We start from the raw sequence: 56213 nt of genomic DNA on the forward strand, positions 1-56213 counted from the left end.
TACATCAGCGGTGACAACGTGCACACCGGCACCATCACCGATGGCAAGGAGTGGGGGCGCGAGTCCGAGCTGGCCTACACCGTGCAGAGCGGCACATTCAAGAACCTCAACCTGAAATGGCGTAACGCAAGCATCCGTCGCGACTACAGCACCAACGAGTTCGACGAAAACCGCCTGTTCATCAGCTACCCGATTTCTCTGTTGTAACGCGGTACCGCTCGACGCTTGACTCCTCGTGTGGAAACACAGTTAGCCCGTCCTTGTGACGGGCTTTTTTTATCCGCCCAGGCGGGCCCGGTCCTTCACCGCACAGGGCGCAAAGGCCGCGTACTAGCAAATAGCCTTCAGCGAACATGGCAACCCCGTATTCCAGGCATTATGCTGAGCACCATGCCCAGTCGCCACGCTCCTTCGCCCAGCTTTATCGACCTGATGCTCGACGCCGTGTGCGTGGTCGACAGGGCAGGCCATTTTGTCTATGTCAGTGCCGCCTTCGAGCAGATTTTCGGCTATACGCCGGATGAGATCGTTGGCCGCCAAATGCTCGATCTGGTCCACCCCGATGACCGCGAACGAACCCTGAAGGCCGCCAGCGAAATCATGGCCGGCGACCCCAAGCTGCACTTCGAGAACCGCTACCTGCGCAAAGACGGTCAAGAGGTGCACATCATGTGGTCGGCACGCTGGTCACCCGCCGATCAATTGCGGGTGGCGGTGGCACGCGATATCAGCGCGCGCAAACAGGCCGAGTCGATGCAGGCCGCGCTCTATGCAATTTCTGAAGCCGCGCACACCGCGGAAAGCCTGTCGACCCTGTTTGAGCGCATCCACCAGATCATTGTCGCCCTGCTGCCGGCACTGAACTTTTCCGTCAGCCTGCGCGATGAGCCGGACGGCGAGCTGACATTTGCCTACCACGTGGACGAACAACCGCAGGCACACACCAAAACCGATATCAGCCTGTTCAATCAGGAGATCCTGCGCAGCGGCCATCCGCTATTGCTGACCCGGCAAACCCAACCCTGGCTGCCCAAGCGTCTGCACCGTCTGCTCGGCAGCGACGGCCAGCAGTGCTGGCTGGGGGTGCCGTTGCAGTCGCACCAGAGCATCATCGGCACCCTGGTATTGAAGCGTTATGCCGGCAGCTCGCCGTACACCGACAAAGATCAGGAACTGCTGCAGTTCGTCTCCACTCAGATCGCGGCCGCCATCGAACGCAAACAATTCACGGCAACCCTGCTGCACATTGCCCAGCATGATCAGCTCACCGGACTGCCCAACCGTGCCCTGCTGCATGACCGTCTGCACACTGCCCTAGCCCGTGCCCGCCGCGAGTATGGCCAAGTGGCCCTGCTGTACCTGGATCTGGATAAATTCAAGGCGATCAACGACCAGCATGGCCATGCCACCGGCGATCTGTTGCTGCAAGCAGTGGCGGCGCGGCTGAAGGCCTGCGTGCGCGAGGTCGATACCGTGGCGCGCTTTGGCGGCGATGAGTTCGTGCTGCTGCTGGAAAACGTCGACCTGCCGGAACATGCGCTGGGGGTTGCGCAGAAAATTCTCGCCACCTTGAGCCAACCCATGGAGTTGGGCGGCGTGCAGGTGCAGATCCTGCCGAGCATCGGCATGGCCTTCTACCCCGAACACGGCGATGCGCCTATGCAGTTGCTCAAGCAGGCGGACAGTTCGATGTATCACGCCAAGAACCAGGGTGGTAACCGCGTGGCTTACCACCCCCATAGCTGACGTTCAGGGGCGCTGCGCCTGCACTTCCAATTGCGCCAAGCCTTGCTCAAATGCCTGGCCGCACATTTTGTCGACGTCCATGACCATGTGCATGGCCTTCACCAGAAAGTTCTTCGGCCCGCTCATGGCCCAGGTCACGCGCACCTTGTCGCCTTCGGGTACGAAGGTGAAGGCCACGTCGTTGTTGGCCTGGAACGGTTTGAGAAACTGCAGTTTCATGCGGATCAGTTCATTCGGCCGGCTTTCGACAATGGTCGAACTGCCCTGCCCCACCTGATTGTTGCCGACCCAGCTCTGTACCGCGCCCACCCCGCTATTCGGGCCGCTGTAGGTCACCTGCATGGCCGGGTCGAGCTTGGCCCAGGGCGACCACTCCTGCCACAGGTGGAAGTCATTGACCTGGGCAAACACTTCCGCCATCGGCGCGGCAATAGTGCGTGAGCGTTCGACGTGGAAGCTGTCCGACTGGCGGGACACCACCAACAGCAACACCGCTACCACAACCAGCACGGCAATCACGATAAAACTCAACATGGAGGTTCTCCGGGTCATGGTTCAGGTCGTCTCGTTCAAGTAGGTAACCCGCTGATGGCAGGTGCCGGGTAGTGCGCGCATGCGCTTGTGCTCATTCCTTGCAGCAGCTGGGGGCGGAGCTGCTGGCGTGCTCATACTGGTCGTGCAGCTTCCACCAGAACTTGCCGGCACCGTGCAGATCAGGCATGCCGCCCCAACCTTCGCGGCGGCCGAAGGGGGTAAGGTCCAGCCAGTTATTGGTGCCATCGAGCAGGTCGAGGCCACGGCCATAGGTGGAATAGGTGTGAAACACCTGCTCGCCGTCGCGCAGAAACACACTGACGCCCGGCTGCTCGCCACTCAGGTGGTGGTCCAGACCCAGGCGCTGCAGCTCGGCCTGGTCGCGGAAGTTGTATTGCACCGGCGCCACACTCGGGTCGAGGGTCACGTGGTAGTCGTAGTTGAAGCGGCTGTTGAACGAGGAGTACCACGGCAGCGTCCAGCCCATACGCTGTTTGAACGGCTCGATCTCGGCCAACGGCGCGCGCGACACCAGCACCAGGCGGGTATCACGGGCCTGCATATGGGCCTGGTGGCCGATGTTGTCGACCACAAAGGAGCAGCCGGGGCAGCCCACGCCGGTGTCGCGGTGGAACATGTAGTGGTAGACCAGCAACTGGCTGCAGCCGGCGAACAGTTCCAGCAGGCTGACCTCGCCCTGCGGGCCGTCGAAGCGGTAATCCGCAGTCACCGCCACCATCGGCAGGCGGCGGCGTTCTTCGTTGAGTTGGTCCCGCAAGGTGGTAAAGGCTTTTTCCCGTTTCAGCAGGGCTTTGCGGGCTTCGAGCCAGTGTTCAGGGCTGACGATCTCGGGTGTGCGGTTCATCGCGTTTCCTCCGTTTGCAGGTGACTCGCTTAAACGTCCAACTCACGTACCGGCCGCACCTCGACGCAGCCCACCCGGGCGGCGGGAATCTTGCCGCCAATCTGGATGGCTTCGTTGAGGTCACGGGCCTCGATCAGGTAGAAGCCGGCCAGTTGCTCCTTGGTTTCGGCGAACGGGCCATCGGTTATCGACAGCTTGCCGCCGCGCATGCGCACGGTGGTGGCGGTCTCCACCGGGTGCAGCGCTTCGGCGGCGAGCATGCGGCCGCTGTCCTGCACGGCCTGGGCATAGGCGAAGCACTCTTCGTCCTTGGGGCTGTCGGGCTGGCTGTGCAGGTCGTGTTCGTTGCTGTAGACCAGGCAGAGGTATTTCATCGCGGCGCTCCAGTTCAGGGGGCTAGTTGCTCAATAGTCGAATGACCGGCGCGGCAATCGACACCGGCAGAAAAAATAATTCAGGTGGCGACAGGCGGTCGCCTACTGCCGGTTCAGTTCACCCAGGCAGCCTTCGAGAAACTGCCGATCAGGCCCCTGCTGGGCCAAAGCCAGCGCCCGTTGATAGGCCGCTATCGCCGCAGGTTTCTGGCCCAGGCGGCGGTGCAGATCGGCCTGCGCCGCATGGGCCAGGTGGTAGTCCGCCAGTTCGTCACTGGCCAGGGCCTGCACCAACTCCAATGCCACCTGCGGACCCTCGACCATGGCTAATGCCACCGCCCGGTTGAGCGCCACCACGGGTGAAGGCGCGGCCTGCATCAAAGCGCCATACAGGCCGACAATCTGCTCCCAGTCGGTGGCATCGCTGTGCGCGGCCTCGGCATGCACCGCAGCAATCGCCGCCTGCAAGGTATAGACGCCAAACTGCCGGGAGCGCAGCGCCTGCAGCACCAGCTCGTCACCCTCGCTGATCAACTCGCGCAGCCACAGCGAGCGGTCCTGATCGCTCAAGCGTACCGGCTCACCGCTGGCCGACAGCCGTGCCGGGCGGCGTGATTCGTTCAATAGCATCAGCGCCAGCAGGCCCATCACTTCGGCCTCCGGCAGCAGCTCCAGGAGCAGCCGGCCGAGACGGATCGCTTCACTGGACAGATGGCTGCGGGTCAGGGAGTCACCCGAGCTGGCGAAATAACCTTCGTTGAACACCAGGTAGACCACCCGCAGCACCGCCTCCAGGCGCTCCGGCAGTTCGCTGCGGCTCGGCACCTCATAGGGGATGCCAGCATCGCGGATCTTGTTCTTGGCCCGCACGATTCGCTGGGCCACGGTGCTGGGCGTGGTGAGGAAGGCGCGAGCAATGTCTTCGGTGCTGAGGTCGCAGATCTCGCGCAGGGTCAGTGCCACCTGGGCATCGGCGCCGAGGGCCGGGTGGCAGCAGGTGAAGATCAGACGCAGGCGGTCGTCTTCGACGCTGTCGTCGTCGCGCTCAGCGCTGGTCAGGGCTGCCAGCTGTTCGGCGTGGTGTTCCAGGGAGTCGAAGCGCGCCTGGCGGCGCAGGTTGTCGATGGCTTTGAAGCGCCCCGCGGACACCAGCCAGGCTCGCGGGTTGGCCGGCATGCCGTCGCGCGGCCATTGCTCCATGGCGACCCGGAAGGCCTCGTGCAGGGCTTCCTCGGCCAGGTCGAAATCGCCGAGCAAGCGGATCAGGGTGGCCAGCACCCGGCGGGATTCGTCGCGGTAGAGGGTGGCCAGGGTTTGGCGAATGGCAGAGGAATCTGTGCTCATCGCGGGACGTCCGTGTTTTTGTTTGCACGGATTCTTTACCCCTGGCAGCGCCTCGTCCAGGCTTTTGTCGTGCTGCCACACAGATCAAGAGCTCGCGGCTGAAGCCCCTCCCACAGTTGAATGAGGTTTCTTGTGGGAGGGGCTTTAGCCGCGATGTTTTTGATCTTTTCGCGCCCATAAAAAAGGTGCGCTCGTGGCGCACCTTGGGGTGTAGCAGACAACTCTAGGGGGGAAACGCGCTCAGGCTTGTGGCTTGGGCGCGGTTTGCGGGCGAGCCCGCGAACTCACAGCGGGGTCAGCAACTGCCCACGTTCGACAAAGGCCTGCAGGTTGGCCAGTACCAGCTCTTCCATCTGCAGCCGGGTTTCTTCCGTGGCACTGCCAACATGGGGCAGCAGCATGACGTTATCGAGGCTCAACAACGCTTGCGGCACTTTCGGTTCAGCCTCGAACACGTCCAGCCCGGCGCCGCCCAGGGTGCCGTTCTGCAAGGCAGTCACCAGTGCCTGCTCATCGATCACCGAACCACGGGCGACGTTGATCACAATGCCGGTCGGCCCCAGTGCGGCGAGCACCTCGGTGTTGACGATATGGTGGGTGGCCGCTCCGCCCGGGCAGGTCAGCACGAGGAAATCGGCCCAGCGCGCCAACTCCAGCAGACTGGCTGCATAGGTGTAAGGGCTGTCTTTGACCGGCGAGCGATTGTGGTAGCGCACCTCCATGTCAAAACCGCTGGAACGCTTGACCACCGCCAGACCAATACGCCCCAGACCCACGATGCCCAGGCGCTTGCCGCTAACCCGACGGGCCAGGGGGAAGTTGCCCTTGAGCCAGCCACCGGCACGCAGAAAACGTTCGGAGGCGGCGAGCTTGCGCGAGGTGTCGATCATCAGGCCCATGGCCAGGTCGGCCACGCAGTCGTTGAGCACGTCGGGGGTAGTGCTGATGGCGATGCCGCGGTCACGGGCGGCGTCCACTGCAATCGAGTCGTAACCGACGCCGAAGCTGCAAATGGCTTTGAGCTTGGGCATGGCGTTGAGCTGAGCCAGCGAGCAACCAAACCGTGCCGAGGTGGCGAGCATTTCGAACTCGGCGCCGTGGGTATTGAGAAACGTGTGCGGGTCGGGTTGCTGCCACAGCGGAGTGACGTCGTAGCGTTCGGCGAGGTTGTGCTGGAAGCGTTCGGTCAGGGGGCCTACCTGTAGAACCTTGGGCTTGCTCATCGGAACTCCTGTGTGTGCAGGGATCGCGGCTAAAGCCGCTCCTGCGGGACTCTCGTAGGAGCGGCTTTAGCCGCGATGCTTTTGATGCGAGCCAGCACTCAGGTAATGGGCGCCGGGTTGAACAGGGTAATGTCGTTGTGCAGCTTGTGGTGCTCGGCCCAGGTTTTTTTCTTGCCGCTGGCTACGTCCAGGTAAAAGTGGAACAGCTCCCAACCCAGCTCTTCGATGCTCGCCCGGCCGGTGGCGATGCGCCCGGCGTCGATGTCGATGAGGTCGGGCCAGCGCTGGGCCAGCTCGGTGCGGGTCGACACTTTCACCACCGGCGCCATGGCCAGGCCATAGGGTGTACCACGGCCGGTGGTGAACACATGCAGGTTCATGCCGGCGGCCAGTTGCAGGGTGCCGCAGACAAAATCACTGGCCGGGGTGGCGCAGAAAATCAGGCCCTTCTGGTTAAACCGCTCGCCAGGGCCGAGCACGCCATTGATGGCGCTGTTGCCGGATTTGACGATCGAGCCCAGCGACTTCTCGACGATATTCGACAGCCCGCCCTTCTTGTTCCCTGGCGTGGTGTTGGCACTGCGATCCGCTTCGCCCTTGGCCAGGTAGCGGTCGTACCAGTCCATTTCCCGCACCAGCTCTTCGGCCACTTTTTTGTCCTGCGCCCGGGAGGTCAGCAGGTAGATGGCGTCGCGCACTTCGGTGACTTCCGAGAACATCACAGTGGCGCCGGCACGCAGCAACAGGTCGCTGGCATAACCCAGCGCCGGGTTGGCGGTGATGCCGGAAAAAGCGTCACTGCCGCCGCACTGCATACCCAGAATCAGCTCGGAGGCCGGCACGGTTTCGCGGCGGCGCTGGTCGAGTTTTTTCAGGCGTACTTCGGCCAGTTCCATAATCTGTTCGATCATCTCGGTAAAGCCGTGGCTGGAATCCTGCAGCTTGTACAACCAGGGTTCGCTGAGATCGACAGAGGCGTCGTCCTCGTGCATCACCTGCGCGGCTTGCAGCTTCTCGCAGCCCAGGCTGATGACCAGCGCTTCCCCACCCAGGTTGGGGTTGCGCGCCAGATTGCGCACGGTGCGGATCGGGATGTACGCATCGGTGGCGGTGATGGCCACGCCGCAGCCGTAGCTGTGGGTCAGGGCCACCACGTCATCGACATGGGGGTACTTGGGCAGCAGCTCGTCCTTGATGCGTTTTACCGCGTGGTCAAGCACACCGGTAACGCACTGCACGGTGGTGGTGATGCCGAGGATATTGCGCGTGCCGACGGTACCGTCGGTGTTGCGGTAACCCTCGAAGGTGAAGCCCTCCAGCGGCGCCTGGGCCTCTGGAATCTCGGTAGCCAGCGGCAGGCTGTCCAGCGGTGGCGCGGTGGGCATGCGCAGTTGGTCTTCCTGGACCCAGCTGCCACGGGGGATCGGCTTCAGGGCATAACCGATGGTTTGCCCGTAGCGAATGATCCGCCCGCCCTCGGGAATGTCTTCGAGGGTGATCTTGTGGCTCTGCGGCACCCGCTCGAGGGTGGTCAGGCCATCGGCGAAGGTGGTGCCGGCTGGCACCCCCTGGTCGTTGACCACAATCACCACGTTATCCAGCTCGTGCAAACGGATGTAGCGCGGCGAGTCGGAATGTTCAATCAACTGCATGACACTCGCTCCTCAGGAGTGGGCTGGGCTCAGTACTTCGGTGCCGCCTTTGGTCGGTGGCTCTTTCAGTTCAACACGCTGAATCTTGCCGACGATCACCAGGTAGCTGAACACCGCCAGCAAACCGTTGGCACCGACGAATACCAGGGCCCATTCAAACGAACCAGTGGAGTTGATCAGGTAACCGATGACGATTGGCGTGGTAATCGAAGCCAGGTTGCCAAAGGTGTTGAACAAGCCGCCGGAGAGGCCAGCAATCTGTTTTGGCGAGGTGTCGGCCACCACGGCCCAACCCAGCGAACCCAGACCTTTGCCAAAGAACGCCAGGGTCATGAAGCCCACGACCATCCATTCAGCGTCCACATAGTTGCACAGCACCATGCTCGCCGAGAGCGTCAGGCCGCAGACGATTGGCAGCTTGCGAGCGAAGGTCAGCGAGTGGCCACGGCGCAGCAGGTAATCGGAGATCACCCCGCCCAGCACGCCACCGAGGAAACCGCAGATGGCTGGCAGGGAGGCAATGATGCCCGCTTTGAGAATGGTCATGCCGCGTTCCTGCACCAGGTACACCGGGAACCAGGTGAGGAAAAAGTAGGTGATGGCGTTGATGCAGTACTGACCCAGGTAGACACCCAGGAGCATGCGATTGGTCAGCATCTGGCGAATGTAGTCCCAGCGCGGGCCATCGCTTTTGCGCGACTGATCCATGTCCACCAGGCCGCCGTTTTGCTCGATGTGATCCAGCTCAGCCTTGTTGATGGTGGGGTGTTCTTTGGGGTTGTAGATGGTCTTCATCCAGATGCCGGAGAACACGATCCCCAACACACCCATGACCACAAATACGTGTTCCCAGCCCAGGGTGTATACGATCCAGCCCATGATCGGCGCGAACAATGCGGTGGCAAAGTACTGCGCCGAGTTGAAGATCGCCGAGGCCGTGCCGCGCTCGGCGGTGGGGAACCAGGCAGCGACAATACGGGCGTTGCCGGGGAACGACGGCGCTTCGGCAAAGCCGACCATGAAGCGCAGGACAAACAAGGTGGTCACAGCCCAGGCCACTGGCATACCGCCGACGAAACCCTGCAGCAAGGTGAACAACGACCAGGCAAAAATGCCGGCGGCATACACCCGCTTCGAACCAAATCGGTCAAGCAGCCAACCACCGGGAATCTGCCCCAGCACATAGGCCCAGCCGAAGGCGGAGAACACATAACCGAGGGTGACCGCATCGATACCCAAGTCTTTTTGCAAGCTTGAACCGGCGATCGCGATGGTTGCCCGATCAGCGTAGTTAATCGTGGTGACCAGAAACAGCATCAGCAGAATCAGGTACCGCTTGCGGGTTGGTTTTGTCTCTTGCACGTTGTGTGCTCCCACTTTTGTTGTTGTGGCGGGTGAGGTTTGACCTTGGGGCGTTAGCGCACCAGGCAAGGTCGTTTGTTATCGAAGGTCCAATTCGGAATCAGGAACTGCATGGCCACGGCATCGTCGCGGGCGTTCAGGCCCATGCCCTGGTACAGCTCGTTGGCTTTGGCCAGCGCGTCCCAGTCCAACTCCACACCCAGTCCCGGGGTTTTCGGCACCTGCACCAAGCCGCCCTCAATCTGCAGCGGGTTGCGGGTCAGGTGCTGGCCGTCCTGCCAGATCCAGTGGGTGTCGATGGCGGTGACTTTGCCCGGCGCGGCAGCGGCCACGTGGGTGAACATCGCCAGGGAAATGTCGAAGTGGTTGTTGGAGTGCGAACCCCAGGTCAAACCCCAGTCGTTGCACATCTGCGCCACCCGCACCGAACCCTGCATGGTCCAGAAATGCGGATCGGCCAGCGGAATGTCGACCGACTGCAATTGGATGCAGTGGCCCATCTGCCGCCAGTCGGTGGCGATCATATTGGTAGCGGTGAGCAGGCCGGTTTCGCGGCGGAACTCGGCCATCACTTCACGACCGGAAAAACCGTTCTCGGCGCCGCACGGGTCTTCGGCATACGCCAGCACGCCATGCAGATCACGGCACAGGCTGACCGCCTCTTTCAGCGTCCAACCGCCATTGGGGTCGAGGGTGATACGCGCCTGCGGAAAACGTTCGGCCAAGGCGCGGATCGCTTCCACTTCGGCGCCACCGGCTTGCACGCCGCCTTTGAGTTTGAAGTCGTTGAAGCCGTAACGGGCATGCGCCGCTTCGGCCTGGCGGACGATGCTTTCGGGGTCCAGCGCGGTCTGGTTGCGCACGCGGAACCAGGCCTCGTCGGCGTCGTCTTCGTTGCGGTAACCGAGGGTGGTTTTATTGCGGTCGGCGACATAGAACAAGTAGCCGAGCATCTCCACCGCCTCACGTTGCTGGCCTTCGCCGAGCAGGGCCGCCACGGGCACGCCGAGGAACTGGCCGAGCAGGTCGAGGAGTGCCGACTCCAACGCGGTGACCGCATGGATGGTGATGCGCAGGTCGAAGGTTTGCAGGCCGCGGCCGCCGCTGTCGCGGTCGGCGAAGGTCTGGCGTACCTGGTTGAGCAGGCCATTGAAGTTGCCGATGGATTGGCCCAGCAGCAGGCTGCGGGCATCTTCCAGGGTCTGACGAATGCGTTCGCCGCCCGGCACTTCGCCAACGCCGATGTGGCCGGCGCTGTCTTTGAGAATGAGGATGTTGCGGGTAAAGAACGGACCGTGGGCGCCGCTGAGGTTCAGCAGCATGCTGTCGTGGCCGGCAACCGGTACCACTTGCAGCTCGGTGATAACGGGCGCGCTGGCAATCGCCTGCCCGTGGCTTGCTGTGTTCATGACCGTTTCCCTATTTGTTTTTATGCGGGACTGGCTGAGCTTTTTTTCTGAGTGGGAGGGCAGCCTGCGCTGCCCTCCTCGCCACTGGTTCGGGGTTAGCCGATGTAGGTGGTTTTGACCGTGGTGTAGAACTCGGCCGCGTAACGGCCCTGCTCGCGCGAGCCGTAGGACGAACCTTTACGGCCACCAAACGGCACGTGGTAATCCACCCCGGCGGTTGGCAGGTTGATCATCACCATGCCGGCCTGGGCGTGACGTTTGAAGTGGTTGGCGTACTTCAGCGAGGTGGTGGCGATACCGGCCGACAGACCGAACTCGGTGTCGTTGGCCATGGCCAGTGCTGCTTCGTAATCCGCCACTTTCACCACGTTGGCCACCGGACCGAAAATCTCTTCACGGCTGATGCGCATCTCGGCAGAGCTGTCGGCAAACAACGTCGGCGCCAGGAAGTAGCCTTCGGTATCGCAGGTCACCAGACCACCGCCAGCCACCAGACGGGCACCCTCTTCCTGACCGATGCCGATGTAGCGCAGGTCCTGGTCGAGTTGGGCTTGGGAAACCACCGGGCCGATATCGGTACCGGCTTTAAGGGCGTGACCGACTTTGATCGACTTCATCCGCTCGGCGACCGCCTCGACGAATTTGTCGTGAATGCCGGCGGTCACGATCAAACGGCTGGAGGCGGTGCAACGCTGGCCGGTGGAGTAGAAGGCGCTTTGTACCGCCAGCTCCACGGCCAGTTTCAAGTCGGCGTCGTCGAGGATGATCTGCGGGTTTTTGCCGCCCATCTCCAACTGCACCTTGGCGCCACGGGCGACACATTGGGTGGCGATATTGCGACCCACGCCCACCGAACCGGTGAAGCTGATGCCATCAACCTTGGTGTTATTGACGATGGTTTCACCGACCACACGGCCAGCGCCCATCACCAGGTTGAACACGCCCGCCGGGAAGCCGGCGCGGGAAATGATTTCGGCAATGGCCCAGGCGCAGCCCGGAACCAGGTCAGCCGGTTTCAGTACTACGCAGTTGCCGTAGGCCAGCGCCGGGGCGACTTTCCAGGCCGGAATGGCGATGGGGAAGTTCCACGGGGTGATCAGGCCGACCACGCCCAGCGGCTCGCGGGTGACTTCCACGGAAACACCAGGCCGTACCGAGGCCAGCACTTCGCCGGCCTGACGCAAGCATTCGCCAGCGAAGAATTTGAAAATGTTGCCGGCGCGGGTCACTTCGCCAATAGCTTCGGGCAGGGTCTTGCCCTCTTCACGGGCCAACAGGGTACCGAGCTCTTCACGACGGGCGAGGATCTCGCTGCCGACTTTATCCAGGGAATCGCTGCGCGCCTGGATGCCGGAGGTGGACCAGGCCGGGAACGCGGCGCGGGCGGCGTCGATGGCCTGGTTGACCTGGGCAACGTCGGCCTGGGCGTATTCACCAATCACATCGGCAAGGTCGGACGGGTTGACGTTGTTCGAGTAGCTGGCACCGGCAACCCATTCGCCGCCGATGTAGTTGTCGAAACGCTTTTGTTCGCTGTTGGCCACGGAAAAGCCTCCTGAAAAAGAAACCACAGCCGCTGGTTTCAGCGGCTGGTTTGCTAGCGGGTCGCGCGCGTTATTGCAGACCCTCTTTATTGAGGGCCTTGGGCGTGAATCAGCGCGGCGAGTTGTTCGTACTCGGCGGCAGTCAGGTCGGTCAGCGGTGCACGCACCGGGCCTGCGTCGTAACCGGCGATTTTGGCCCCGGCCTTGACGATGCTCACGGCATAACCGGCGCGCTTGTTGCGAATGTCCAGGTACGGCAGGAAGAAGTCATCGATGATCTTGCCGACGGTGGCGTGATCGTCACGGGCAATCGCGTGGTAGAAGTCCATCGCGGTTTTCGGGATGAAGTTGAACACCGCCGAGGAGTAAACCGGGACGCCCAGGGCCTTGTAAGCAGCAGCGTAAACTTCAGCGGTCGGCAGGCCGCCGAGGTAGCTGAAGCGATCACCCAGGCGGCGACGGATCGACACCATCAGTTCGATATCGCCCAGGCCGTCTTTGTAGCCGATCAGGTTCGGGCAGCGCTCGGCCAGTTGCTCCAGCAGCACTGGGGTCAGGCGGCAGACGTTACGGTTGTAGACCACCACGCCGATCTTTACCGACTTGCACACTTGTTCAACGTGCAGGGCCACGCCTTCCTGGCTGGCTTCGGTCAGGTAGTGCGGCAGCAGGAGCAAACCTTTGGCGCCCAGGCGCTCGGCTTCCTGGGCCATTTCGATGGCCTGGCGGGTTGGGCCACCAACGCCGGCGAGAATTGGCACGCCGCCGTCGCAGGTGTCCACGGCCGTCTTGATCACCGAGGAGTATTCGCGGTTGGTCAGCGAGAAAAATTCGCCTGTGCCACCGGCGGCGAACAATGCCGACGCACCGTATGGCCCCAGCCATTCCAGGCGACGGATATAGGATTCGGGATTGAAATCACCGGCTGCGTCGAAGTCAGTCACAGGGAAAGACAGCAGGCCGGAAGAGAGGATGGACTTCAGTTCTTGTGGATTCATTATTCGAACACCCTGTAAAGCGCGTAGTGGATTAAGGCGTGGCAGACCGATTGCCCTACTGCCGAAGAAAAGGCGCTGGGTTCAATCGCAAACGCAGAGTTACGTTATCGTACAACCATCAAGACTGTCATCCCCTTTTCGCAGCCGGTCGTCTACGACTATAGGCGTAGTGATCCTGCCGGCCCCCGTCGTTCTGGCCTTTTCGAACAGCCGCTTCTTTCAGTAAAGCGCCGCGCTAGATGCTTCCCTGCTTAGCGGACAGCGCGCTACACCGCGCTCCAAGGCCACGGTTGGCGCAGTTTAGCCAGCAACGGCGCACACGAATTTTCTACCTAAGTCGCGTTGACAAAGTTTGCGGGGGCTGTTGATAATCCAGCCAAGTCATACGACAACCGATAACAGCGCACCGCTATCGCGCATTGTTGATCGGCATTGATCGAACCCATAAAAACAAACACAAGAAATTCAGGGCCCAGTCATGACCAGTACCCCTAACGCCCCCACTCCGTTCAATCGCCTTTTGCTTACCGGTGCCGCTGGCGGCCTGGGTAAAGTGCTGCGCGAAACCCTGCGCCCTTACGCCAAGGTGCTGCGCCTTTCCGACATCGCCGAAATGGCGCCCGCTGCCGGCGCCCATGAAGAAGTGCAGGTCTGCGATCTCTCCGACAAACAGGCCGTACACCAGCTGGTCGAAGGCGTCGACGCCATCCTGCATTTCGGCGGCGTATCGGTAGAGCGCCCGTTCGAGGAGATCCTCGGCGCCAATATCTGCGGCGTGTTCCACATCTATGAAGCCGCGCGCCGCCATGGCGTAAAGCGCGTGATCTTCGCCAGCTCCAACCATGTGATCGGCTTCTATAAGCAAGACGAGAAGCTCGACGCCGCCTCCCCTCGCCGTCCGGATGGCTACTACGGGCTGTCCAAGAGTTACGGCGAAGACATGGCCAGCTTCTACTTCGACCGCTACGGCATCGAGACCGTGAGCATCCGCATCGGCTCCTCGTTCCCCGAGCCGCAGAATCGCCGAATGATGCACACCTGGCTGAGCTTCGCCGACCTCACGCAATTGCTCGAGCGTTCCCTCTATACCCCCAACGTCGGCCACACCGTGGTCTACGGAGCGTCGGCGAACGCCACACAGTGGTGGGATAACCGCCTCGCCTGCCACCTTGGCTACGCGCCGCAAGACAGCTCGGAAGTGTTCCGCGCCAAGGTCGAAGCGCAGCCGATGCCGGCCGCCGATGACCCGGCGATGGTCTACCAGGGCGGCGCATTTGTGGCCGCCGGGCCGTTCGGCGACTGAGCCTGTTTACTGCCGTACCGCTGTCGCTCTTCTGATAAAAACAACACAGAGAACTGCGCTGCCATGGATGCTGAACTGATTGTCGACGCCCGCAACGCCACCGGTGAAAGCCCGGTGTGGAGCGTGGCTGAACAGGCGTTGTACTGGGTCGATATCCCCGCCCAGCGCCTGCACCGCTGGCGCGCCAGTGATGGCCAGAGCCACAGCTGGCAGGCGCCAGAAATGCTCGCCTGCATCGCCCGGCATGCCGATGGCAGCTGGATTGCCGGGATGCAGAGCGGCCTGTTCCGCCTCAATGCCAATGACGATGGCAGCCTCGCCAGCAGCCGCCTGGCGCCAGTCAAACACGCGCACCCCGACATGCGTTTCAACGACGGCCGCTGCGACCGCCAGGGCCGTTTCTGGGCCGGCACCATGTTCCTCGATATGGCTGCGGGTTCGCCGGTCGGCGCGCTGTACCGCTACAGCGCTGGCCAAGCTGAACCGCTAAGCGCGCAACTGAGCGATTTCATCGTGCCCAACGGCCTGGGCTTCAGCCCGGATGGCCGCACGATGTATTTGTCCGACTCGCACCCCAGCGTGCAAAAGATCTGGGCCTTCGATTACGACACCGACACCGGCACGCCGCACAACCGCCGGCTGTTCGTTGACATGAACCTCCACCTGGGCCGCCCCGACGGCGCCGCCGTAGACGCCGATGGCTGCTACTGGATCTGCGGCAACGACGCCGGCCTGGTGCACCGTTTCACCCCCGAGGGCCGGCTGGACCGCTCCCTCGCTGTACCGGTGAAAAAGCCGGCCATGTGCGCCTTCGGCGGCGCCGGGCTGGACACCCTGTTCGTCACCTCGATCCGCCCCGGCGGCGACCTCAGCGACCAGCCATTGGCCGGCGGTGTGTTCGCCTTGCAGCCGGGAGTAAAGGGTCTGGAGGAACCGTTGTTCGCGTCCTGAAAAGCCTTACCCAAGCCACCCTCAAACAAAAACAAAACGGAGCTTTAACCATGAACTTCAAACGCACCCTTCTCACCGCCGCCCTGCCCCTGGTGTTCTGCCTGTCGAGCAGTGCCCATGCGTTGAATATCAAGTTCGCCGAAGTACACCCCACTGGCTACCCGCCGGTCGTGGCCGAACAAGCCATGGGCAAGAAGCTGGAAGAGCAATCCAAAGGCGAAATCACCTTCAAGATGTTCGCCGGTGGCGTGCTCGGTTCGGAAAAGGAAGTGGTCGAGCAGGTGCAGCTCGGCGCCATCCAGATGACCCGCGTGAGCCTGGGCATCGTCGGCCCGGTGGTGCCGGACGTGAACGTGTTCAACATGCCGTTCATCTTCCGTGACAACCAGCATATGCGTGACGTGATCGACGGCCCGATCGGTCAGGAGATTCTCGACAAAATCACCAACTCCGACTTCAACCTGGTGGCCCTGGCCTGGATGGATGGCGGCGTGCGCAACCTCTATACCAAGAAGCCGGTGCGCCAGATGGCCGACCTCAAGGGCATGAAGATTCGCGTACAAGGCAACCCACTGTTTATCGACACCATCAACGCCATGGGCGGTAACGGTATTGCCATGGCCACCGGCGAAATCTTCAGCGCCCTGCAAACCGGGGTGATCGACGGCGCGGAAAACAACCCGCCGACCATGCTCGAACACAACCACTACCAGAACGCCAAGTTCTACACCCTGACCGGCCACCTGATTCTGCCGGAACCGGTGGTGATGTCGAAAACCACCTGGGAAAAACTCACCCCCGAGCAGCAAACGCTGGTGAAAAAACTGGCCCGCGAAGCACAGTTCGAAGAACGCAAACTGTGGGATGAAAAATCCGCCAGCAGCGAAGCCAAACTGAAAGCGGCGGGCGTGGAATTCATCACCCTGACCGATGCCCAGCGCAAAGAGTTCGTCGATGCGACTGCGCCAGTTCGTGCTCAGTACGGCGCCCCTTACGCTGAACTGATCAAGCGTATCGAAGCCGTTCAGTAAGCTCGTACATCCGCGTGCTCGTAGGAGCGGCTCAGCCGCGATGCTTGTGATCTCAACAGCATCGCGGCTGAAGCCGCGCCTACAGAGGGCCGCAAATAGACCATCACTCTGAACAACACCGCTGGTGAAGTCCCATGAGAAACACGTTGTTGCGCATCAATGACCAGATCTACCGCGCCTGCATCGGCATTGCCGGGCTGTCGATTCTGGTCATGACCCTGATTATTCCCTGGGGCATTTTTTGCCGTTACGTGCTTGGCAGCGGCTCCAGCTGGCCCGAGCCCACCGCCATTCTGCTGATGGTGGTATTCACCTTCTTTGGTGCCGCCGCCAGCTACCGCGCCGGCGCCCATATGGCCGTGGGCATGGCCACCGAACGTATGCCGCCGGCACTGCGGCAGATTCTGGCGGTGGTGGTGCAACTGCTGATGGCCTTGATCTGCGTGTTCATGATCGTCAAGGGCGCCAAGCTGTGCGCCGGCACCTGGAACCAGTTTCTCGGTGAAATGCCGTCGCTGCGGGTGGGTATCTCCTACTTGCCGATTCCTATCGGTGGCGTGATCACCCTGATTTTCGTACTGGAAAAACTCTTCCTCGGCGACCAAAGCAAACGCCGCGTCATGAGCTATGACGTTGAAGAAGCAATGGAGGCCAAATAAATGGATGCGCTGATACTGTTGGGCAGTTTTATCGTACTGATTCTGATCGGCATGCCGGTGGCCTACGCCTTGGGCCTCTCCGCTCTGATCGGTGCCTGGTGGATCGATATCCCCTTCGATGCCCTGATGATTCAGGTAGCGGGCGGGGTGAACAAGTTCTCGCTGCTGGCGATTCCGTTCTTTGTCCTGGCTGGCGCAATCATGGCCGAGGGCGGTATGTCCCGGCGTCTGGTGGCCCTGGCCGGCGTGTGTGTAGGCTTTGTGCGCGGTGGTCTGTCGCTGGTGAACATCATGGCCTCGACCTTCTTCGGCGCCATCTCGGGCTCTTCGGTGGCAGATACCGCTTCGGTGGGTTCGGTGCTGATTCCGGAAATGGAAAAAGCCGGTTACCCGCGCGATTACTCCACCGCTGTAACAGTGAGCGGCTCGGTGCAAGCGCTACTCACCCCGCCTAGCCACAACTCGGTGCTCTACTCGCTGGCTGCTGGCGGCAGCGTGTCGATCGCTTCGCTGTTTATTGCCGGTATCGGTCCGGGCCTGCTGCTCAGCGCGGTGATGATGGTCTTGTGCATGATCTTCGCCCGCAAACGCAACTACCCCAAAGGCGAAGTGATCCCGATGCGCCAGGCGCTGAAAATCGCCGCTGAAGCGCTGTGGGGCCTGATGGCCATGGTGATCATTCTGGGCGGCATTCTGTCCGGCATCTTTACCGCCACCGAGTCGGCCGCGATTGCCGTGCTGTGGTCGTTCTTCGTCACCATGTTCATCTACCGCGACTACAAATGGCGCGACCTGCCCAAGCTGATGCACCGCGCCGGGCGGACCATCGCCATCGTGATGATCCTGATCGGCTTTGCCGCCAGCTTTGGCTACATCCTCACCCTGATGGAAATCCCCACCAAGATCACCACCGCGTTCCTGACCCTGTCGGACAACCGTTACGTGATCCTGATGTGCATCAACGTGATGTTGCTGTTGCTCGGCACCGTGATGGACATGGCGCCGCTGATTCTGATCCTCACCCCGATTCTGCTGCCGGTCATCACCGGTATCGGCGTCGACCCGGTGCACTTCGGCATGATCATGCTGGTGAACCTGGGCATCGGCTTGATTACACCGCCGGTAGGCGCGGTGCTGTTCGTGGGTGCGGCGGTGGGCAAGGTCACTATCGAAGCCACCGTGAAAGCGTTGCTGCCGTTCTACGTGGCACTGTTTGCCGTGCTGATGGCGGTCACCTACATCCCAGCAATCTCGTTGTGGCTGCCGAGCGTAGTGTTGTAAGAAATCGATCACCTGATCGTCGGCCACGCGGCGTTGCGTCCTCGCTTTTAATGCTCACGTACTACAGTACGCTGCGCTTAAAAGCTGCGGGGCGCCTTGCCTGGCCTTAGCTCAGGAGATCTCGAATGTGCACATTCAAGTAGCGTTTTACAGGGCGCTGCGCGCCCTTTTTTCTAAGCAGCATTAGCCGCACCGGTTAAATTGGGTGCGGCTTTTTTTCTAAGGATGGTCATGTCTGCCCCTGCCCTATTCCCCCGTCATATCGCTGTGCTGACCCTGGCATTTCTGGCCAGTTGTTTTGCCGGTAACCATATCGCTGCGCGAATCGCCTTCGACCATGACACCGGTTTGCTCCTGGCGATTCTGTGCCGCTCCGGCGTCACCACCTTGGTGTTGGCCGGGTTGGTGTGGTGGCGGCGTGATTCGTTGAAGTTGCCGGCCGGCACCTTGCCTTGGCAGTTGGCGCTGGGCCTGCTGATCGCCACCCAGAGCTTTTGCGTGTACTCCACCGTGGCGCGCATTCCCGTGGCGTTGGCGCTGTTGATCGTCAACGTCGCGCCGATTCTATTGGTGCTGCTGACCTGGGCCTTGGGCGGCGCACGCCCCACGCCTCGTTCGCTGCTGTTGATGGGGGTGATTCTGTTCGGTCTGGTATTCGCCCTGGATGTGCCCGCGCGCCTGAATGGCGTAGACGATGGCATCGAATGGGCCGAGGGCGTGCTGTTCGGCATTGGCGCGGCCGCGGTATTTGCCGTGGCGCTGTGGATCACCGACAACAAACTGGCTGGCATGAAAGGCACGGTGCGCAGCATGTTGACCATGCTTATCGTGTTTTCCAGCGTGGCAATTGCAGGTGCCAGCGGAGTGATGCCGGGGGGTGTCAGCTTGCCGTCAGCGAGCGAGGGCTGGCTCGCCCTCGCCTGCCTGGTGGTGCTTTATGGCGTGGCGTTTTCACTGCTGTTTGTCTGCATGACACGACTGGACATGGCCCGTAACGCACCGGTGATGAACGTCGAACCAGTGGCAAGCCTGGTGTTTGGCTGGCTGATCCTCGACCAGTTGCTGAGTGCCGGGCAGATCATTGGCGGGCTGATTGTGGTCAGCGGCATCGTCCTGTTGACGTACCGCCGACGTGCCTAGCAGTCAGTCCTGGTTGGCCAACTGCGCCGCTTCGTGGGCCTGGCGCAGGCGCTCGCGGCTGTTGGTCAGGTGCAAACGCACGGCCGCGCGAGCGGCATCGGAATCCTGGCGGGCGATGGCTTCGAAAATCTGCTCATGCTCACGTTCCAGGCGGGCCATGTAATGGCGTTGATCATCATGGGCCAGGCGCGCCGAGTTGATCCGCGTGCGCGGAATGATGCTGGTGCCCAGGTGGCTCATGATGTCGGTGAAGTAGCGATTGCCGGTGGCTTCGGCAATCAGCAGGTGGAACTGGAAGTCCGAGGCCACTGCATCGCCGGAATGCGCCGCGCTTTCACGCAGAGCGTCGAGCACATCGCGCATGGCCTGCAGTTGGGCGTCGGTGCGGCGCTGCGCGGCCAGGCCGGCAGACTCCACTTCCAGACTGATACGGAATTCGAGAATGGCCAACACATCGCGCAGGGTGACAATGGTCGCCGGATCAATACGAAAGCCGCTGGGGCTCGGCGTATCCAACACGAAGGTGCCGATGCCGTGACGGGTTTCCACCAGCCCCGAGGCCTGCAACCGCGAAAGCGCTTCACGCACCACGGTACGGCTGACGCCTTGGGCTTCCATGATCGCCGACTCGGTCGGCAGCTTTTCACCCCGCTTGATCAGGCCATCGCGAATTTGCTGCGACAGCTCGGTCACCAACTCCTGGGCGAGGCTGCGATGCTTGCGGCGCACACGTGGCTGGGGGCTTGGGATTTCCATGTTGACGGTCATTCTCGGCTAACGGGCAGGCGGCCATCATATCCCAGCGGTTGTACGATGACACCCCTTGAGGCGCCGCAAAACTGCGGCATAACGACATCCTTTCGCGCATTCACCTGCGCCACTTCTTACAGGTTGTAACGCCCATGACCAGCACCGCCCTTGTCAGCATCGAAGACGCCCTCACCCGCCTGACCGTGGCCCCCGCGATTGGCGGCAGCCTGGTGGCCTGGACCCGGCGCAGCGACGGCTTGAACCTGCTGCGCCCAAGCCCGGCGGATGCCGATGGACCTCGTCAGCTGGCGTGTTACCCACTGGCGCCCTGGTCCAACCGGATTGCCAATGGCGGCTTCGATTGTCCCGAGGGTTGGCTGGCCCTCAGCCCCAACGCCAGCAACGACCCCTTGCCGATTCATGGCAGCGCCTGGCAGCAGGCCTGGAGCGTGGTGGAGCACAGCGCCTCGAGCCTGGTCCTGAAGCTTGAGAGCCAGGTGCCGTTCGCCTACCGCGCCGAACAGCACATACGCCTCGACAACGGGCGGTTGAGCATTGAACTGAAAGTTACCCACCTGGCAGAGCAACCCTGCTGGCATGGGCTGGGTTTGCACCCGTATTTGCCGCGCACCGCTGCAACGCAATTGCAGGTGCACGCGGATCAGGTGTGGCTGTGTGATGAAGGGCGTTTGCCCACCGAGCTAAGTGCGTTGCCGCCGGAATGGAATTTCCGTCAGCCCGCAGGGTTGCCGGATGAGCTGGTGGATAACGGTTTTACCGGCTGGGATGGTCGGGCGCTGATTACCCAAGCGGATGCCGGTTACCAATTGGAAGTGCGGGCCACCGGCAGCGAATACTTCCTGCTGTTCTGCCCGCCAGATAAACCGTTCTTTTGCTTCGAGCCGGTGAGCCATCCGGTGAACGCACACCACCTGCCAGGGCGGCCGGGGTTGCGGTTATTGGAGAAGGGCGAGACGGCCGCTTTAAGCCTCAGCTTCCATTACCAGCCGCTAAGGTGACAAAAAGCAGACCGTATTCACGGGTTAAATCGCGGTAGAGCCGCCATCCACGGCCAACGAATGGCCGGTGGTAAACGCGGCGTTATCGCTGCACAGGTACATCACTGCCGCAGCGATTTCCTCGACTTTGCCGATGCGGCCGACCGGGTGCATGGCCGCTACAAAATTGGCCTTGGTCGGATCCGCTTCGTGGGCACGACGGTACATGTCGGTATCGATCACCGCCGGGCACACGGCGTTGACGCGGATTTTCTTCTTCGCGTATTCGATCGCCGCCGACTTGGTCAGGCCGATCACCGCATGCTTGGACGCGGCGTAGATACTCATCTTTGGCGCCGCACCCAGGCCGGCCACCGACGCGGTATTGACGATTGCGCCACCGCCCTGGGCCATGATCAACGGCAGCTCGTACTTCATGCACAGCCACACGCCTTTGACGTTGACCCCCATGATGGCGTCGAACTCGGCTTCGGTACCTTCCGCCACCCGGCCTTTCTCGATCTCGATACCGGCGTTGTTGAAGGCGTAATCCAGACGGCCATAGGCGTCGATCACACCGGCCATCAGAGCCTGCACTTCGGCGTCCTTGGTCACGTCGCAACGGATGAACGTGGCGTCGCCGCCGGCATCGCGAATCAGCTGCACAGTGCCTTCACCGCCGGCCACATCGACATCCGACACCACTACTTTCAGGCCTTCGGCCGCGAATGCCTGCGCCGTGCCACGGCCAATCCCGTTGCCAGCACCGGTTACCAGGGCAACCTGGCCGGAGAAAGTCATGCTCATTCCTTTATCCCTCTTTAGTGGTATCGAATTGTTGTGGCGGCAAGTCTAGCCAGCCGCGCGGGGCCGGCGTCAGCACTATTAAAGGTCACGAGGAGCGGTTATCCAGCGCAGTGATGGCAACGGCATTTAGCAGATGGATAAGCCTGCATTCCGCTGATGATCAAACCTTGCCCTTGGGCGGTGAGCGGTCTATCACCACTGTTTCCCTGCCATGAGTGTTTAACCATGACCACCCAACTCAACCGTCAATTCCTCCTCGCCCAGCGCCCAGTCGGCCTCCCGAGCCGCGACACCTTCAGCTACGTGGAAAACCCAGTGGGCGAACCAGGCCCCGGCCAGATTCTGGTGAAAAACGAATACCTGTCCCTCGACCCGGCCATGCGCGGTTGGATGAATGACGCCAAGTCCTACATTCCGCCAGTGGGCATCGGCGAAGTGATGCGCGCGCTCGGCGTCGGCAAAGTGATCGCCTCGCAAAACGACAAATTCCCCGTAGGCACCTACGTCAACGGCGCCCTCGGCGTACAGGACTACTTCCTCGGCGAGCCCAAAGGCTTCTACCCTGTCGACCCCAACCGCGCGCCACTGCCGCTGTACCTCTCGGCCCTGGGCATGACCGGCATGACCGCCTACTTCGCCTTCCTTGACGTCGGCCAACCAAAAGAAGGCGACACCGTGGTGATCTCCGGTGCAGCCGGTGCCGTGGGCAGTGTGGTCGGCCAGATCGCCAAGATCAAAGGCTGCCGCGTAGTCGGCATCGCCGGCGGCAAAGAGAAGTGCCAACTGCTGAAAGACGAGCTCGGCTTTGACGGCGTCATCGACTACAAAAACGAAGACCTGCACGCTGCCCTGAAACGCGAATGCCCGAAAGGCGTAGACGTGTACTTCGACAACGTCGGCGGCGACATCCTCGACGCTGTGCTGACCCGCATCGCGCCGAAAGCACGCATCGTTATCTGCGGCGCCATCAGCCAATACAACAACAAAGAAAACGTCAAAGGCCCGGCCAACTACCTATCGCTGCTGGTCAACCGCGCGCGTATGGAAGGCTTCGTGGTCATGGACTACGCCAGCCAATTCGCCGACGCCGCCAAAGAAATGGGCGGCTGGATGGCGGCCGGCAAACTGAAGAGCAAAGAAGATATTGTCGACGGGCTGGAAACCTTCCCAGAGACGTTGCTGAAGCTGTTCAGTGGCGAGAACTTTGGCAAGCTGGTGTTGAAGGTGAGCTAAACAACTGGAAATGCAAAAGGCCGCGTCCCTAGAGAGCGGCCTTTTTTATTACGGTCCGGCAACCCGTTTAACGGGGCCGGCCGTGAGATGAATTTACTTTGGCGATCTCGAGCACCGGTACACCGTTGGGCGCGCGGCAGGCGCGAAAAGACCTGGCGTGTAGGTTTTGCTGTTGACCCCGGTGCCGGAAATGGACGGCGATCCAAAAACATACCCACGAATATAAAAAGCACTCCGACCTTAAATATAAGGCCCAGGCGATATTCATTTAACGGCAGAAACACAAAGGCCCGCATAAGCGGGCCTTTGTGTGAGCGGCAGGAAAACGCCTTATTCGGCGTTGGCAGCCATGGACTGACGCATGGCCAAGGCATCTTTCGGTAGGTGACGAGCAGCCTGCAGCAGCGCCAGCAAGGTCAGCAGCATCGCTATCGGGATCAGGTACATGGCGTCATGCAGGCCAACGGCCTTGAACGCTTCGTTCATTTCCGCAGCGCCTGCGGCGTACATGGCCGAATGGGCGAAGTGGTCGGACAGCCAGCCCACCACGACGGGGCCGAGGCCGCCGCCGAGCAAGTACAGGCCGGCGAAGAACAGGGCCATGGCGGTAGCGCGCAGGCGAGGTTCGATCACGTCCTGAATCGAGGTGTAGACGCAGGTGTAGAAGTTGTACGAGAACAGCCAGCCGATGCTGAAAATGCCGACGAACAGGGCAATCTCACCCGCTTCCAGGGTCAACGCCCAGGCGGTGGCAACCGTGGCGATCACCATCGAAGCAGCTGCCATCAACAGGCGTCCGCGGGGCGACTTCTGGTGGGCCTTGTCGGCGAACCAGCCGCCGATGGTCAGCCCGAACAAACCAGTGACACCGACGATGATGCCGGTTGCCACTGCCGCCTGGCCCAACGGCAGCAGAAAGTAGCGTTGCAGCATCGGCACCATGAAGGAGTTGCAGGCGTAGGTGGCGAAGTTGAAGCACAGGCCGGCGACGATCAGCCACCAGAAGGTACGAATGCTCAGCACCTTGCGCACCGGGCGATCGACTTTCACCGCCGCCACTTGCACCACTTCGGCAGCGCCCCGCTGCGGTTCACGGATAAAGAACATGAAGATCGCCAGGATCATCCCCGGCACAGCCGCGATAAAGAACGGCGCACGCCAGCTGCCGAACGCTTCGACCATCGCGCCGATGGTGAAGAACGCCAACAGCAAGCCGAGCGGCAGGCCAAGCATGAAAATGCCCATGGCGCGGGCACGTTTGCTGGCGGGGAACAGGTCGCCGATCAGCGAGTTGGCGGCCGGCGCGTAGCTGGCTTCGCCGATACCCACGCCCATGCGCACCAGCAGAAAGCTCCAGAAGCCGGTGACAAAACCGTTGACGGCAGTCAGGCCGCTCCAGGCCATCAGGCCCCAGCCCATGATTTTGCGCCGCGAGCCGGTGTCGGCCATGCGTCCCAGCGGCACGCCGGCAATGGCATAGATGATGGTGAAGGCAGTACCGACCAGACCGAGCTGCAGGTCGCTCAGGCTCCACTCATGGCGCAGCGGTTCGATGATGATCGCGGGGATGCTGCGGTCGAAGAAATTGAACAGATTGGCGAGAAACAGCAAGAACAAGACACGCCACGCATTGGCTGCCTGAGTAGCACTGGACATAACGGAATTCTCTTTTGTTGTTCTTATGAAACCGGCCGGGCCTCTACAGAAAAACTGTAGGACAAAGCACCAGGGTGCAATCTAGAGCCTCGCGTCCCCCGTGTCTGTGAACATTCGTAAAGCTTATGTAACTGAATATGGGCCTCGTGACGTACCTCCCACTGCACGTGTTGAGACCGTTTGTCATTTGGGCTTGCACACGCAATAAGATATATCTTAAGTTATATCTTAGATAACCCAAGACGAGAGCAGAACGATGCGAGACCACCATCACTTTCACCATCACCATCCACACATGCGCGAAACCGATGAGTTCGAACGCCGCCCCGGTGGGCGTGGCGGGCGCGGGCCGCGGGTGTTTGCCCCGGGCGATTTGAAGCTGTTGCTGCTGGACCTGATTGCTCAGCAGCCAAGCCATGGCTATGACCTGATCCGCCGGATCGAAGACATGTTCGAAGGCGCCTATGCCCCGAGCCCAGGGGTGATCTACCCGACCCTGACCTTTCTCGAAGAAAGCGACCTGATTAGCGGCGACGCGCAGAACGGCAAAAAACTCTACAGCGTCACCGCTGCTGGCCAGGCCTCTTTGGCCGAGCAACAGGTGGCCCTGGAGGGCCTGAAGGTACGCCTGGAAGTAAGCAAACGCTCGCTGCGCGGCCATGACCGCCCGGCCCCGATTCACGAGGCGGTGCACAACCTGCGCCATGCCTTGCAACTGCACCACGGGCAGTGGAGCGAGGCGGAGATCATCCGCGTGCGCGACCTGCTGAACGCCGCCGCCACGGCCATCGCGGCCGGCCCTATCGCCACCCAGGAGACTGCGCAATGACAACCGCCAACCCGATGGGCATTCACCGCGTCATGCATGAAATCAAACGTCGTCGTCTGGAGGTGCTACGGGTTACCGATATCACCCCCCATATGCGCCGCGTCACCTTGGGCGGGCCCGAGCTCGCCGGCTTTATCAGCCTGGGCAGCGACGACCATATCAAGTGTTTCTTCGCGCAAAACGCCGAAGAGCAAGCGGCGTTGGAAAGCATGCAGTTTGGTGGCAAGGGCAACGACGACGGTCCTAAACCAGCCATGCGCGACTACACGCCGCGCCGCTACGACGCCGCTGCAAATGAACTGGATATCGACTTCGTGCTCCACGGCGACGGCCCGGCATCGACCTGGGCGGAACAGGTGACATCTGGCCAACCCTTTTATATAGGCGGCCCGCGCGGTTCCATGATCGTGCCGGATATCTTTGACAGCTACTTGCTGATTGGCGATGAAACCGCCCTACCCGCCATCGCCCGCCGCCTGGAAGAATTGCCGGCCAGCCGGCAGGTGTTGGCGTTGATAGAAGTGCCAAACGCCGCCGAGCAGCAAACCCTGCAGAGTGCGGCCAATGTCGAGATACAGTGGCTGCACCGCGAGGCCGGGCAAGACCTGCTCAGCGGCGTAAAAGCCCTTGGCAGCCTACCGGGTGGCTCGCTGTACACCTGGGTCGCTGCAGAGTCGGCTACCTCGCGGCGAATTCGTCGTGTGTTGCTGGACGACTTCGGCGTCAACGAAGACTTCTTCAAAGCTGCCGGCTACTGGAAGCTCGACGAGACTAGCGAGGACTGATCCACCCGGCATCCCGCCATTCGGCCAGCCAACCCAGGGATCCCTGGGTATTGGTGGAGGGCCGATATTCCGCCGCCAACCAGCCGCTGTAACCCGCCCCACGCAACGCCTGAATGGCGCCGGCAAAATCCACACTGCCGGTTCCAGGCTGGTTGCGCCCGGGGCAATCGGCGAACTGCACATGGCCGATGTGGCCCGCCAGGGCGGCAATCGCTCGTGGCAGATCCAGGCCCTGACGGGCCATGTGATAAAGGTCCAGTTGCGCGGCGAAGTTGGCATGGTCCACGGCCTCGATCAGCGCCAGCAGATGTTCCGGCGTATTGATCAGAAAGCCCGGCATATCCAGCGGGTTGATCGCCTCGCTCAGCACCTTGATGCCCAACAGCTGAAACTCCTTAGCCGCGCGCCGTACGTTGGCAGCCAACGTCGCCAGCGCCTGCTCGCGGCTGACGCCCTCGGCTAGGCGTCCCGGCAACACGTTGACGAACTGCGGGCGGACCATCGCCGCATAGGTCAGCGCTTCCTGCAAGGCCTGGTCAAACTGCTCCTGTCGCGCCGGCACCGCCGCAAGGCCGGGTCCGCCGGCGGCCAGGTCGGGCGCGGCGATATTCAGCAGCACCAGCGGCAGACCCGCAGCGGCCAACGCTTCCTTGAACTGGATCGCCGGCACCTCGTAGGGGTATTGCACCTCCACCGCAGTAAAACCGGCGGCGGCTGCGGCGGCAATGCGCTGCAGCAGGGGCAGTTCGGTAAACAGCAGGGAGATATTGGCCGCCAGCTTCATTAATGCTTCTCCCGGTACAGCTCGATCAGAGTGGCCGGGTCGCGCTCAAGGTTGCCGACGTTGCTGCCATGCAAGCGCATCAACTGCGCCGCCAGGGCGCTGACGGGAGTGCTGGAGTCATGCTCGCGGGCCAGTTTCACGGCGGTATCGAGGTCTTTGAGCAAGGTGCGCACATGCCATTTGATCGGTTCGAAATGGCTCTCAGCCATTTGCGGGGCGAGGATCTGCAGCGGCTTGGAATCAGCGAAACCACCGGCCAAGGCTGGCGCCAGCAGGCTGGCATCGACGCCAGATTTCTCCGCCAGGGCCACCACTTCGGCGATCACCAGGGCGTTGCAGGCAACGATCATCTGGTTGCACACCTTGGTCACCTGCCCGGCCCCCACCGCGCCCATGCGCGTCAGACGTTGGCCGAGGTTCATCAGGATCGGTCGCACCTGCTCGATGTCATCTTCACGACCACCAGCCATGATCGCCAAGGTGCCGCCCTGGGCACCGGCCACGCCACCGGATACCGGGGTATCGAGCCAATGCATGCCGCTGCGGCTTTCCAGCTCGGCGGCCATTTCGCGGGTGGCGGCAGGTTCCAGGCTGGAAAAGTCCACCAGCAGTTGGCCGGCTTTCGCCCCTTCCACTACACCCTGCTCACCGAACACCACTTTGCGCACGACGCGGGTGTCGGCCAGGCACAGCATCACCACGTCGGCATGGGCGCACAGCTCCGCGGGGGTGGCGACCTGACGGGCACCAGCGGCTAGCAGCGGCGCGCATTTGTCCGGCGAGCGGTTCCATACGGTGAGCGGATAGCCGGCGGCCAACAGGCGCTGGCACATGGGCAGGCCCATCAGGCCGATGCCGGCGAATGCGATAGAAGGGAGGGCGGCGTTCATCAAGGGCTCCATACACGTCAGAATGACGCCATCTTAGCCCCCAACGCTGATTCGTAGGACGGGGCCGGTTAGGGCCGCTCTTGAATCAGCACCCAGGGCGCCACCACCACCGCCCACAACTGCGGGTCGCGGGCCAGCAGGTCTTCGGCCAGGCTGGCTTCCACTTTGCTGATGGCGGCGCTTTGCAGCCATTCGCCGACCTGGCCGCCGTTGTCTTCAGCCACGGCCATGGCAACCTCAACCAGGTCCATGCCCGGCGTCACCCACAGCAAGGCGCCACGGGCGAAGAACGGCTGCAGTTCCTGCCAGGTAATAGCAGCGGTTTCACCCAGCAACTTCGCATAGAGTGGATTGGCGTAAAGGGGGTTGATGGCGTCGGTCATCGCGGGCTCTTTGTTCGACAAAATGTAAAAGGTGGTCCACCGTTCGGGGCGGCCATGATAGCGGCGCACCACAATGAAACAAGCGCCGCCTGACGTACAAACCGCCCACAGCGGCACGCCGTTTTTCTATACGTTTATTGCGATTTAGCGACATTGCTTACAGACGGCATCAGTCGCCGCTTTTCAAGGCATAAATCGGCACTCTAAACTCCGCCGTTAAAGTTGCCAGGGACTGTGGCCGGGAATTTCATTTCGGCCCCGCAACTTAGACCAACAGGGCATGTCCACTTGCGCACCTTGCGCACGTGGGTCTTATAAAAAACGAAAAAACATAAGAGTGGAGCACTATGAACAAGGCTACTAAGCAACTGTTTGCTGCCATGGCTATGGCCGGCGTCGCCAGCTATTCACTAGCAGCTGACACCATCAAGATCGGCCTGGCTGGCCCGGTTACCGGCGCTGTCGCTCAATACGGCGAGATGCAGTTCATCGGCGCCAAAATGGCTATCGAACAAATCAACAAGGCTGGCGGTGTAAACGGCCAGCAGCTCGAAGGCGTTGTGTACGACGACGCTTGCGACCCGAAACAAGCCGTTGCCGTGGCCAACAAAATCGTCAACGACGAAGTCAAGTTCGTGGTTGGCCACCTGTGCTCCAGCTCCACTCAGCCGGCTTCCGACATCTATGAAGATGAAGGCATCCTGATGATCACCGCGGCGTCCACCAGCCCGGAAATCACCGCTCGTGGCTACCAGCTGGTATTCCGCACCATCGGTCTGGACAGCCTGCAAGGCCCAACCGCCGGCAACTTCATTGCTGACCACATCAAGCCGAAAACCGTTGCTGTTATCCACGACAAGCAGCAGTACGGCGAAGGCATCGCTACCGCGGTCAAGCAGACCCTGGAAGCCAAAGGCGTGAAAGTAGCCCTGTTCGAAGGCATCAATGCCGGCGACAAAGACTTCTCGGCGATGATCTCCAAACTGAAACAAGCCAACGTCGACTTCGTGTACTACGGCGGCTACCACCCGGAACTCGGCCTGCTGCTGCGTCAGTCGGCTGAGAAAGGCCTGAAAGTTCGTTACATGGGCCCAGAAGGCGTGGGTAACAAAGAGCTGTCGGCCATCGCTGGCCCGGCTTCCGAAGGCCTGCTGGTAACCCTGCCGAAGTCGTTCGACCAGGACCCGAAAAACCAGGCGCTGGTTGAAGCCTTCAAAGCCAAGAAAGAAGACCCGAGCGGTCCTTTCGTGTTCCCGGCTTACGCCGCGGTACAAGTGATTGCCGAAGGCATCAAGAAAGCCGGTGACACCGACACTGCCAAGGTTGCTGCCGCCCTGCGCGCCAACACCTTCGCCACCCCGACCGGTGACCTGAGCTTCGACGCCAAAGGCGATCTGAAAGACTTCAGCTTCGTGGTCTACGACTGGCACGCTGACGGCACCAAAACCGAAGCTAAGTAAGTTTCGAGCCGCAACCCGAAGCCCACTGCATGTGCAGTGGGCTTTGTTTTAAGAGGTAAACGGGTCCACGCTCAGCCATAAGCTACGAGCGGCACCCACGCGAAAGCTTTCAAAACCCCATTCCCAAGCTATATAGCAAGGCGGACCCGCCCAGGCAGGTCTGAACGGCGCGAGCCGGCCCCGCGAGGGGCGAAGCACAAGGCGTGCTTCGTGATGGAAGCGATTGAGTACCCCTGTCCTGCTGCGAACCACAGCTGACAGTCCCCCCCGGTGGGATGCAGCCCCTACAGGCCCTGCATGGCGCAATCGTCGACCTGACGCAGCTATCGAGTCACGCAACAGGTTTTGTAAGTTTTCAGGAGAGTTTTGATGCCTGACATCTACCATTTCTTACAGCAGCTGGTTAATGGCTTGACCATTGGCAGCACCTACGCCTTGATCGCCATCGGCTACACGATGGTGTACGGCATTATCGGCATGATCAACTTCGCCCACGGCGAGGTGTACATGATCGGTTCCTACGTCGCCTTCCTGGTGATCGCCGGTCTGACCATGCTCGGCCTCGACAGCCTGCCGATCATTCTGATCGCGGCCTTCGCAGCCACCATCATTGTCGCCAGTGCCTATGGCTACAGTATTGAACGGGTCGCCTACCGACCGCTGCGTGGCAGCAACCGTTTGATCCCGCTGATTTCGGCAATCGGTATGTCGATATTTCTGCAGAACGAGGTACTCCTCGCGCAGAACTCCAAAGACAAAGCGATTCCCAACCTGATCCCCGGCAACTTCGTGTTTGGCGAGAGCACCATGAATGGTGTGGTGATCTCCTACATGCAGGTGCTGATCTTCGTCGTCACCTTCCTGGTGATGCTCGGCCTGACCCTGTTCATCTCCCGTTCCCGCCTGGGCCGCGCCTGCCGCGCCTGCGCCGAGGACATCAAGATGGCCAACCTGCTGGGCATCAACACCAACAACATCATTGCCCTGACCTTCGTCATCGGCGCCACCCTGGCGGCCGTCGCGGCGGTGTTGTTGGGCATGCAATACGGGGTGATCAACCCCAACCTGGGCTTCCTCGCCGGCATCAAGGCGTTCACCGCCGCGGTACTCGGCGGCATCGGCAGCATTCCCGGCGCCATGCTGGGTGGCCTGGTGCTGGGCGTAGCCGAAGCCTTTGGCGCCGATATCTTCGGCGACCAGTACAAAGACGTGGTGGCGTTCAGCCTGTTGGTGCTGGTGCTGTTGTTCCGCCCGACCGGCATTCTCGGTCGCCCGGAGGTTGAAAAAGTATGAGCACCTCAATTACCGCCAAGCAGCTCAAAACGGCGTTTTTCAGCGCCCTGCTGGTGCTGGCCGTGGCTTACCCGATTCTCGGCCTGAAGCTGAACATCGTCGGCATCCAGCTGGAAGTGCACGGTGCCAGCGCGCCGACTCTGTGGACCATCTTCGGTTGCGCAATCGCCATGTTCGTCTGGCAGCTGTTTCGCAGCCAGTTCGACCAGGCCCTGAGTGCGCTGCCCAAAGTGCCAGGCGTGCCGTCCTCGGCGACCAACTTCCTCACCCTGCCGTCGACCCAGCGCTGGTTCGTGCTGGCGCTGGTGGTGGTGGCGCTGGTGTGGCCGTTCTTCGGTTCGCGCGGCGCGGTGGATATCGCCACCCTGATCCTGATCTACGTGATGCTCGGCCTGGGCCTGAACATCGTGGTCGGCCTGGCCGGTCTGCTGGACCTGGGTTACGTCGGCTTCTACGCCGTCGGCGCCTACAGCTATGCCCTGCTCTCGCACTACTACGGTTTCGGTTTCTGGCTGTGCCTGCCGATTGCCGGCCTGATGGCGGCGCTGTTCGGCTTCCTGCTGGGCTTCCCGGTATTGCGCCTGCGTGGCGACTACCTGGCCATCGTTACCCTGGGTTTCGGCGAGATCATCCGCATTCTGCTGCGTAACCTCACCGAGCTCACCGGTGGCCCGAACGGCATCAGCAACATCGACAAACCGACCCTGTTCGGCCTGAGCTTCGAGCGCAAGGCGGCGGAAGGCCTGCAAACCTTCCACGAGTACTTCGGCATTGCCTACAACTCGATCTACAAGGTGATCTTCCTGTACCTGGTCGCCCTGCTGCTGGTGTTGCTGGCCTTGTTTGTGATCAACCGCCTGCTGCGCATGCCGATCGGGCGTGCCTGGGAAGCGCTGCGTGAAGACGAAATCGCCTGCCGCGCGCTGGGCATGAATCCCACCGTGATCAAGCTATCGGCCTTCACCCTGGGCGCCTGCTTCGCCGGTTTTGCTGGCAGCTTCTTCGCCGCCCGCCAAGGCCTGATCACCCCGGAGTCGTTCACCTTCCTGGAGTCGGCGACCATCCTCGCCATCGTCGTGCTCGGCGGCCTGGGTTCGCAGTTGGGGGTGATTCTGGCCGCCATCGTGATGATCCTGCTGCCGGAGCTGATGCGTAACTTCAGCGAGTACCGCATGTTGCTGTTCGGTGCCCTGATGGTGTTCATGATGATCTGGCGTCCACAGGGCTTCTTGCCCATGCAGCGCCCTCACCTGGAGTTGAAGCAATGAGCCGCCCGATTCTTGAAGTAAGCGGCCTGTGCATGCGCTTCGGCGGTCTGTTGGCCGTTAATGGTGTGGGCCTGACCGTGCAGGAAAAACAGGTGGTGTCGATGATCGGCCCGAACGGCGCCGGCAAGACCACGGTGTTCAACTGCCTGACCGGTTTCTACAAGCCCACATCCGGCACCGTGCTGCTCGACGGTGAAGCGATTCAGGGCCTGGCTGGCCACGAGATCGCCCGCAAGGGCGTGGTGCGGACCTTCCAGAACGTGCGCCTGTTCAAGGACATGACCGCCATCGAAAACCTGCTGATCGCCCAGCACCGGCACATCAACACCAACTTCCTGGCAGGTCTGTTCAAGACCCCGGCGTTCCGCAAAAGCGAGCGCGATGCCATGGAGTTCGCCGCGCACTGGCTGGACAAGGTCAACCTCACCGACGTCGCCAACCGCCCGGCCGGCACCCTCGCCTACGGCCAGCAACGCCGCCTGGAAATCGCTCGCTGCATGATGACCCGCCCACGCCTGCTGATGCTCGACGAGCCGGCGGCGGGTCTCAACCCGAACGAAACCGAAGAGCTGAAACAGCTGATCGGCGTGCTGCGCGATGAATACAACGTCACCGTGCTACTGATCGAACACGACATGAAGCTGGTGATGAGCATTTCCGACCACATCGTGGTGATCAACCAGGGCACGCCCCTGGCCGACGGCACACCGGAGCAGATTCGCGACAATCCGGATGTGATCAAAGCCTATCTGGGGGAGGCGTAACTCATGCTGTATTTCGATAACGTTTCCACCTTCTACGGCAAGATCCAGGCGCTGCATAACGTCAACGTGGAAGTGCACAAGGGCGAGATCGTCACCCTGATCGGCGCCAACGGTGCCGGCAAGTCGACCCTGCTGATGACCCTCTGCGGTTCGCCGCGCGCGGCCAAAGGCAGCATCCGCTATCAGGGCGAAGAGCTGGTCGGGCTGGAGTCCAGCGAGATCATGCGTAAAAGCATCGCGGTGGTGCCCGAAGGCCGCCGCATCTTTGCCCGCCTGACCGTGGAAGAGAACCTGGCCATGGGCGGCTTCTTCACCGACAAGGGCGACTACCAAGAGCAACTGGACAAGGTCTTGCACCTGTTCCCGCGCTTGAAGGAGCGCTACAACCAGCGCGGCGGCACCATGTCCGGCGGCGAACAGCAGATGCTCGCCATCGGCCGTGCGCTGATGAGCAAGCCGCAACTGCTGCTGCTCGACGAGCCGTCCCTGGGCCTGGCACCGATCATCATCCAGCAGATCTTTCAGATCATCGAACAGCTGCGCAAAGATGGCGTGACGGTGTTCCTGGTCGAGCAGAACGCCAACCAGGCGTTGAAGATTGCTGACCGTGCGTATGTGCTTGAGAACGGGCATGTGGTGATGCAGGGAACTGGTGAAGCCCTTCTCACTGACCCAAAGGTTCGCGACGCCTACCTCGGCGGTTGATACCAGCCCCCCCTACGAGAGCCCCGTCATGCGGGGCTTTTTTATGCCTGAAAAACAACCCCTGTAGGAGCGGCTGGGCGGTATTCCGATCAGCCGCGATGCTTTTTGATCTTTGCGTTTCCAGGCCCGACCAATCGCGGCTAAAGCCGCTCCTACGGAAAAACTTTCCGCGCACGCTGTAACAACTACTCGCCTCATTTCTCTACTTCACTAAGCAGGCAGCCATGACCTGCTCCTTCAATGAATAGAGAGAACGCCATGAACAAGAACAACCGTCCCCTGCACACCGCCGCCCTCGCCCTGGCCTTGGGCAGCGCCCTGAGCATTGCCTCCGCGCCGATGGTGGCCCATGCCGCCGACGACAAAAACGACAAGTGTTTTGGCGTAGCGATGAAAGGCAAAAACGATTGCGCCGCGGGCGCCGGCACCACCTGCGCGGGCACCTCCGCGAAAGACTTCCAGGGCAACGCCTGGAAACTGGTACCTAAGGGCACCTGTGAAAAAACCGCCAGCCCGACCTCGCCGACCGGCTTTGGCCAACTGGCTGCCTTCAAAGAAAAAGCCTGAGCCGTCGGGACGCACGACCATGAACCAGCCCTTGCCCCTTCGTGCGTCCCCTGCCGGCCTGCCAGCGCGTGCTGGCCTGGGCCTGAAATCCCAGCATTACCAAGACATTCTGGCCAGCCGGCCGAGCATTGGTTTTTTTGAAATCCATGCGGAAAACTACATGGTCGCCGGTGGCCCCTTTCACCATTACCTCGGGCAGATTCGCCAGCACTACCCGCTGTCGCTGCATGGGGTTGGCTTGTCAATTGGCGGCGAAGAGCCGCTCGACCAGCAGCACCTGCAACGTCTGGCGGCGCTGCTGGAACGCTACCAGCCCGCGGTTTTTTCCGAGCACCTGGCCTGGTCCAGCCACGGCCCGACGTACCTGAATGACCTGCTGCCAGTGGCTTACGACCGGCCGACGCTGGAGCGGGTCTGCCAACACATCGATCAGACTCAGTCCTTCCTCAAACGCCCGATGCTGCTGGAGAACCCGGCCACCTATGTCGAGTTCAGCCACTCCAGCCTGGGCGAGGCGCAGTTTATCCGTGAGGTGGTGCAACGTACCGGCTGCGGCCTGCTGCTGGACGTCAACAACCTGTACATCTCCTGCGTCAATCACCAGCGCGACGTGCAGGCCTATCTGCAGGCATTGCCGTTGGCCGCCGTGCAGCAGATTCACCTGGCCGGTTTTGCCGAAGACCAGGACAGCCTCGGCGCCCGCCTGCTCATCGACAGCCATGGCGCGCCGGTGGATAACGCCGTGTGGGCGCTCTATGCACAAATCATCGACCAACTGGGCCCGCTGCCGACGCTAATCGAATGGGACAACGATGTTCCGCCCCTGCCTCAGTTACTCGCCGAAGCCGAGTTGGCCGAACGGGTGCTCGCGCCGTGAGCCTGCAAGCCGATTTCCAGCATGCCCTGCTCGGCATTGAGCCCAGCACGCCCGGCGGCTTGCACACCGGCAATGGCTCCGACCCGGCGGCGCGGTTTGCCGTGTACCGCAACAATGTGCTGAGTTCGCTGATCAATGCCCTGGCCGACAGCTACCCGGTGGTGCAAGCCTTGGTCGGCGTCGAGTTTTTCCGCGCCATGGCGCAGCTGTATGTGCAACAGCATCCACCGCGCTCACGGCTGTTGGTGCACTACGGCGATGACCTGGCGAACTTTATCGCCGACTTCGAGCCGGCCCGTTCGCTGCCCTATCTGGCGGATGTCGCCCGGCTGGAGGCCCAGCGTATTCAGGCCTATCACGCTGCGGACGCCGACCCGGTGAGCAACCAGCAACTGGCGGCCGCGGTCAGCGACAGCGCGCACCTGGCCGGCCTGGTGTTTCACCTGCACCCCTCGGTGCACGTGCTGTCGTCGGCTTACGCGGTGCGCACGTTATGGGCAGCGCACCAGGGTGAAGGGGCGACTGAGCAGGTCGTCATCGAGCAGCCGGAACATTGCCTGGTCCTGCGTCATCAGCTGGATGTCCTGGTCATTGCTGTGGATGCCGCCAGTGCCGCCTTTATCACCCACCTCCAGAACGGCCAGCCGTTTGCCGCCGCCACGGCCGACTGCCCAGCCGACTTCGACCTCAGTGCCTGCCTGGCGCTGCTTATCCATTACGGCGCGATCACCGCGCTCTCCTGCGAGTGACGCCATGAACCGCCTGAACGATCTGTTCGAAAAAATCCCCCACAGCCTGATCGCCTTTATCGCGCGCTTTTCCATTGCCGCGGTGTTCTGGAAATCCGGGCAGACCAAGGTCGAGGGTTTTGCCGTCGACCTGGTCAGTGGCACCTTTGTGTTCGACAACCCGCACCTGGCCGACTCGACCATCCCGTTGTTCAGCAGCGAGTACGCCCTGCCACTGATTCCGCCGGAAACTGCGGCGTACCTGGCCACCTTCAACGAGCATTTCTTTCCCGTGCTGATTCTGCTGGGTTTGGCCACGCGCTTTTCCGCCCTGGCACTGCTGGGCATGACCCTGACCATTCAGTTGTTCGTCTACCCCGACGCCTACCCCACCCACGGCACCTGGGCCGCCGTGTTGCTTTACCTGATGGCCCGTGGCCCCGGTGTGCTGTCCATCGACCACCTGCTGGCGCGCCGCCACAGAGGCGCGCGAACCCTGTAGCATTACCGCCCCTTGCCAGCCAGTGATGATCGGGCCCGTCCATGTCAGTTGAAGTTTCCTCCGCCACCGCCAGCGATGACCTCAGCGAGTTTTTCGCTCTGGTGGAAAAAAGCCTGGTGCAGAACACCTTGGTCAAAGTGCTGCTGAGCAAATACCAGGGCGAGGAAACCGAGCTGCAACGCGTGACGATTCGCCCGGTGACGGTACGCGGCCAGGCCTGTCTGTCGTTCGTCTACACCTACAAGACTCGCGACATCACCAAGAACCACGCGCCGGCTGAAGCGCTGGCGCTGCTCGCCGAACTGCTGCCGGCCTCGTTCAAAAATGCCCACCTGCTGTCGCTGACCGATGATGTGCAACTGACCTTCGGCAAGAAGAACAAAAGCCGTCTGTTCATTGGCAAAGCGGTTGAGCGCGAAGGCACCAGCAGCGGCCATGACCGCGAGAAAAAACGTTTTCTCGAACTCACTCGGCCGTTCCTCACCGACCTCGGCGTGACCACTGCCAAGCACGAGCTGGTGCCGGCGATGGCGCGCAAGTGGAAGCAGATCAACAAGTTCGTCGAGGTGTTTTCCCATGCCCTGGCCAGCTCGCCGCTGCAGCAGCGTGCCGCAGACGAGACCATTCACGCGGTCGACTTCGGTTCCGGCAAGGGCTATCTGACCTTCGCCATGCACGACTACCTGCGCAACAGCCTCGGCCGCCAGGGCAAGGTCACCGGCGTTGAATTGCGCGAAGACATGGTGCGCCTGGGCAATGACGCCGCTTCACGTCTGGAACAACCGGGGCTGAGCTTCGAGCATGGCGACGTGCGCACCTACGCACCCAAAGCCATCGACATCATGATCGCCCTGCACGCCTGCGATGTGGCCACCGACTACGCCATTCACCTGGGCATTCGCAGCGACGCCGCGATCATCATGTGCTCGCCCTGCTGCCACAAACAGATCCGCCCGCAGATGAGCAGCCCGAGCATGCTGCGGCCGATGCTGCAGTACGGCGTGCACCTGGGCCAGGAAGCCGAGATGGTCACCGACAGCCTGCGCGCGCTGCTGCTGGAAGCCTGCGGGTATGAAACCAAGGTGTTCGAATTTGTCTCGCTGGAACACACCAACAAAAACAAAATGATCCTCGCGGTGAAACGCCCCGCTCCGGTCGACCCAGCCGAGATGATGGAAAAGATCCAAGGCATCAAAACGTTTTACGGGATTCAGGAGCAGTGTCTGGAAACCCTGCTCAAAGCCGATCAGCGTTTGTAGAAGGTCAAAAACGTCGCGGCTTAAGCCGCGATCCCTGCAAACGAAACTCCCCGCTAGCGCACCGCCGTCAACACATCCAACTCCTGCCGCCGCTGTTCGAACCATGCCAATAGATAATCCGCCAACACCTGGGTGCGTTTGGGCAGCCCATGCTGGTAAGCGTGCACCAGAAACACCGGGCTGATGCGGGTTTGGTAGTCGCGCAGTAGCCACACCAGGCTGCCGTCCAACAGCTCCTGATGCACCAGGTAAGACGGCAGGCGCGCAATCCCTGCGCCACCCAGGCATGCCTTCTTCAACAGGCTGTAATGGTTGCTGGCAAACGGGCCATTCACGCGCACCCGCGTCAGCTCATGCTGGCGGTGGTACAGCCATTCTTCCGCGCCGCTGTAGTGGCTGTTGAGCAGACACACCTGCTCGCTCAACTGCTGCGGCGTTTGCACCTCACCATGGGCGGCCAGGTAGGCCGGGCTGGCGCAGGTCAGTTCCTGCATCGACAACAGCGGCCGGGCCACCAGACGGTCATCGGTTTGCTCGCCACTGCGAATCGCCAGGTCGAACCCATCGGCGACCAGATCGCGGTAGGTGTTGCTCAATTCCAGTTCGATACGGATCTGCGGATAGGCCTGGGCAAATTGCAGTTGCAGCGCATCGAAAAAGGTATCGCCCAGGGACACCGGCGCGGTGATCCGCACCGCTCCCGTTGCCTCCTCCTGTAAGCGCGCCAGGGTTTGCCGGGCGCGGGTGGCTTGCGCGACCAGCGCCTGGGCTTCCGGCAATAACGCCGCGCCGGCAGCAGTCAGCGACAGCTTGCGCGTGGTGCGGTACAGCAGACTGATACCCAGGCCCTGCTCCAGCAAGCCGATACGCTTGGACAATTGCCCCTTGCTGCAGCCCAGACGCTCAGCGGCCTGGGTAAAACTGCCGGCCTCCACCAAGGTGGCAAAGGCGGCCAGGTCATCCATTTCGCTCATGTCGATTGTTTCCCAGCGAGAACCAAAGGTTTCCAATTAGCCGGATTATCGCCTACAAACCGCCGACCTACACTGCAAGCCACTCACAACCCCCACGTCTTTTTCCTTCTCTGAGGAGCAGTGCCATGAAAATCATCCTTGTCGGTGCCAGCGGCACCATTGGCCAAGCGGTAGCACGTGAACTGAGCGAGCGCCACGAAGTGATCCGCGTCGGCCGCAGCAGCGGCGATTACCAGGTGGACATCCGCGAGACCGCCTCGATCCGCAAACTGTTCCAGGAGATCGGCCCCTTCGATGCGCTGGTAGCCGCCACCGGCTCGGTGCATTTCGGCGCCCTGGCGGAAATGCAGGCCGAGCAATTCGCTGTAGGCCTGAATGACAAGCTGATGGGCCAGGTCAACTTGCTACTGATCGGCCGCGAGTTCATCAACGACGGCGGCTCCTTCACCTTCACCTCCGGCGTACTCAGCGACGACCCGATCGTTGCCGGCGCCTCGGCGAGCATGGTCAACGGTGCGCTCAACAGCTTCGTCAAAGCCGCCGCCATCGAACTGCCGCGCGGCCTGCGGGTGAACATCATCAGCCCGACCGTGCTGGTGGAAGCCATGGACAGCTATGGTCCGTTTTTCCGCGGCTTCAAACCGGTGCCGGCGGTAGACGTGGCGCTGGCGTATGCCAAGAGCGTGGAAGGTAAGCAGACCGGGCAGATTTATACCGTCGGATAAAAGAGCATCGCGGCTAAAGCCCCTCCCACAGGAGACTGCGTGCCCTTGTGGGAGGGGCTTTAGCCGCGAGCTGTTGATTTTGCTCTTCGCTCTTGTGTGAGTAGCAACCCGTGGGTAACGTGGCCGCACTTGCCAGGAGACCCACCCGATGCGCGCTGTACGCCCTTTGCTGTTTGCCCTGTTGCCGATTTTCGCCAGTTGCACAATGTCCTACGGCCCGGAGGAAGCCCCGGTCCCGACCGGCACTCGCATGCAGGGTGAATTGAGCGTCAGCGGCGGCAAGTTGCTGCTGCGCCCGTGCCTGGAACAACGCCACTTTCTGATCAATGACAGTGGCAACACCGGCCTGCTGCAAGAGTCGGCATCGCTGCTGGACACCAAAGACGCCACCCTGTTCGCCGATGTCAGCGGCAACCTCGACGCCAGCAAAACCTCCGGCAACGACGGCCAGTTGAACCTCACCCGCCTGTACCGCGTGCAACGCGAAGGCCACGGCTGCGACGACCCCAACTTCAAACGCCAGATGCTGCGCGCCAGCGGCCACGAGCCGGACTGGAGTGTCAGCGTCAACGCCAAAGGCCTGGTGCTCGAACGCCCGAACCAGGAACCGCTGGCCCTGCCCTACTTGGAAGAGCAGTTGCCGGACGGCCGTTTCAACCTCACCAGCGAAGCCAACGGCCTGCGCCTGGAACTGTGGATCGCGCCGCAACGCTGTGTCGACAGTGCCAGCGGGGCGGTGTCATTTCTGTCCGCAGAGCTGCGCAGCAACGGCAAAGTGGAGCGCGGTTGTGGCTACTTCGGCGGTTCGCGTAACAACTGAGCAGCGCCGTTTCTTCACTCTTTTTTCACATCGATTTGATCAGCGTTTCACTCGCTGATTCCTAGCATGGGCTCCCTTATTCGGGGAGTTTCCATGCGCACGTCACGTCGTCTGCTGTTGTCCGTTGCGGTTGCCATCGCCTTGCTGGGCAGCGCTGGCCTGTTAGCGCATCACCTGCGTGCCGCTGGCACGCCAATCCCTCTGCTTAGCGGCCCGCAAGCCGAGACCTGGGCGCGACCGGTGGACAGCTCGTTCAAGCTGTTCGAAATGTCCCCGACTCTGTACCGCAGCGCCCTGCCGCAGCCGCAGAACCTGGCGGTGCTCAAGCAACTACAAGTGCGCACGGTGGTGACCTTTATCAAGGACGATGACCAGCAGTGGCTAGGCAACAGTGACATCAACCTGATCAGCATTCCTCTGCATGCCGACCGCGTCGACGATGCCGATGTGCTGCGCGTGCTCAACACCCTGCAACTGGCCGAAACCCGCGGCCCGGTACTGATGCACTGCAAACACGGCAGCGACCGCACCGGGCTGATGGCAGCGATGTTCCGCACCGTGATCCAGGGCTGGAGCAAACAGGAAGCCCTGAGCGAAATGCTCAATGGCGGCTATGGCCAGGCCGACGACATGGAAGATGCCCGGCGTTACGTGGAGCGGGCCGATATCGGCAAGTTGCGCGAGGCGCTGACCAACGGAAAATGCGACACCAAGGTGATCTCCACCTGCTACCTGCGGCCATGGCTGAATACCATGGTCTCTACTTCCCATCCTTGAAACTCCCGCTGGCTGCTGCCCCTCACCCTAGCCCTCTCCCCAGAGCGGCGAGGGGCTGGGGGTGAGGGGTGCACAAAACTTCCAGACAGCCTTTTCCTCCGCCGGCATACTAGCCCGACCCTCCTGTTTTCTGGTTTTGCAGCATGGCCTCACGCAACTGGATTGATCTCGCCCAGGATGCCGATACCGGCATCGAGACCATCCGTGCGCATTTCCGTGGCCATGCCTATGACCCGCATTGGCACGACAGCTACCTGATAGGCGTTACCGAGCAAGGTGTGCAGCAGTTCAGTTGCCGCCAGCAGCGCCACATCAGCACCCCCGGCCAGGTGTTTATGCTCGAGCCTGGCGAGATCCACGACGGCACTGCCCCCTCGGCCGAAGGCTTCACCTATTCCATGCTGTACCTCGACCCGCAGTGGCTGGAACGCGAACTGCACGCCCTGTTCGAACAGGCACCGGCGGCCTGCCAACCGGGTTTTGCCAGCACCCTGCTCGGTGATGCACCTCTGGCTCAGGCCACCCTGCAGGCGTTTCAGGCATTGCATGGCAATGAGCTGCGCATCGTCCGCCAGACCGCCCTCGATGGCCTGTTGGCGCAGATGACCGCACACCTGCATTGGCGGCAGACTTCACAGCTCGATCCGCGCCTGCCGTTGGTGGCGCAACGGGCGCGTGATTACCTGCATGCCCATGTGCACGACGACATCGGCCTGGACGACCTGGCGCGGGTCAGCGGCGTCGACCGCTTCCGTCTCAGCCGCGCCTTCAAAGCGGCGTTCGGCATGGCCCCACACGCCTACCTGATTCAACTGCGCCTGGCCAAGGCCCGCCATCTGCTGGCCCGTGGCGAAACCCCGGCGCAGGTCGCCAGCGCCCTCGGTTTTGCCGACCAGAGCCACCTCGGCCGCTGGTTCCGTCGCGCCTACCAACTGACCCCGGCGGACTACCGCAAGCGCTGCACAAATCATCCAGACTGAGCGCCACCCGCCTGCAACCATGACGGCTCCTGACCTTCGCTGGAGCGCCCCCGTGGACTTGCTGCCCTTCCTGTTATTCGCCCTGGTCGCCTCGATCACCCCTGGCCCCACCAACCTGCTAGTGCTGAGCAACAGCGCACGTTTCGGTTTCACTGCCGCCCTGCCGCTAGTGCTGGCCGCCTGCGCCAGTGCCGCACTGCTGGTGTTGCTGGTCGGTCTCGGCATTGGTGATGCCCTTAGCCAGCACCCGCAGGTGCAGCAACTGATGGCCTGGGCCGGAATCGCCTGGCTGAGTTACCTGGCCTGGCAGATTTTCCGCAGCCCGGCGGTGGGCCTGGACAACGCCCGCGCGCAAGCCGGTGAACGCCTGAGCATGGCGGCGGCTGCCGGCCTGCAAGTGGTCAACCCGAAAACCTGGATGATGGCGCTGGCGGTGGTCGGTGTATTCGCCGCCCATGCCCCGGACAAAACCAGCCGGGTGGCGCAGTTGGCGCTGCTGTTCTTTCTGATCGCGGTGCCCTGTCTGGGCGTGTGGGCCGCCCTCGGCCGTGGCGTCAGCCGTTTTTGCCGCAGTGATGCCGGCATGCGCCGCTTCAATCAGGTGATGGCGGTGCTGCTGCTGGCCTCGGCCTGGTTAAGCTTGCTCGCCTGAGGCACTGAGGCGGCCAGTTGCCAGTGTTTCAACGCGGATACAGAGCCTGTAGCCTGAGCGCCTTCGAACCACAAAGTGAGGGAAGCACTTTGAAGCTGGCCGTGATCGCCCTGATCCTCTTGCCTGCATGCGCCCAGGCCCAGGTGTACAAATGCGTTGCCCGCGATGGCAGCACCACCTATGCCACCGTTCCCTGCCCGGAAGGCAGTGGGCAAACCACCCGCATCATCGAACCCGTGCCGCCCAGCGGAGTGCTGAACATTCCAGCCACCGCGCCCGCTGCCGTCGACGACGCACAGTCCAGCGACGATGACGACGCCAAGGTACCGACTGCCACCGGCATTACTGTGATTGAAGACAGCGATGCAGCTAGCCGCGAGCAAAAGCGCGAGCAGATGCGCGCAGACGCCGAGCAACATAAAAAGGACAGGTACGACGAGGACTTGCGGCGCAGGGAGAACCGGGAAAAGCAGGCGGAGGTGCAGCGCAAGCTTCACCCCTAGGTTTTCTTTTGCCGGTTTGTGGGTTCGCCTTGGGATTCTGGATCCCAGCCTGCGCTGGGATGACGGAGATATTTGAGCGCTCACCGTCGTCCCAGCAGAGGCTGGGACCCAGAATACTGAAGGTTACGACGCAGTCAGCCCCGCGCCTCAGCCAGCAACCATTGCTTCAACGCCAGCACCGCCGGGCGCAGCTTGGTACCCAGCGGATATTCGCCCTACGTGGGCATCGTATCCGCGCTTTCGCGGCTATAATCGCCGCCTTGCCAAGCTGCCGGGTGACCTCCGGCCCTGATACTGGATTGCCCCATGTTACGAATCACCGAATTCAAGCTGCCTATCGACCACGCCGACGAGGCCCTGCGCCCTGCTCTGGTTCAACGCCTGGGCATCGCCGATAACGAGCTGCTGGACTTCACCCCGTTCAAGCGCAGCTACGACGCGCGGAAAAAATCCGCCGAGCTGTGCTTTATCTACACCCTCGATTTCACCGTGAGCGACGAAGCGGCCCTGCTGAATAAATTCAGCGACGACCGCCACATCAGCATCGCCCCGGATACCTCGTACAAATTTGTCGGCCAGGCCCCTGAGCAACTGGGCGAACGCCCGCTGGTGGTCGGCTTCGGCCCATGCGGCATCTTCGCCGCCCTGCTGCTGGCGCAGATGGGCTTCAAGCCGATCGTGCTCGAGCGCGGCAAAGAAGTCCGCCAGCGCACCAAAGACACCTGGGGCCTGTGGCGCAAAAGCGTGCTCAACCCCGAGTCCAACGTGCAGTTTGGTGAAGGCGGTGCCGGCACCTTCTCCGACGGCAAGCTGTACAGCCAGATCAAAGACCCGAAATTCCTTGGCCGCAAAGTGCTGCACGAGTTCGTCAAAGCCGGCGCGCCGGAAGAAATTCTGTACGTCAACAAACCGCACATCGGCACCTTCCGCCTCACCGGCGTGGTCGCCGATATGCGCGAGCAGATCATCGCCATGGGCGGTGAGGTGCGCTTTGAACAGCGCGTTACCGACGTGCAGATCGACGACGGCCAACTGACCGGCGTAACCCTCGCCAGCGGTGAGCAGATCGCCAGCCGGCACGTGATCCTGGCCCTCGGCCACAGCGCCCGCGACACCTTCCGCATGCTCCACAGCCGCGACGTGTACATGGAAGCCAAGCCGTTCTCGGTGGGTTTCCGTATCGAGCACCCGCAGTCGCTGATCGACCAGGCGCGCCTGGGCAAATTCGCTGGCCACCCGAAGATTGGCGCGGCCGACTACAAGCTGGTGCACCACGCCAAGAATGGCCGCTCGGTGTACAGCTTCTGCATGTGCCCAGGCGGCACTGTGGTGGCTGCCACCTCGGAAGCCGAGCGCGTGGTCACCAACGGCATGAGCCAGTACTCGCGCAACGAGCGCAACGCTAACTCCGGCATCGTCGTCGGCATTACCCCGGAAGTGGATTACCCGGGCGGCCCACTGGCCGGGGTTGAGCTGCAGGAGCGCCTGGAGTCCCACGCCTATGTGATGGGCGGGCGTAACTACAACGCACCAGGGCAACTGGTAGGCGACTTTATTGCCGGCAAGGCCACCACCGCGCTTGGTAGCGTCGAGCCGTCGTACAAACCCGGCCTGCAGTTGACTGACCTGGCCGACGCTCTGCCAGATTTCGCCATCGAAGCCATCCGCGAAGCGCTGCCAGCGTTCGACAAGCAGATCAAAGGTTTCGCCATGCACGACGCGGTGCTCACCGGCATCGAAACCCGCACCTCCTCGCCGCTGCGTATCACCCGTGGCGATGACCTGCAGAGCTTGAATGTGCGCGGTCTGTTCCCGGCCGGTGAAGGCGCCGGGTATGCCGGCGGCATTCTCTCCGCCGGGGTTGATGGCATTCGCATTGCTGAAGCGGTGGCGCGGGATATTCTCGGTATTCGCGAAGGGTAAGCCCTTCCTCGCACACCCAAGGCACCCGGCAAAACCGGGTGCCTTTTTTTGGCCTGTCACATTCGTGTTTGCCAACACATATCAAATGACAGGATTTCCCATTTACTAACATCTTACATTTACTTACACTCCCTCCCGCCGCATCCATACCCATCAAATTTGAACGTTCAGCCATTGAGCGACGGGTTCGGCTTGCCTGCAAAAAGACAGGCCACACAAAAACTCTGCCGGAATTCGGACACAGGACCCTTCACATGCACCGTCATCACCTTTCGCCGCTGGCTACCGCCATCGCTTTGAGCTTGTGGGTGGCCCAGGCCGCTCATGCTGCTGACACCGCTGCGGTTGCCAGCACTGAACCGAGCACCGCCGTGGAACTGGATGCCACCGCGATCGATGCCAAGGGCCTGAAAGGCGAGGCGACTACTGAAGGGACTAAGTCCTACACCACGGGCGCCATGGCCACCGGCACCAAGCTGCCGCTGTCGATCCGCGAGACCCCGCAGTCGGTCAGCGTGATCACCCGTCAGCGCATGGACGACCAGGGCATGAATGACCTCAATGACGTGGTCAAATTCACCCCCGGCCTGGTCATCAACCAGTACGGCCCCGCGCGGCAGAACTACAGCGCCCGTGGTTTCGACGTCGACAACATCATGTACGACGGCATGCCCACCACCGTTTCGACCTACACCCAGGACGTGATCTCGGCCGCTGACATGGCCATGTACGACCGCGTGGAAATCGTCCGCGGCGCCACCGGCCTGATGCAGGGTGCGGGTAACCCGTCCGCCGCCATCAACATGGTGCGCAAACGTCCGACCGCCACCCCGCAAGCCAGCATCAGCGCCAGCGCCGGCACCTGGGACAGCTACCGCACCGAAGTCGATGTGTCCGGACCACTCAACGAGCAAGGCTCGCTGCGCGGCCGTGCAGTCACCGCTTACCAGACCACGCAGGGCTTCCAGGACTACGCGAGCAAAGAGCGCGGCCTGTTCTACGGCATCACCGAAGCCGATCTGAATGACGCCACCACCCTCACCTTGGGTGCCTCGTATCAGAACGACAACAAGAACGAAAACTGGGTAGGCCTGCCCGACGTACCGGGCGGCAAAGACCTGAAACTGTCGCGTAGCACCAACTACGGCGCCGACTGGTCCTACTGGGATACCACCGTCACCACCCTGTTCGGCGACCTCGAGCACCGCCTGGATAACGGTTGGAAAGTGAAGTTCGCGATGAACAAGATGTGGGGCCGCGAGCAAATGCTCGGCACCTACAACGACTGCTATTACAACGCCTCCGGCTGCGCCACCACCAGCTTCGGCGCCGGCGCTTACAACACCGTCGACGACCACAGCGCCTATGACCTCTCGGCGTCCGGCCCTTTCCAACTGCTCGGTCGCGAGCATGAGTTGGTGGTCGGTAGCAGCTACCGCGAAGAGATCTTCGACGAGCATGGCGGCTCCGGCGGCCTCACCTACACCGACGGCAGCCCACTGGGCGCAATCGCTCCGGGTGCGTGGGAAAACACCAATACCAGCAAACCGAGCTTCGACATGAGCGGCTGGGCGCAGAAGACCGACGAGAGCCAGATCGGCACCTACGTAACTACTCGCCTGAACATCGCCGACCCGCTGAAAGTGATCCTCGGTGCACGCCTGGACTGGTGGGACCGCGAGATCGAGAACAGCTCCTTCGGCGTCGTGACCAGTTCCGACCACACCAAGGAAGTGCGTCATGTCACCCGCTACGCCGGGGTGATCTACGACCTCAACGACACCTACTCGGTCTACGCCAGCTTCACCGACATCTTCAAACCGCAGAACGTCTATGACGCCAGTGGCAGTTCGCTGAAGCCGATTGAAGGCGAGAACTATGAAATCGGTCTGAAAGGCGAGTACTTCGACGGCGGCCTGAACGCCAACGTGGCGCTGTTCCAGATCGATCAGATGAACGTGGGCACCGACGACACCAGCAGCACCAACCCGTGCCCGTGGCAGCCCACTTCGTACGACTACTGCCAGCGTGCGTCCGGCAAGATTCGTAGCCAGGGCCTGGACCTCGAACTCTCCGGTGCTCTGACAGACAACTGGCAAGGCAGCGCGTCATACACCTACGTTGAAACCAAGTTCCGCCAGGACGTAGATGAAAGCAACGAAGGCGAGTACTTCGACAAAACCAAGCCACGCCATCTGTTCAAACTCGCCACCGTCTACAACCTGCCGGGCGAACTGCAGAAATTCCGTGTCGGTGCCGACGTGGTCAGCCAGAGCGCGACCCAGAGCGAACAGGGTCTGGAGCAGGAAACCTACGCCATTGTCGGCCTGATGGCTGGGTACAAGGTGAGCGAGCACATCGACACTCGCGTCAACATCAACAACCTGTTCGACAAGGAGTACTACAGCGGTATCGCCTTCAACAACCTGAACTACGGCGCGCCTCGCAACGCCATGTTCAGCGTCAAGTGGTCGATGTAAGCACCGCCATGCCCGCAACTACCCGTCGCAACGACGGGTAGTTGCAAGAGCGGGTTCGACCGCGAACGGTCGAGCATCAGGCGCTCACGCCGCTGGCCCCACCAGCGCCGACAAGCGCTTCTCCAACCCCAACGCTTTAAAGCGTTCCACGACAAAGTCGACAAACACCCGGGTCTTCTGCGGCAGTAGTTTCTGCCCAGCGAAGTACAGGGTGGTCGCGCCGGTATCCACGTACCAATCGGGCAGCACCCGCTGCACGCTACCTTTTTCCAGATACGGCAAGGCATGGGCGACGCTGACCAAGGCGATGCCCAGGCCGATCTGCGCGGCTGCGCAGGCGGCTTCCGGGTCGCTCAAGGTCATGCGCGGCTGAATCTCGATGGGGGCCAGCAAACCGTCACGGTTGCGCAACGTCCAGGGCCGTACGCGACCGGTCTGCGGTGAACGGATAAGGATGCCGGCGTGCTGCGGCAAGTCGGCCGGCGAACGCAGTGCCGGGGCGGTTTCCAGGTAGCTTTTTGAAGCCAGCAGAATCCGGTGTGCGGGCGCCAGCTCACGCGCCACCACTCCAAGCGGCAAGTCAAAACCGCCGCCCACCGCTGCATCAAAACCATCGGCAATCAGGTCCACCGGGCGGTTGTCGAAATGCCAGTCCGGCACTACCCGCGGGTAGCGCTGCAGGAATTCGCCGAGCAGCGGCACCATGTATTCGCGGCCGAACGACAGGCCCATGCTCACCTTCAAGGTGCCGGCCGGTTGGCTCTTGAGCGTGGTCAGGTTGCCCATCGCCAGCTGCAAGGTGCTCAAGCCGCCCGCTGCTTCAGCCAGAAAATACTCCCCCGCCTCCGTCAGGCTCAGCTTGCGGGTACTACGCTGGAACAGCCGCACGTCCAGGCTGTCTTCCAGGCGGGCGACGTTCTTGCCCACGGCCGCGGGGGTCAACCCCAGGCGCCGCGCGGCTTGGGCAAAGCTTCCCGCCTCAGCGCTGCGAATAAAACATTCGATGCAATTGAGCGTGTCCATGGCTTACTCCATACAGTTTGGATCGAAAGCATATCCGTATTACCAGCTATTCGCAGGGTAATTAGCTGCGGATACTAGCCCCAACACCAAGCGACATACCCACTTAACGAATCACCCCTTACTTACTTTGGAGAACACCATGACTACTCAAGCATCCCTCGTTAACAAAGTTGCATTCGTCCAAGGCGGCTCCCGCGGTATCGGCGCAGCCATCGTCAAACGCCTGGCCCGTGAAGGCGCTGCCGTGGCCTTCACCTACAGCCAGAGCGCACAACAATCGGAAGGCCTGGTGGCCGAGATCGTCGCCGCTGGTGGCAAGGCCATCGCCATCCGCGCTGACAGCGCCAACGAACAAGCCATCCGCGGCGCCATCAGCCAAGCGGTAGAAACCTTCGGCGGCCTCGACATTCTGGTCAACAACGCCGGCGTACTGGCGGTAGCCCCGATCGAACAACTGAGCATGGAAGACATCGACCGCACCCTGTCGATCAACGTGCGCAGCGTGGTCATCGCCAGCCAGGAAGCCTCTCGCCACCTGCGTGACAACGGCCGCATCATCACCATCGGCAGCACCAACGCGGAGCGCATTCCGTTTGCCGGTGGTTCGATCTACGCCATGAGCAAATCGGCCATCGTCGGCTTCACCAAAGGCCTGGCCCGCGACCTGGGCGGCCGTGGCATCACCGTCAACAACGTGCAGCCTGGCCCGGTTGACACCGACATGAACCCGGACAGCGGCGAGTTTGCCGACACCCTGAAACAAGGCATGGCACTGGCCCGTTACGGCAAAGTGGAAGAGATCGCCAGCTTCGTCAGCTACCTGGCAGGCCCGGAAGCCGGCTACATCACCGGTGCCAACCTGACCATTGATGGTGGGTTTGCGGCGTAACGAATACGCAGATTGGCTGTTGTGGGAGGGGCTTTAGCCGCGAGCTTTTGATTTTAAAAGCATCGCGGCTAAAGCCCCTCCCACATTGACCTCATCAGGCTATCAACCACCGACTTTCTGATAACACACGGTAGTACGCCGCGACCCGTTCGGCCGGCGCTGTGGGTCAGCGTAGGTATGCAACTCGCTGAAGCCGGCTTTGCGCATCATGCCGGCTGAGGCGGCATTTTCTTCGTGGCGGTCGATGTAGATGTCGACCAGCCCTTTCTCGCCGAGGCTGGCGACGGCCTTTTCCAACAGGATCGAGCCCAGTCCCTTGCCCGCCATATCGCGATGCACCACCGCTTCGCAGATATAACCCTGGGGTTCCTCACGCCGCGCCGCCGGTTGCTGGTCGGCAAATTGCCAGGTCTGGATGTAGCTGACGAAGCCGACAATCCGCCCATCCTGTTCAGCCAGCACCGCTTCCACCGCACCGTCGGCAATGCTGTTCAAGTGCTCACGCACGCCGTCTTCGGGCAGGTAATTCCAAGGGTTGGGACCGTGCTCCAGCAACAGCTGGGTGAGCTCGGCGACATCACCTGGTTGGGCAAAACGAAAGGTCAGCGCGGCATCGTTCATCGCTCAGAGTCCTGCAGTGGGGAGATCAGGCAACGCCTCGCCACGTTCGGCGCAGGCGGCCACCTGTTCGATCAGGGAATCCAACTGGTAGCCCTGGGCCTTGAGCCAGTCAGGGTTGTAGTAGCTGGTGGCGTAACGCTCGCCGCCATCGCAGAGCACGGCGACAATCGAGCCGCGCTCGCCGGCCGCGACCATGCGCTGGGCCGCCAGCAAGGCACCGATCAGGTTGGTGCCGCTGGAGCCGCCGACATGCCGGTCGAGGCGCTGCGCCAGGTAGTGCATGGCCGCCAGTGACAAGGCGTCCGGCACCTTGCACATGGCGTCGATCACCGACGGCAAAAACGACGCTTCTACCCGTGGCCGGCCAATGCCTTCGATGCCTGAACCGTGGTCCAGGCGCAGGCTGGCATCGCCCGTGCGGTAGTAGTCGAAGAACACCGAGCGCTCGGCGTCGGCGCAGAGAATCCGGGTGGCGTGGCGGCGGTAACGTACGTAGCGGCCGAGGGTCGCCAGGGTGCCGCCGGTACCGGGGCTGGACACCAGCCAGCTCGGCTCGGGGAAACGCTCGAAGCGCATCTGCTGGAAGATCGACTCGGCGATATTGTTGTTGGCGCGCCAGTCGGTGGCCCGCTCGGCGTAGGTGAACTGGTCCATGAAGTGGCCGCCGCTCTCTTTCGCCAGGCGTTCGGACTCGGCATAAATCTGCGTCGGGTCTTTGACAAGGTGGCACTGGCCGCCATAGAACTCGATCTGGGCGATCTTCTCTTTCGAGGTGGTGGCCGGCATCACCGCAATAAACGGCAGACCGAGCAAGCGGGCGAAATAGGCTTCGGAGATGGCCGTGGAACCGCTCGAGGCTTCGATCACCGGCGCCCCCCGTTGCAGCCAGCCGTTGCACAGCGCGTAAAGAAACAGCGAACGCGCCAGGCGGTGCTTGAGGCTACCGGTGGGGTGGCTGGACTCATCCTTGAAGTACAGCTCGATGCCCGGCAGGCCCGGCAGTGTCAGAGGAATCAGGTGGGTGTCGGCGCTGCGCTGAAAGTCCGCTTCGATAATGCGGATGGCCTCGCGGGCCCAGGCTCTGCCAACCAGCGGTGTTGAATCACTCATGACGCTACCTTCAATCGAGAATTCCAGCGGGCGTTGGCACGCTGGGGTCGCGGCGCCATTGACTGAGGCCCACGCCAATAAAGACCAGCCCGACCGCCAACAGTTGCCAGGCATTTAACCGCTCACCGAGAAACAGCACTGCCATCAGCAAGGTGAACACCGGAATCAAGTTGGTGAAACCCGAGGCCTGGCTGGCGGGCAAGCGGCCGACACCAAAGTTGTACAGGCCATAGGCGCCGACCGTGACGACGATGCCCAGGTACACCACCGAGCCCCAGCCCTGGGCGCTGATCTCGGCCGGCAGCCCGGCGTTGAACAACGCCAGCGGCAGGAAAAACAGCGAACCGACAAACGCCTGCAGCGCAGTCAGGGCGAACGCCGAATAGCGGCTCGACAGGTGCTTGAGCAACAAGGTGTAGCCGGTGGCGCAGAGCATCGCCAGAAACTCGAAGAAGTTGCCCCACAGCGGCGCGGGCGCGTGCTCATCGGCATCGCCAGCCAGGCTCAGCCACACCGCACCGACCACCGCCAGGAGAAAACCGGCCAGGGTGGTGCGAGTGATGCGTTCGCGCAGGGTCAGGTAGGCGCCGACCGCCACCAGCAGCGGCAACAAGGCGGTGATCATGCCGGCTTGCGAGGCGCTGGTACGTTGCAGCGCCAGCGCCTCGAAGATGAAGTATAGGCAGGGCTCGCAGGCAGCCAGGCCGAGCAGGTATTTCCAGTCGCCGGCGCGGTACTCGATGCGCCCACGCCAGCGCCAGGCCAACAGAAACACCAGACTGCCCAAGGCCATCCGGCCGAAAATCACCCACATCGGTGGCAGTTCAGTGAACGCCAGTTTCAAGGCAATGAACGAGCTTCCCCACAAGGCCATGGCAACTACCAGACATCCCCAGGCAAGCGCCTGGCCTTCACGCTGATGCACGCGCACCTCCACATTTTCTGACCGCCAGTATAGAAACCGCACTGCCAGCCGCCCAGTTACAGTGAAGCAGCTATCCTCTGCGCAACTGTTTTTGCCGGCCTTGCGGCCAGGGAGCGCGCCGTTGTCTTTTCGCCATGTAGTGAGCAGTTTCTTTCGTATGGAAGCGGCCAGCGGGCAGCTGCTGATCGCCGCCGCCCTGCTCGCGCTAATCATCAACAACTCGCCGCTGGCGTTCCTCTACAACGGCTTGCTGGACACCCCGGTGATGGTCCGCGTCGGCGCCCTGGAGATCGGCAAACCGCTGCTGCTGTGGATCAATGACGGGCTGATGGCGCTGTTCTTCCTGACCATCGGCCTGGAGGTGAAACGCGAAGTGCTCGAAGGCCACCTCTCTCACCCATCACAGATCGTCTTGCCGGGTATGGCCGCCATCGGCGGCATGCTGGTACCGGCGCTGGTGTACTGGGCAATCAACCGCAACCACCCCGAGGCCCTGGGCGGTTGGGCGATTCCGATGGCCACCGACATCGCCTTCGCCCTCGGCGTACTGGCACTGCTGGGCGCGCGGGTGCCGCTGACGCTCAAGCTGTTTCTGCTGACCCTGGCGATCATCGATGACCTGGGGGCCATCATTGTCATCGCCCTGTTCTATTCCGCCGACCTCTCTACGCGCTCATTGCTGCTGGCTGCCGTGTGTATCGCGGTGCTGATCGGCCTCAATCGTGCCGGCGTGCAAAAGCTCAGCCCGTACATGGTGGTCGGCCTGATCCTCTGGGTGTGTGTACTTAAAAGCGGCGTGCATGCCACGTTGGCTGGGGTAACCCTGGCCTTCACCATTCCCCTGCGCACCCGCGAGGGCGTGCCCTCCCCGGCTCGCGCGCTGGAACACACGCTGCACCCCTGGGTGATCTTCGGCATCCTGCCGCTGTTCGCCTTCGCCAATGCCGGCGTGCCGCTGACCGGCTTGGGCCTGGACAGCTTTCTGCACACGGTGCCGCTGGGTATTGCCTGCGGGCTGCTGGTGGGTAAAACAGTGGGGGTGTTCGGCCTGTCGTGGCTGGCGATTGTGCTGGGCATCGCCAAGCTGCCAGAGGGGGCGAACTGGGGTCAGGTGTTGGGCGTGGCGGTGCTGTGCGGCATCGGTTTCACCATGAGCCTGTTTGTCGGCTCGCTGGCGTTTGAGCCGGGGGTCAGCCCACTGGCGGGGATGGACCGCATCGGCATTCTCAGCGGCTCGTTTTTTGCGGCGCTGCTGGGGTATTTGATTATGGCCAAAGCGAGCAAGACGCCGCGCTAATACGACGTTCGCGGCTTCCTTGGAGAGTACTGAGAGGAGCGCAACTTGCGTCGTCCCAGCGCAGGCTGGGACCCAGGTTCGGTAATCAATCAGCGGACGGTAATCCACTGCAAGGTTCTGGATCCCAGCCTGCGCTGGGATGACGGTGTCCCGGGGATCGGGGTGGGAAAACTATCGATGCAACCGATTCAACCCCGGCGGCAGGCCGGTGCTGTCCACCGCGGTCCACGGCCCATTGGCGTAGGTCGCCCACTTCCAGCCATTGTCCCAGCGGTAGTAGGTGCGTTCGCGGTAATACAGGTTGGGCACCTTATCCAATACATACACACCCAACTGGGTATCCCAGTAGCTGCTCACGCCAGGCGGCGGGGCGAAGTGTGGGTGGGCTTTCATCCGCGTGGTGGCCGGTGCCTGGGTGGGCAGCGGCGCACTTTTCGGTTGCTGGGTGGAGCGTTGCGGGGTGTCCGGGGTGGTGCTCGGCGGCAGCGGGAACGGCTGTGGTTGCGACTGCGGCGAAATGGGTGGCGCGCTACAGCCGGCTAACAGCACGAGCAATACCGCGGCAGCGCAGCGCGCTGTGTTCACACCCATCTGAGTTGTCATTGTGCCTGTCCGTCTGCCGAATCGATGGTCAGCTGTTGCTGATCCTTGCTGCTACTGGCCAAGGGCTGGCTGCGACCAATCCACTCGCCCGCCTTGGCGTTGCCTGCCCGCGAGATGCGAGCTTGCAGTATGACCTGAGGGAAGTTGGAGAGTTTCAGTTGCGGCATCATCGCGTCGCTGTCGGCCAGGCTGACCTCGGCCGGAAGGTCGGCGACGGTCAGGCGTTTCACCGCCAGCGGCATCGGTGGGCCGGACGCGGCGCGGGCGAACACGAACACGCTGTCGCCCGGTTGCACCTTGGCTTGCACGTCTGCCGCCAGTTGCACACGCACCTTCAACACCGCGCCGCTTTCGGCAACGGCGGCCGGCTGCTGCGCGGCTTGCTGGTCGGCCGGCAGGTTGCTGCGGGCACGTTCGATACCGCCTTCGATGGCCGCGCGCGATGGATCATCGGCGGGCATCAGGGCGACCAAGCGGCCCCAGTAGGTAACCGCATCCTGGAAGCGCTTGTCTTCGAAGGCCGCGATGCCCAGCAGGCCGAGGCTGGTGACTTCTTCCGGGTTGCCCTTGAGGGCTTCGTCGGTCAGGCCCTGCAGCTCGGCAGACCATTTTTTATCATTGCCAAAGTACTTCGCCTGGGCCAATTGCCCAAGCAGCTCCGGCTGCCGGCCGGCCAGGGCGATGGCTCGCTCGAACGCGCTGGCGCCGTCGTTCGGGCGCTCCTGGCTCATGTAAGCGCGGCCCAGGTAGTACCAGGCTTCGGCGGAATCTGGCTGGGCTTTTACGGCCTGCTCCAGGCGCGCGGTCATTTCTTCGATGGTGCGCGGCGCCTGCGGCATTTCCTGGGTCAGCTCGACTTTGTCCAACGCGCCCCAATGCCAGTACATACCAAGCGCCAACACCGGCACCAGCACAGCGGCGGCCACTGGCACCCACTTGCCCAGCTTGGAGCTGCGCGCCAGGTCGGCGCCTTCGGTATCGGCCAGCAGCTCACGCGCGGCTTCGGCCTGGGCGGTTTGCAACTGCTCGGCGCTGAGGGTGCCGGCCTGTTGTTGAGCAGTCAGCTCCGCCACGCGTTCCTGGTACAGGGCCACGTTCAGGGCGGTGCGGTCTTCTTCGCGCTGGGCACGGCGGCCACGCAATACGGGGATCAACAGAAATGCCAAGGCCACCAGCAACAGCAGGCCGGCAAACAGCCAGAATTCGATCATTGGGAATTTTTGTCCGCAGGCACAGAATTGAATTGCTCGGTAGAAGATTGATCAGCCTTGAGCAGCGCGTCCAGACGCGCCTGCTCGTCGCCCGACAGGCCGGCGTCAGGGCCGGCAACCGCTTTGCGCCGACGCAGGGCAATCACCACCATCACCAGAAAGCCGGTGCCCAGCGCCGCTGCCGGGCTGTACCACAGCACCAAGGTGCGGGCGGTAACGGCCGGTTTGTAGCGCACGAACTCGCCGTAGCGGTCGACCATGAAGTCGACGATCTGCTCGTTGCTTTTGCCTTCGCCGAGCATGCGGTAGATCTCTTTGCGCAGGTCCGCGGCGATCGGTGCGTTGGAGTCGGCGATGTCCTGGTTCTGGCACTTGGGGCAGCGCAGTTCCAGGGTCAGTTGGCGAAACCGCTCGCGCTCGGCGTCGTTGGCAAATTCATAGGTGTCGATGGCGGCCTGGGCCACACCGACCAGGCTCAGGCCCAACGCTGCTGCAGCTAGCCAACGCTTCATTGCCCGGCCTCATCGACCAGCGCCTGGTACAGGCCGGCCAATTGCTCACGCCAGACCACCTCGTCGATCACGCCGACGAACTTGTGGCGGATGATGCCCTTGCTGTCGATCAGGAAGGTTTCCGGCGCACCGTACACGCCCAGGTTCAGCCCCAGGCTGCCCTCAGCGTCATTGATGTTGAGCTGGTAGGGGTTGTGGAATTCCTTCAGCCATTTCAGCGCGGCGGCGTTGTCG

Annotated in this window: 57 protein-coding genes (1 of these 57 running past the window's edge); 32 read left to right on the forward strand and 25 right to left on the reverse strand. The window is 61.9% G+C overall.

Annotation, left to right across the window (positions count from 1 at the left end; all coding sequences use genetic code 11):
• Both C8K61_RS14385 and C8K61_RS14390 read left to right on the forward strand, forming a co-directional pair.
• A partial coding sequence (locus C8K61_RS14385; protein ID WP_146174292.1) for an OprD family outer membrane porin occupies positions 1-207 on the forward strand: 207 nt, incomplete at its 5' end.
• 183 nt (positions 208-390) lie between these two features.
• Entirely contained in the window at positions 391-1746 is a 1356-nt protein-coding gene (locus tag C8K61_RS14390; RefSeq protein ID WP_108097268.1) for a GGDEF domain-containing protein, read from the forward strand.
• 3 nt (positions 1747-1749) lie between these two features.
• Here C8K61_RS14390 and C8K61_RS14395 read toward each other — a convergent pair whose 3' ends face one another.
• The 10 genes from C8K61_RS14395 to kdgD all read right to left on the reverse strand — a co-directional run bounded on the left by C8K61_RS14395 (position 1750) and on the right by kdgD (position 13051).
• Positions 1750-2280, reverse strand: coding sequence for an SRPBCC family protein (locus C8K61_RS14395; protein WP_108096956.1), 531 nt, complete (start codon positions 2278-2280; stop codon positions 1750-1752).
• A 91-nt stretch (positions 2281-2371) separates the two neighbouring features.
• Positions 2372-3145, reverse strand: a complete 774-nt coding sequence (locus tag C8K61_RS14400) for a DUF899 domain-containing protein (protein ID WP_108096957.1) — start codon at positions 3143-3145, stop codon at positions 2372-2374.
• A 29-nt stretch (positions 3146-3174) separates the two neighbouring features.
• A complete protein-coding gene (locus C8K61_RS14405) occupies positions 3175-3519 on the reverse strand; it encodes a YciI family protein (protein ID WP_108096958.1) in 345 nt (114 codons plus the stop codon).
• A 102-nt stretch (positions 3520-3621) separates the two neighbouring features.
• A complete protein-coding gene (locus C8K61_RS14410; protein WP_108096959.1) occupies positions 3622-4863 on the reverse strand; it encodes an RNA polymerase sigma factor in 1242 nt (413 codons plus the stop codon).
• Positions 4864-5147: 284 nt separating this feature from the next.
• Positions 5148-6086: a 2-hydroxyacid dehydrogenase gene (locus C8K61_RS14415; RefSeq protein ID WP_108096960.1), complete on the reverse strand. Its 939-nt coding sequence runs from the start codon at positions 6084-6086 to the stop codon at positions 5148-5150.
• A 98-nt stretch (positions 6087-6184) separates the two neighbouring features.
• Positions 6185-7738 (reverse strand): galactarate dehydratase, encoded by a 1554-nt coding sequence (gene garD / locus C8K61_RS14420; protein WP_108096961.1) that lies wholly within the window; start codon positions 7736-7738, stop codon positions 6185-6187.
• 12 nt (positions 7739-7750) lie between these two features.
• Positions 7751-9100 (reverse strand): MFS transporter, encoded by a 1350-nt coding sequence (locus tag C8K61_RS14425; protein ID WP_108096962.1) that lies wholly within the window; start codon positions 9098-9100, stop codon positions 7751-7753.
• A 53-nt stretch (positions 9101-9153) separates the two neighbouring features.
• Complete coding sequence (gene gudD / locus C8K61_RS14430) at positions 9154-10509, reverse strand: glucarate dehydratase (protein ID WP_108096963.1); 1356 nt, start codon at positions 10507-10509, stop codon at positions 9154-9156.
• A gap of 95 nt (positions 10510-10604) precedes the next feature.
• The gene (locus C8K61_RS14435) at positions 10605-12053 is read right to left on the reverse strand and encodes an aldehyde dehydrogenase family protein (protein WP_108096964.1); all 1449 of its coding nucleotides are present in this window, start codon (positions 12051-12053) and stop codon (positions 10605-10607) included.
• An 86-nt stretch (positions 12054-12139) separates the two neighbouring features.
• Positions 12140-13051, reverse strand: a complete 912-nt coding sequence (gene kdgD, locus C8K61_RS14440) for a 5-dehydro-4-deoxyglucarate dehydratase (protein WP_108096965.1) — start codon at positions 13049-13051, stop codon at positions 12140-12142.
• Between the two features lie 478 nt (positions 13052-13529).
• Between kdgD and C8K61_RS14445 the strand changes: the two genes are divergently transcribed.
• From C8K61_RS14445 to C8K61_RS14470, 6 genes are all read left to right on the forward strand, one after another.
• Positions 13530-14354 (forward strand): NAD(P)-dependent oxidoreductase, encoded by an 825-nt coding sequence (locus tag C8K61_RS14445; protein ID WP_108096966.1) that lies wholly within the window; start codon positions 13530-13532, stop codon positions 14352-14354.
• Between the two features lie 63 nt (positions 14355-14417).
• The gene (locus C8K61_RS14450) at positions 14418-15305 is read left to right on the forward strand and encodes an SMP-30/gluconolactonase/LRE family protein (RefSeq protein WP_108096967.1); all 888 of its coding nucleotides are present in this window, start codon (positions 14418-14420) and stop codon (positions 15303-15305) included.
• A gap of 50 nt (positions 15306-15355) precedes the next feature.
• Positions 15356-16336, forward strand: coding sequence for a TRAP transporter substrate-binding protein (locus C8K61_RS14455; RefSeq protein WP_108096968.1), 981 nt, complete (start codon positions 15356-15358; stop codon positions 16334-16336).
• A 134-nt stretch (positions 16337-16470) separates the two neighbouring features.
• Positions 16471-16995, forward strand: coding sequence for a TRAP transporter small permease (locus C8K61_RS14460; protein WP_108096969.1), 525 nt, complete (start codon positions 16471-16473; stop codon positions 16993-16995).
• Complete coding sequence (locus tag C8K61_RS14465; protein WP_108096970.1) at positions 16996-18276, forward strand: TRAP transporter large permease; 1281 nt, start codon at positions 16996-16998, stop codon at positions 18274-18276.
• Between the two features lie 231 nt (positions 18277-18507).
• On the forward strand, positions 18508-19416 hold the full coding sequence (locus tag C8K61_RS14470; RefSeq protein WP_108096971.1) for a DMT family transporter: 909 nt from the start codon (positions 18508-18510) through the stop codon (positions 19414-19416).
• A 3-nt stretch (positions 19417-19419) separates the two neighbouring features.
• On the opposite strand, the gene C8K61_RS14475 is transcribed toward C8K61_RS14470, so the two are convergent.
• Positions 19420-20172 carry a FadR/GntR family transcriptional regulator gene (locus tag C8K61_RS14475; protein ID WP_108096972.1) on the reverse strand — a complete coding sequence of 251 codons (753 nt, stop codon included), beginning with the start codon at positions 20170-20172 and terminating at the stop codon, positions 19420-19422.
• A 146-nt stretch (positions 20173-20318) separates the two neighbouring features.
• Here C8K61_RS14475 and C8K61_RS14480 point away from each other — a divergent pair, with 146 nt between their 5' ends.
• Entirely contained in the window at positions 20319-21185 is an 867-nt protein-coding gene (locus C8K61_RS14480; RefSeq protein ID WP_108096973.1) for an aldose 1-epimerase, read from the forward strand.
• 24 nt (positions 21186-21209) lie between these two features.
• Here the strand turns inward: C8K61_RS14480 and C8K61_RS14485 are convergent, their stop codons facing one another.
• Positions 21210-21971 carry an SDR family oxidoreductase gene (locus C8K61_RS14485; RefSeq protein WP_108096974.1) on the reverse strand — a complete coding sequence of 254 codons (762 nt, stop codon included), beginning with the start codon at positions 21969-21971 and terminating at the stop codon, positions 21210-21212.
• A gap of 225 nt (positions 21972-22196) precedes the next feature.
• Here C8K61_RS14485 and C8K61_RS14490 point away from each other — a divergent pair, with 225 nt between their 5' ends.
• Complete coding sequence (locus C8K61_RS14490) at positions 22197-23204, forward strand: NADP-dependent oxidoreductase (protein WP_108096975.1); 1008 nt, start codon at positions 22197-22199, stop codon at positions 23202-23204.
• A gap of 330 nt (positions 23205-23534) precedes the next feature.
• Here the strand turns inward: C8K61_RS14490 and C8K61_RS14495 are convergent, their stop codons facing one another.
• Positions 23535-24860, reverse strand: a complete 1326-nt coding sequence (locus C8K61_RS14495; protein ID WP_108096976.1) for an MFS transporter — start codon at positions 24858-24860, stop codon at positions 23535-23537.
• Positions 24861-25116: 256 nt separating this feature from the next.
• Between C8K61_RS14495 and C8K61_RS14500 the strand changes: the two genes are divergently transcribed.
• Both C8K61_RS14500 and C8K61_RS14505 read left to right on the forward strand, forming a co-directional pair.
• Positions 25117-25689 carry a PadR family transcriptional regulator gene (locus tag C8K61_RS14500; protein WP_108096977.1) on the forward strand — a complete coding sequence of 191 codons (573 nt, stop codon included), beginning with the start codon at positions 25117-25119 and terminating at the stop codon, positions 25687-25689.
• Positions 25686-26474, forward strand: a complete 789-nt coding sequence (locus C8K61_RS14505; RefSeq protein ID WP_108096978.1) for a siderophore-interacting protein — start codon at positions 25686-25688, stop codon at positions 26472-26474. The genes C8K61_RS14500 and C8K61_RS14505 overlap by 4 nt, the downstream gene beginning before the upstream one ends.
• On the opposite strand, the gene C8K61_RS14510 is transcribed toward C8K61_RS14505, so the two are convergent.
• The 3 genes from C8K61_RS14510 to C8K61_RS14520 form a co-directional block, all read right to left on the reverse strand.
• The gene (locus C8K61_RS14510; RefSeq protein WP_108096979.1) at positions 26461-27258 is read right to left on the reverse strand and encodes a hydroxypyruvate isomerase family protein; all 798 of its coding nucleotides are present in this window, start codon (positions 27256-27258) and stop codon (positions 26461-26463) included. The genes C8K61_RS14505 and C8K61_RS14510 overlap by 14 nt on opposite strands.
• Entirely contained in the window at positions 27258-28148 is an 891-nt protein-coding gene (locus C8K61_RS14515) for an NAD(P)-dependent oxidoreductase (RefSeq protein WP_108096980.1), read from the reverse strand. Before C8K61_RS14515 ends, C8K61_RS14510 begins: the two co-directional genes overlap by 1 nt.
• 68 nt (positions 28149-28216) lie before the next feature.
• Entirely contained in the window at positions 28217-28531 is a 315-nt protein-coding gene (locus tag C8K61_RS14520) for a DUF2288 domain-containing protein (protein WP_108096981.1), read from the reverse strand.
• Positions 28532-28878: 347 nt separating this feature from the next.
• Between C8K61_RS14520 and C8K61_RS14525 the strand changes: the two genes are divergently transcribed.
• The 10 genes from C8K61_RS14525 (at position 28879) to C8K61_RS14570 (ending at position 37954) form a co-directional block, all read left to right on the forward strand.
• On the forward strand, positions 28879-29991 hold the full coding sequence (locus C8K61_RS14525; RefSeq protein ID WP_108096982.1) for a branched-chain amino acid ABC transporter substrate-binding protein: 1113 nt from the start codon (positions 28879-28881) through the stop codon (positions 29989-29991).
• 369 nt (positions 29992-30360) lie between these two features.
• Positions 30361-31284 (forward strand): high-affinity branched-chain amino acid ABC transporter permease LivH, encoded by a 924-nt coding sequence (gene livH, locus C8K61_RS14530; RefSeq protein ID WP_108096983.1) that lies wholly within the window; start codon positions 30361-30363, stop codon positions 31282-31284.
• A complete protein-coding gene (locus tag C8K61_RS14535) occupies positions 31281-32552 on the forward strand; it encodes a high-affinity branched-chain amino acid ABC transporter permease LivM (RefSeq protein ID WP_108096984.1) in 1272 nt (423 codons plus the stop codon). The genes livH and C8K61_RS14535 overlap by 4 nt, the downstream gene beginning before the upstream one ends.
• Positions 32549-33316: a high-affinity branched-chain amino acid ABC transporter ATP-binding protein LivG gene (gene livG, locus C8K61_RS14540; protein ID WP_108096985.1), complete on the forward strand. Its 768-nt coding sequence runs from the start codon at positions 32549-32551 to the stop codon at positions 33314-33316. The genes C8K61_RS14535 and livG overlap by 4 nt, the downstream gene beginning before the upstream one ends.
• A gap of 3 nt (positions 33317-33319) precedes the next feature.
• Complete coding sequence (locus C8K61_RS14545) at positions 33320-34021, forward strand: ABC transporter ATP-binding protein (RefSeq protein WP_108096986.1); 702 nt, start codon at positions 33320-33322, stop codon at positions 34019-34021.
• A 258-nt stretch (positions 34022-34279) separates the two neighbouring features.
• A complete protein-coding gene (locus C8K61_RS14550; protein ID WP_108096987.1) occupies positions 34280-34588 on the forward strand; it encodes a DUF2282 domain-containing protein in 309 nt (102 codons plus the stop codon).
• A 19-nt stretch (positions 34589-34607) separates the two neighbouring features.
• Complete coding sequence (locus C8K61_RS14555; protein WP_108096988.1) at positions 34608-35465, forward strand: DUF692 domain-containing protein; 858 nt, start codon at positions 34608-34610, stop codon at positions 35463-35465.
• Complete coding sequence (locus C8K61_RS14560) at positions 35462-36214, forward strand: DUF2063 domain-containing protein (RefSeq protein ID WP_108096989.1); 753 nt, start codon at positions 35462-35464, stop codon at positions 36212-36214. Before C8K61_RS14555 ends, C8K61_RS14560 begins: the two co-directional genes overlap by 4 nt.
• Before the next feature lie 4 nt (positions 36215-36218).
• Positions 36219-36695 carry a DoxX family protein gene (locus tag C8K61_RS14565; RefSeq protein ID WP_108096990.1) on the forward strand — a complete coding sequence of 159 codons (477 nt, stop codon included), beginning with the start codon at positions 36219-36221 and terminating at the stop codon, positions 36693-36695.
• Positions 36696-36736: 41 nt separating this feature from the next.
• Positions 36737-37954 carry an SAM-dependent methyltransferase gene (locus tag C8K61_RS14570; RefSeq protein WP_108096991.1) on the forward strand — a complete coding sequence of 406 codons (1218 nt, stop codon included), beginning with the start codon at positions 36737-36739 and terminating at the stop codon, positions 37952-37954.
• 53 nt (positions 37955-38007) lie between these two features.
• Here C8K61_RS14570 and C8K61_RS14575 read toward each other — a convergent pair whose 3' ends face one another.
• Positions 38008-38928, reverse strand: a complete 921-nt coding sequence (locus tag C8K61_RS14575; RefSeq protein ID WP_108096992.1) for a LysR family transcriptional regulator — start codon at positions 38926-38928, stop codon at positions 38008-38010.
• Between the two features lie 125 nt (positions 38929-39053).
• On the opposite strand from C8K61_RS14575, the gene C8K61_RS14580 reads away from it, so the two are divergent.
• From C8K61_RS14580 to C8K61_RS14615, 8 genes are all read left to right on the forward strand, one after another.
• Positions 39054-39653, forward strand: a complete 600-nt coding sequence (locus tag C8K61_RS14580; protein ID WP_108096993.1) for a short chain dehydrogenase — start codon at positions 39054-39056, stop codon at positions 39651-39653.
• Between the two features lie 148 nt (positions 39654-39801).
• Positions 39802-40473, forward strand: a complete 672-nt coding sequence (locus C8K61_RS14585; RefSeq protein WP_108096994.1) for a COG3650 family protein — start codon at positions 39802-39804, stop codon at positions 40471-40473.
• A 93-nt stretch (positions 40474-40566) separates the two neighbouring features.
• Positions 40567-41250: a tyrosine-protein phosphatase gene (locus C8K61_RS14590; RefSeq protein ID WP_108096995.1), complete on the forward strand. Its 684-nt coding sequence runs from the start codon at positions 40567-40569 to the stop codon at positions 41248-41250.
• Positions 41251-41393: 143 nt separating this feature from the next.
• Positions 41394-42230, forward strand: a complete 837-nt coding sequence (locus C8K61_RS14595; RefSeq protein ID WP_108096996.1) for an AraC family transcriptional regulator — start codon at positions 41394-41396, stop codon at positions 42228-42230.
• Between the two features lie 52 nt (positions 42231-42282).
• Positions 42283-42882, forward strand: coding sequence for a LysE family translocator (locus C8K61_RS14600; RefSeq protein ID WP_256589439.1), 600 nt, complete (start codon positions 42283-42285; stop codon positions 42880-42882).
• A gap of 89 nt (positions 42883-42971) precedes the next feature.
• Positions 42972-43385 carry a DUF4124 domain-containing protein gene (locus tag C8K61_RS14605; protein WP_158272513.1) on the forward strand — a complete coding sequence of 138 codons (414 nt, stop codon included), beginning with the start codon at positions 42972-42974 and terminating at the stop codon, positions 43383-43385.
• Between the two features lie 306 nt (positions 43386-43691).
• A complete protein-coding gene (locus C8K61_RS14610; protein ID WP_108096999.1) occupies positions 43692-45308 on the forward strand; it encodes an NAD(P)/FAD-dependent oxidoreductase in 1617 nt (538 codons plus the stop codon).
• 254 nt (positions 45309-45562) lie between these two features.
• On the forward strand, positions 45563-47788 hold the full coding sequence (locus tag C8K61_RS14615) for a TonB-dependent siderophore receptor (protein WP_108097000.1): 2226 nt from the start codon (positions 45563-45565) through the stop codon (positions 47786-47788).
• An 84-nt stretch (positions 47789-47872) separates the two neighbouring features.
• On the opposite strand, the gene C8K61_RS14620 is transcribed toward C8K61_RS14615, so the two are convergent.
• Positions 47873-48811, reverse strand: a complete 939-nt coding sequence (locus C8K61_RS14620) for a LysR family transcriptional regulator (protein ID WP_108097001.1) — start codon at positions 48809-48811, stop codon at positions 47873-47875.
• A gap of 139 nt (positions 48812-48950) precedes the next feature.
• On the opposite strand from C8K61_RS14620, the gene C8K61_RS14625 reads away from it, so the two are divergent.
• A complete protein-coding gene (locus C8K61_RS14625) occupies positions 48951-49700 on the forward strand; it encodes a 3-oxoacyl-ACP reductase family protein (protein ID WP_108097002.1) in 750 nt (249 codons plus the stop codon).
• A 102-nt stretch (positions 49701-49802) separates the two neighbouring features.
• Here the strand turns inward: C8K61_RS14625 and C8K61_RS14630 are convergent, their stop codons facing one another.
• From C8K61_RS14630 to C8K61_RS14640, 3 genes are read right to left on the reverse strand one after another with little or no spacing between them, the layout of a single operon-like run.
• The gene (locus C8K61_RS14630; protein ID WP_108097003.1) at positions 49803-50321 is read right to left on the reverse strand and encodes a GNAT family N-acetyltransferase; all 519 of its coding nucleotides are present in this window, start codon (positions 50319-50321) and stop codon (positions 49803-49805) included.
• A 3-nt stretch (positions 50322-50324) separates the two neighbouring features.
• Positions 50325-51431 (reverse strand): PLP-dependent cysteine synthase family protein, encoded by a 1107-nt coding sequence (locus tag C8K61_RS14635; RefSeq protein ID WP_108097004.1) that lies wholly within the window; start codon positions 51429-51431, stop codon positions 50325-50327.
• A 10-nt stretch (positions 51432-51441) separates the two neighbouring features.
• Positions 51442-52356: a DMT family transporter gene (locus tag C8K61_RS14640; protein ID WP_256589440.1), complete on the reverse strand. Its 915-nt coding sequence runs from the start codon at positions 52354-52356 to the stop codon at positions 51442-51444.
• 121 nt (positions 52357-52477) lie between these two features.
• On the opposite strand from C8K61_RS14640, the gene nhaA reads away from it, so the two are divergent.
• The gene (gene nhaA / locus C8K61_RS14645; protein WP_108097006.1) at positions 52478-53653 is read left to right on the forward strand and encodes a Na+/H+ antiporter NhaA; all 1176 of its coding nucleotides are present in this window, start codon (positions 52478-52480) and stop codon (positions 53651-53653) included.
• A 171-nt stretch (positions 53654-53824) separates the two neighbouring features.
• On the opposite strand, the gene C8K61_RS14650 is transcribed toward nhaA, so the two are convergent.
• The 4 genes in view from C8K61_RS14650 to C8K61_RS14665 are tightly spaced (at most 8 nt apart) and all read right to left on the reverse strand, a layout consistent with a single transcriptional unit that may run on beyond the window.
• The gene (locus tag C8K61_RS14650; protein ID WP_108097007.1) at positions 53825-54244 is read right to left on the reverse strand and encodes a hypothetical protein; all 420 of its coding nucleotides are present in this window, start codon (positions 54242-54244) and stop codon (positions 53825-53827) included.
• An 8-nt stretch (positions 54245-54252) separates the two neighbouring features.
• Positions 54253-55467 (reverse strand): c-type cytochrome biogenesis protein CcmI, encoded by a 1215-nt coding sequence (ccmI, locus tag C8K61_RS14655; protein ID WP_108097008.1) that lies wholly within the window; start codon positions 55465-55467, stop codon positions 54253-54255.
• Complete coding sequence (locus tag C8K61_RS14660; RefSeq protein ID WP_108097009.1) at positions 55464-55979, reverse strand: cytochrome c-type biogenesis protein; 516 nt, start codon at positions 55977-55979, stop codon at positions 55464-55466. The genes ccmI and C8K61_RS14660 overlap by 4 nt, the downstream gene beginning before the upstream one ends.
• Positions 55976-56213, reverse strand: the 3' end of a protein-coding gene (locus C8K61_RS14665) for a DsbE family thiol:disulfide interchange protein (RefSeq protein WP_108097010.1). Its footprint extends 299 nt past the window's final position; the window shows 238 of its 537 coding nt (coding positions 300-537); its start codon lies beyond the right edge, outside the window — the gene reads right to left on this strand; its stop codon occupies positions 55976-55978. Before C8K61_RS14665 ends, C8K61_RS14660 begins: the two co-directional genes overlap by 4 nt.

The sequence above is a fragment of the Pseudomonas sp. GV071 genome (genome assembly GCF_003050835.1).
In the GTDB taxonomy this organism is placed as follows: Bacteria; Pseudomonadota; Gammaproteobacteria; order Pseudomonadales; family Pseudomonadaceae; genus Aquipseudomonas.

Bases quoted from the DNA above. Each gene is read 5' to 3' on its own strand.
- garD (WP_108096961.1), bottom strand. From the start codon at position 7,738: ATGCAGTTGATTGAACATTCCGACTCGCCGCGCTACATCCGTTTGCAC.
- C8K61_RS14580 (WP_108096993.1), top strand. From the start codon at position 39,054: ATGAAAATCATCCTTGTCGGTGCCAGCGGCACCATTGGCCAAGCGGTA.
- C8K61_RS14410 (WP_108096959.1), bottom strand. From the start codon at position 4,863: ATGAGCACAGATTCCTCTGCCATTCGCCAAACCCTGGCCACCCTCTAC.
- C8K61_RS14610 (WP_108096999.1), top strand. From the start codon at position 43,692: ATGTTACGAATCACCGAATTCAAGCTGCCTATCGACCACGCCGACGAG.
- C8K61_RS14595 (WP_108096996.1), top strand. From the start codon at position 41,394: ATGGCCTCACGCAACTGGATTGATCTCGCCCAGGATGCCGATACCGGC.
- C8K61_RS14620 (WP_108097001.1), bottom strand. From the start codon at position 48,811: ATGGACACGCTCAATTGCATCGAATGTTTTATTCGCAGCGCTGAGGCG.
- C8K61_RS14630 (WP_108097003.1), bottom strand. From the start codon at position 50,321: ATGAACGATGCCGCGCTGACCTTTCGTTTTGCCCAACCAGGTGATGTC.
- C8K61_RS14505 (WP_108096978.1), top strand. From the start codon at position 25,686: ATGACAACCGCCAACCCGATGGGCATTCACCGCGTCATGCATGAAATC.
- C8K61_RS14460 (WP_108096969.1), top strand. From the start codon at position 16,471: ATGAGAAACACGTTGTTGCGCATCAATGACCAGATCTACCGCGCCTGC.
- C8K61_RS14565 (WP_108096990.1), top strand. From the start codon at position 36,219: ATGAACCGCCTGAACGATCTGTTCGAAAAAATCCCCCACAGCCTGATC.
- C8K61_RS14555 (WP_108096988.1), top strand. From the start codon at position 34,608: ATGAACCAGCCCTTGCCCCTTCGTGCGTCCCCTGCCGGCCTGCCAGCG.
- C8K61_RS14400 (WP_108096957.1), bottom strand. From the start codon at position 3,145: ATGAACCGCACACCCGAGATCGTCAGCCCTGAACACTGGCTCGAAGCC.
- C8K61_RS14590 (WP_108096995.1), top strand. From the start codon at position 40,567: ATGCGCACGTCACGTCGTCTGCTGTTGTCCGTTGCGGTTGCCATCGCC.
- C8K61_RS14535 (WP_108096984.1), top strand. From the start codon at position 31,281: ATGAGCACCTCAATTACCGCCAAGCAGCTCAAAACGGCGTTTTTCAGC.
- C8K61_RS14575 (WP_108096992.1), bottom strand. From the start codon at position 38,928: ATGAGCGAAATGGATGACCTGGCCGCCTTTGCCACCTTGGTGGAGGCC.
- livG (WP_108096985.1), top strand. From the start codon at position 32,549: ATGAGCCGCCCGATTCTTGAAGTAAGCGGCCTGTGCATGCGCTTCGGC.
- C8K61_RS14570 (WP_108096991.1), top strand. From the start codon at position 36,737: ATGTCAGTTGAAGTTTCCTCCGCCACCGCCAGCGATGACCTCAGCGAG.
- C8K61_RS14585 (WP_108096994.1), top strand. From the start codon at position 39,802: ATGCGCGCTGTACGCCCTTTGCTGTTTGCCCTGTTGCCGATTTTCGCC.
- C8K61_RS14545 (WP_108096986.1), top strand. From the start codon at position 33,320: ATGCTGTATTTCGATAACGTTTCCACCTTCTACGGCAAGATCCAGGCG.
- C8K61_RS14470 (WP_108096971.1), top strand. From the start codon at position 18,508: ATGTCTGCCCCTGCCCTATTCCCCCGTCATATCGCTGTGCTGACCCTG.
- C8K61_RS14615 (WP_108097000.1), top strand. From the start codon at position 45,563: ATGCACCGTCATCACCTTTCGCCGCTGGCTACCGCCATCGCTTTGAGC.
- C8K61_RS14490 (WP_108096975.1), top strand. From the start codon at position 22,197: ATGACCACCCAACTCAACCGTCAATTCCTCCTCGCCCAGCGCCCAGTC.
- C8K61_RS14455 (WP_108096968.1), top strand. From the start codon at position 15,356: ATGAACTTCAAACGCACCCTTCTCACCGCCGCCCTGCCCCTGGTGTTC.
- C8K61_RS14550 (WP_108096987.1), top strand. From the start codon at position 34,280: ATGAACAAGAACAACCGTCCCCTGCACACCGCCGCCCTCGCCCTGGCC.
- C8K61_RS14395 (WP_108096956.1), bottom strand. From the start codon at position 2,280: ATGTTGAGTTTTATCGTGATTGCCGTGCTGGTTGTGGTAGCGGTGTTG.
- C8K61_RS14450 (WP_108096967.1), top strand. From the start codon at position 14,418: ATGGATGCTGAACTGATTGTCGACGCCCGCAACGCCACCGGTGAAAGC.
- C8K61_RS14405 (WP_108096958.1), bottom strand. From the start codon at position 3,519: ATGAAATACCTCTGCCTGGTCTACAGCAACGAACACGACCTGCACAGC.
- C8K61_RS14520 (WP_108096981.1), bottom strand. From the start codon at position 28,531: ATGACCGACGCCATCAACCCCCTTTACGCCAATCCACTCTATGCGAAG.
- C8K61_RS14500 (WP_108096977.1), top strand. From the start codon at position 25,117: ATGCGAGACCACCATCACTTTCACCATCACCATCCACACATGCGCGAA.
- C8K61_RS14415 (WP_108096960.1), bottom strand. From the start codon at position 6,086: ATGAGCAAGCCCAAGGTTCTACAGGTAGGCCCCCTGACCGAACGCTTC.
- C8K61_RS14525 (WP_108096982.1), top strand. From the start codon at position 28,879: ATGAACAAGGCTACTAAGCAACTGTTTGCTGCCATGGCTATGGCCGGC.
- C8K61_RS14660 (WP_108097009.1), bottom strand. From the start codon at position 55,979: ATGAAGCGTTGGCTAGCTGCAGCAGCGTTGGGCCTGAGCCTGGTCGGT.
- C8K61_RS14475 (WP_108096972.1), bottom strand. From the start codon at position 20,172: ATGGAAATCCCAAGCCCCCAGCCACGTGTGCGCCGCAAGCATCGCAGC.
- C8K61_RS14390 (WP_108097268.1), top strand. From the start codon at position 391: ATGCCCAGTCGCCACGCTCCTTCGCCCAGCTTTATCGACCTGATGCTC.
- C8K61_RS14635 (WP_108097004.1), bottom strand. From the start codon at position 51,431: ATGAGTGATTCAACACCGCTGGTTGGCAGAGCCTGGGCCCGCGAGGCC.
- C8K61_RS14625 (WP_108097002.1), top strand. From the start codon at position 48,951: ATGACTACTCAAGCATCCCTCGTTAACAAAGTTGCATTCGTCCAAGGC.
- C8K61_RS14650 (WP_108097007.1), bottom strand. From the start codon at position 54,244: ATGGGTGTGAACACAGCGCGCTGCGCTGCCGCGGTATTGCTCGTGCTG.
- C8K61_RS14480 (WP_108096973.1), top strand. From the start codon at position 20,319: ATGACCAGCACCGCCCTTGTCAGCATCGAAGACGCCCTCACCCGCCTG.
- ccmI (WP_108097008.1), bottom strand. From the start codon at position 55,467: ATGATCGAATTCTGGCTGTTTGCCGGCCTGCTGTTGCTGGTGGCCTTG.
- C8K61_RS14515 (WP_108096980.1), bottom strand. From the start codon at position 28,148: ATGAACGCCGCCCTCCCTTCTATCGCATTCGCCGGCATCGGCCTGATG.
- C8K61_RS14510 (WP_108096979.1), bottom strand. From the start codon at position 27,258: ATGAAGCTGGCGGCCAATATCTCCCTGCTGTTTACCGAACTGCCCCTG.
- livH (WP_108096983.1), top strand. From the start codon at position 30,361: ATGCCTGACATCTACCATTTCTTACAGCAGCTGGTTAATGGCTTGACC.
- C8K61_RS14485 (WP_108096974.1), bottom strand. From the start codon at position 21,971: ATGAGCATGACTTTCTCCGGCCAGGTTGCCCTGGTAACCGGTGCTGGC.
- kdgD (WP_108096965.1), bottom strand. From the start codon at position 13,051: ATGAATCCACAAGAACTGAAGTCCATCCTCTCTTCCGGCCTGCTGTCT.
- C8K61_RS14465 (WP_108096970.1), top strand. From the start codon at position 16,996: ATGGATGCGCTGATACTGTTGGGCAGTTTTATCGTACTGATTCTGATC.
- C8K61_RS14445 (WP_108096966.1), top strand. From the start codon at position 13,530: ATGACCAGTACCCCTAACGCCCCCACTCCGTTCAATCGCCTTTTGCTT.
- gudD (WP_108096963.1), bottom strand. From the start codon at position 10,509: ATGAACACAGCAAGCCACGGGCAGGCGATTGCCAGCGCGCCCGTTATC.
- C8K61_RS14495 (WP_108096976.1), bottom strand. From the start codon at position 24,860: ATGTCCAGTGCTACTCAGGCAGCCAATGCGTGGCGTGTCTTGTTCTTG.